Source organism: Pseudomonas sp. MOIL14HWK12:I2 (genome assembly GCF_000510745.1).
Lineage (GTDB): Bacteria > Pseudomonadota > Gammaproteobacteria > Pseudomonadales > Pseudomonadaceae > Chryseomonas > Chryseomonas oryzihabitans.
The window spans coordinates 57672-114230 of sequence record NZ_AZOA01000014.1; the positions used below are offsets into that span (position 1 = coordinate 57672).

Below are 56559 nucleotides of genomic sequence, written 5' to 3' on the forward strand. Positions count from 1 at the left end.
GCCCAGCAGCATCACCAGCACCGCGCCGGTGGAGGCGCCGGCCGACAGCCCCAGCACATAGGGCTCGGCCAGGGCGTTGCGCAGCAGCGCCTGAAGGATGGCGCCGGAGACCGCCAGGCCCGCACCGCAGCAGGCGGCCACCAGGGCGCGACTGAGGCGGTATTCCCAGACGATGCCCTGGACGATGCGCTCCACCGGATAGGGCCCCAGGCCGAGGCCGTTGGCGATGGCCTGCAGACTGGTCAGGGGCGCGATGGGCATCTCGCCGAAGGACGCCGCCAGCACCACGCTCGCCGCCAGCGCCAGCACCGCGGCCAGGCCCAGCAGCCAGCGCCAGGGCCGGGCGCCTTCGGCCGCCAGGGGCAGACTCATGGTTGCGGCTTGGCCAGGTCGGCGGCCAGGGCCTCGACGCTGTCCACCACCCGCAGCGAGGGATTGAGGGTCGGGGCATCCACCACCAGCAGGTGATTCTCGCGTACCGCGCGCAATTCGCGGGTCAAGGGATCGCTGCGCAGGAAGGCCAGCTTCTTGTCCACGTCATCGGCCGGGTAGAGACGCCGGTCCATGCGCGCCACGACGATATAGTCAGGGTCCAGGCTGGCGATGCGCTCCCAGCTCACCGCCGGCCATTCCTCGGCGCTGTCGACCACGTTGCGCAGCCCCAGGGCCCGGGCGATCCAGGCCGGCGCACCGAGGTTGCCGGCGACCCAGGGATCCCCTTCCAGCCGCGGACTGGAAAACCAGAACAGCACCGAGCGGCCCTGCACCCCGGCGGCTTTGGCCTGCTCGCCCGCGACGGCGATACGGCGGTCCATGTCGGCGACCAGACGCTCGCCGGCCGGCTGCACATCGAGGATGGCCGCCAGCTCGCGGGCTTCGCGGGTCACCAGCTGCATGTCGAAGGGCGCGCTGCGGCTGCCATCGCTGTTGGAATCGGCGGTCACCGCCTTGCCCTCGCAATCGCTGGGCGCCACATAGGCGGCGATGCCCAGCTTGGCGAAGCGCGGGAAGTCCGCCACCTCGCCACCGGGGCCGACGTGATAGGTGTACTGGGCCGCCACCAGGTCCGGCCGGGTGCCGACCACGGCCTCGAAGCTGGGGGCGTTGTCGGCCAGCCGCGGAATGCCCTTGCCCGCCGCCTGCAGGTCCGCGGGCAAGCCGCCGAACCAGACGCCGGTGCCCACCAGCCGCGCGCCCACGCCCAGGCGCAAGAGCAACTCGGTGCTGGCCTGACCGAGGCTGACCAGCCGCTGGGGCGCGCGCTCGAAGACCAGTTCACGACCGCAGTTGTGCACGGTCAGCGGATAGGCGGTGGCCGCCTGGGTGGTGAGAGAGGCAACGGACAACAGGCCGGCGGCGATCAGCGGCAGAAGACGGCGAAACATGGACTCTCCTTGGGATGACGCGTCCCTTGTGGATGTTGGGTAGTCCCTGGCAAGGTCTGGCTCGCCTCCTGGGTTCCGTACGAAAATTGCCTGCGCTCGGTGATGCTTCGTTGGAAAACGCTTCGGAATGCTCATTTACGTTTCGTAAACTCCGCTTCCTCAGCCTTTTCCGCCTCGCCTGACCGTCGCTCGGCGACTTTTCGTACGGAACCTCGAAGACTCACAGTGGCGCGACCGCGCCGGAGTTGCACCGGCTTCTCGCCAGGGAACAGGAAGGTCGCCGAGGGTGAGCCAGCGGCGACCAGGATTCAAGCACTAAATGTTACTTTATAACAATTCCGGATCGTACCAGCGCGGCGTATAGACCCACTCGCCGCCATCGGCCCGCGGGAAACGCCGGGTATGGCTGGAGCCGAGGATCACCAGGGTGCGTGAATCCACCATGTCGCTGCGCAGCGCGCCGAGGCTGGTGTATTCGAGACCACCACCGGGACGGCCGACGTCGCGGCCGAGGATCACCGGGGTGTTCGCCGGACGGCAGCTGCGCAGGACGTCCAGCGCCCGCTCCAGCTGATGCGGCCGGGCCTTGGAGATGGGGTTGTAGAAGGCCATGGCCAGGTCGGCCGCGGCGGCCTGGCGCAGGCGCTGCTCGATCACCGCCCAGGGCTTGAGGTTGTCGGACAGGGAGATCAGGCAGAAGTCGTGGCCCAGGGGCGCGCCGGCCAGGGCGGCGCTGGCCATGGCCGCGGTGATGCCCGGGAGGATCTCCAGCTCCACCGCCGCCCAGCGCGGATCGTCGGCGCCTTCCAGCACCTCCAGCACCGCGGCGGCCATGGCGAAGACGCCTGGATCGCCGGACGACACCATGACCACCTGGCGCCCGCTGGCGGCCAGTTCAAAGGCGTGGCGGGCGCGCTGCAATTCTTCGCGGTTGTCGCTGGCATGGGCCAGCTGATCCGGGCGCAAGGGACCGGCCATCTGCACGTAGGTGGCGTAGCCGAGCACGTCCTGAGCCTGGTCCAGGGCGCGGCGCACCACGGGTGCCATGAGCTCCGCCGCGCCGGGGCCGAGGCCCACCACGCTGAGGCGCCCACGGCGCTGGCCCAGGTCCTCGGCGTCCAGCGGCCGGTCATGCAGGTGCAGGGCGAGGCCCTGGGTCTGGGCCCGCGCCACCGACGCCCGGGCGAAGTCCGGGGTGCGGGCGTCGACGAATCTCAGGGGTACGGCCAGCGTCTGGCTCAGCTCGGCGAGACCGGGCGCGGCCATGTCTTCCGCCCGCGCCAGCAGCAGCGCCACGGCGCCCGGCGCATAGCCGGCGCTGGCGAGCAGCGCGGTGACGGCGGCGGCCGTGGCATCGGCGCGTACCGCCACCAGCACGGCGCGGGGATGGATCAGCAGGGTGTGGTCGTCAGCGCTGGCCAGTGGCGAGACCAGGATGCGCTGCCGCGCCGCGGGATCGCGGGCCAGGGGCACCGCGTCCAGCCAGGGCGCCTCGCCCTCGATGCGTACCGGGGCGCCGGCCAGCAGATCGGCCACCCGGTGCTTGGCCACGTCGACATCGGCCAGGGCATAGCCGGCCGGCGGATCGAGCAGGCAGGTGCCGAATCTCAGTTCGCCACTGGTGGTGATGGCCGGGGCCACGTTCAGCAGCGTACCGAGCTGACGGGCCAGGCGATTGGCGCCGGCCAGGCCGCCCAGCAGCGGCACCACGGCGCTGCCGTCTTCGGCCACGGCCAGCACCGGCGGCTCGGCGGTCTTGTCGTCCAGCAAGGACGCCAGGCTGCGGATGACGATGCCGGCGGCGCAGAGCACCAGCAGCGGGCGCTGCTGCCGATAGAGGTCACGCAGGTGATCGCCGAAGGCGCTGTAGCTGACGTCGCCCTCGACCCGCCCGGCCAGGCCATGCACCAGGCTGCCCGGCAGGCCGGCCTGCAAGCGGCGGGCGGTGGCCAGGGCGCCGGGACCGAGGATGACGATGGCCGGGCTCAACCCTTCCATTTCACCCCCGGCACCACCACCAGCGAGAAATACGGCGAGGCCATGGGGTCGACGGCGTCCAGCGCGACGATGCGCTGATTGTCCATGGTGGCGCGCTCGATGTAGCGGGCGCGCTCGTCCAGACCCAGCTCACGCAGCACTTGGCGCACCTTCTCGAAGTTGCGACCGAGCTTCATCACCACGGCGGCGTCGGCGCTGGCCAGGCGCGCCTTGAGTTCTTCCGCGGAGAGCACCCCGGAGAGCACCGTCAGGGTCTGGTTGCGATAGACCAGCGGCAGGCCGAGCATGGCCACGCCGCCGAGCATGGAGCAGACCCCCGGCACCACCTGGGCCTCGTAGCGCTCGGCCAGGCGATCGTGCAGGTACATGTAGGAGCCGTAGAAGAAGGGATCGCCCTCGCAGATCACCGCCACGTCGCGACCGGCGTCCAGGTGATCGGCCACCTGGACGGCGGCGGTGTCGTAGAAGTCGGCGATCACCGTCTCGTAGGACAGCGGCGGCGCCAGCTTCTCGGTGGTCACCGGATAGACCAGCGGCAGGCGCTGCTGGCCGTCCAGCAGATAGCCCTCGATGACGCCATAGGCATTGCCGCCCTGGCCCGCGTTGGCCTTGGCCTTGGCGACGAAATAGGCCACCACCGGCGCGCCCTGCAGCAGGCGCAGGGCCTTCAGGGTGATGAGTTCCGGATCGCCGGGGCCGACGCCCAGGCCGAGCAGGCGGCCCGCCATCACTCCACCTCCGTGGCCAGGGCGTTGACCGCCGCGGCGGCCATGGCACTGCCGCCCCGCCGACCGCGGACGATGACATAGGGCACGCCGCGGCTGTCGGCGGCCAGGGCGTCCTTGGACTCCATCGCCCCGACGAAGCCCACCGGCATGCCGAGGATCAGCGCCGGCCTGGGCGCCCCGGCGTCGAGCATTTCCAGCAGATAGAACAGCGCGGTGGGGGCATTGCCGATCACCACCACGCTGCCGGCCAGATGCGGTCGCCAGCGCTCCAGGGCCACCGCCGAGCGGGTGTTGCCCTGGGCCACGGCCAGCTCGCGGATGCCCTCGTCGTGCAGGGTGCAGATCACCTGATTATTCGCTGGCAAGCGGGTGCGGGTGACACCCTCGGCGACCATGCGCGCATCGCAGAGGATGGGCGCGCCGGCCGCCAGGGCCGCGCGCCCGGCCGCCCCGGCCCCCGGGGAAAAGGCCAGGTCCTGGACCACGTCGACCATGCCGCAGGCGTGGATCACCCGCACGGCGAGCTTTTCCAGGTCGGCGGGGATGGCCGAGAGATCGGCTTCGGCGCGGATGGTGGCGAAGGATTGGCGATAGATCGCCTGGCCGTCGCGTTCGTATTCAAGCATCACTGGGACTCCGGGCCAGCCAGGCGGCGGCCTCGTCGAGGGACAAATGGGTGGCGCGCCGCCGGCCCGGACCGGGCTGGGTGGCGTCGCGCACGAAGAGGTCATAGCGACCGGGGGCCATCGCCAGCAGGGTGTGGGGTGCCTGTCCGGCCAGGGCGCAGCTGCGCGGGCAACCGGAGAGGTGCACCTCGACGCCGGCCGGCAGCCGCTCGGCCAGGCGCAGGGCATCGCCCTTGGTGTCGGCCTGGCCCTTGGCGCAGCCCTGGCTGCCGGTACAGGCGACCAGCCGGGCCAGGGGCGCGGCGGGATCGGTGATCAGATCCAGCAGTTTCAGCGCGGCGAGCAGCTCGGAGGCCTGATCGACCGGCACGTCCGGCAGCAGCAGACCTTGCCAGGGGGTGAGGTGCAGGTCGCCATTGCCGTGGTACTCGGCCAAATCGGCGACTGCCTCCAAAGTCGTGGCCGGCAGGCGGCCCAAAGCCGGTTGGGCGCCGACCCAACACAAGGCGGATTGCCGCTGAGGATGGCTACCGAGGCGTCCTGCGATTTCCGCTGGCGCACGTGGGTGGCTCTGAGTCGGCAGCAGACCAAGACCGGCCAGCAGCTCCTCGACCGGCCGTTGCGCAAGCAGCTGTCTCATGCGGCTCTGTTCAGGGTCAGCCAGGTCAAGGAAGCGATGCAGCAGGGTCGCCACCGTGGCCACCTCGCGTCCCGCGGGGATCAGGCCCAGGGGCGCATCCGCTGGGGTGCCAGCCAGGCCAAGGACATAGCCCTCGGCGCGCGCCGACAGCCAGACATCATGGGGATGGTCGAGCCGGGCCAGGGCTTCGCCGCCGTCCAGTTGCAGGGCGAACTTGGCCGACAGCCCATGCAGGCGGCGGTCGCCTTCAAGGAGGGCGAGCAATTCGGTGGCCAGGGGGCGAACGTCGCGCAGCTGTTGCGGATCGCGGCCGGCAGACGGGCTGAGCAGCAGATTGCGCACGTCATCGGCGGCGGGATCGCTGGGGCCGAGGTCGGCGGCCTGCAGCTCGGCCACCAGGGCAGCGGCGCCGTCCTGGCGTACACCACGCAATTGCAGGTTGGCTCTGTTGGTCAGCTCCAGAACCCCGCTCGCCCAGCGCGCGCTGGCGGCGGCGATGGCCCGCGCCTGGGCTGACGTCAGCCGGCCCCCCGGCAACTTCACCCGGCACAGGCCGCCATCGCGCGCGGGCACGATGCGCAGCAGCCCCGGACAGGCCGAAGGCCGCGGGACGAGGGCGGAAGGAGACGGAGGATTCACGGCGGAAGGTCGGGCTGAACGGGGAAAGACGTTATTATGCCCGCTTTGCCCGACCCCTTGAAAACGCCCGGTCGGCTGACGTTCGATGAGGTGTGTTCATGATCCCCTGGCTGACCGTGGTGGGTATCGGCGAAGACGGCTACCCCGGCCTCGGCAAGCAGGCCCGCCGCGCCCTGCTGGAGGCGGGGGTGGTCATCGGCGGTCCGCGCCAGCTGGCGCTGCTGCCACCCTGCATCCGCGCCACCCGCGAGCCCTGGCCGCAGCCCTTCGCCCTGGCCCCGGTCCTGGACCGTCGCGGCACCCCGGTCTGCGTGCTTGCCAGCGGCGATCCCATGCTGTTCGGCGTCGGCGCAAGCCTTTCGCGCCAGCTGTCGGCCGACGAGCTGCAGGTGCTGCCGGCGCCCTCCTCCTATTCCCTGGCCGCGGCTCGCCTCGGCTGGCCGCTGCAGGACGTCACCCTGCTGTCGGTGGTGGCCCGCCCCCTCGCCGCCGTGGTGCGCCATCTGCACCCGGGCGCCCGCCTGCTGGTATTGAGCAACGACGGCCACAGCCCTGCGGCCCTGGCCGCGTTGCTGGTGGAACAGGGCTTTGGCGCCAGCCAGCTGCAGGTGCTGGAGCACCTGGGCGGTCCTCTGGAGCGCCGGATCGCCGGTCGCGCCCAGGACTGGTCGCTGGCGGAAGCGGCGGCGCTCAACCTGGTGGCCATCGAGGTCCTGAGCGAGACCGGGGAGACGGGTCTGCCGCTCACCCCCGGTCTGCCGGACAGCGCCTATCGCCACGACGGCCAGTTGACCAAGCGAGACGTGCGCGCCGTGACGCTGGCGCGCCTGGCGCCGCGCCCCGGCGAACTGCTGTGGGACGTGGGCGCCGGTTGCGGCTCCATCGGCATCGAATGGGCGCGCAGCCATCCCGGCTGCCGGGTGCTGGCCATCGAGGCCGATGCCGGTCGCCAGGCCCATATCCTCCACAACCGCGACCACCTCGGCGCCCCGGCGCTGCACCTGGTAGCCGGCCAGGCGCCCGAGGCCCTGGCCGGTCTGGCCACCCCGGATGCCATCTTCATCGGCGGCGGCCTCACCGCGCCGGGCGTATTGGACGCCTGCTGGGCAGCCCTGAGGCCGGGTGGTCGCCTAGTCGCCAATGCCGTGACCCTGCAGACCGAGGCCGCCCTGGTAGCCTTTCGCGAACGCCACGGCGGCGACCTGACCCGCCTGCAGGTGGCCCAGGCCCAGCCGCTGGGCGCCTTCGACACCTGGCGTGCGGCGCTGCCTATCACCTTGCTGGACGTGGTGAAGCCGTGACTGGCCGGCGCTCGTCAAAAGTAGAAAGGGTGATTGGGTGTGCCTCCCTCATCCCTGAAGACCATGAGCGGCGCCTTGCCCCCTCACCCCAGCCCTCTCCCCGTAGGGGCGAGGGGGCGGTTAGGCGTGCCTCCTTCATCCCTGAAGACTGTGAGCAGCGCCTCGCCCCCTCACCCCAGCCCTCTCCCCGTGGGGGCGAGGGGGTGGTTGGGTGGTGGCTTGGAAGTCTGGCGTACGGGCTGACGCCCACGACGCTTGCTGAGCACGCTGTGATCATCGGCGGGAAAGCCGCCTGTGAGACCAATACCCCTACTCCGCCGCTCGCCCCCCGGCACCGCCTTTCCTCCCCTCTCCCTCGGGGAGAGGGGCCGGGGGTGAGGGCGCGCCATGCATGACGAAACCTCCGCCGCTCCTGGGGAAGACCGCCCATGAAGATCCTTCTGCTCGGCGGCACCACCGAAGCCCTGGCCATCGCCCGCACGCTGCCGGCCGAGGCCCTCTACAGCCTCGCCGGTCTCGGTCGGGTGCCCCAGGACCTGCCCTGCCAGGTGCGGGTCGGCGGCTACGGCGGCGCCGCGGGGCTGGCCGCCTTTCTCCACAGTGAAGGCATCGAGTTGCTGCTGGACGCCACCCATCCCTACGCCGCCCGGATCAGCCACAACGCCGGCCTGGCCGCGGCCCAGGCCGGTATCCCCTGCTGGGCCCTGCGCCGCCCCGGCTGGCAGGCCGGCCTCGACGACGACTGGCGCGAGGTGGCCGACTGGAGCGAACTCCAGACCGCGCTTGCTTCCTTTACCCGCCCCTTCTTCACCCTGGGTCGCGAACCCCTGGAGCACCTCGCGGAAATCCCGCCCCACCAGTTCTGGACCCTGCGCCTGCTCGACGCCCATCCCGGCCACGCACGGGCGCGGATCATCGCCGACCGTGGACCCTTTGCCCTAGAGGCCGAGCGCGTGCTGTTCGCCCAGGGTGACTTCGATGTGCTGATCAGCAAGAACAGTGGCAGCGCCGCCACCCAGCCCAAGTTGCAGGTGGCCCGCGAGCGGGGTCTGCCGGTGCTGATCCTGCGCCGCCCTGCCCTGCCCAGCGTCGATCGTGAATTCGCCAGCGTCGCCGACCTGCTCGCCGCCCTGGCCGAGGAAATCCCATGACCGTTCATTTCATCGGCGCCGGCCCCGGCGATCCCGACCTCATCACCGTCAAGGGTCAGCGGCTGATCCGCCAGTGCCCGGTGATCCTCTATGCCGGCTCCCTGGTACCGCCCGCGGTGCTGGAAGGTCACCAGGCCGAGACGGTGATCGACACCGCCCACCTGGACCTGGATGCCATCGTCGGCCATCTGGCCGCCGCCCATGCCCGCGGCCAGGACGTGGCCCGGGTGCATTCCGGCGATCCCTCGCTGTACGGCGCCATCGGCGAACAGATCCGCCGCCTGCAGGCGCTGGGCATTCCCTATGAGATCGTGCCCGGCGTCACCGCCACTGCCGCCTGCGCCGCCCTGCTGGGCTGCGAGCTGACCCTGCCCGGGGTCAGCCAGACGGTGATCCTGACCCGCTACGCCAGCCGCACGGCCATGCCGGAAGGCGAGGCGCTGGCCGACCTGGCGCGCCATCGCGCGACCCTGGCCATCCACCTCGGCGTCGGCCAGCTGGAGCGCATCGTCGCCGACCTCCTGCCGCACTACGGCCCCGGCTGCCCGGTGGCGATCGTCCACCGCGCCAGCTGGCCGGACCAGGACAGCGTCCGGGGCACCCTGGCCGACATCGTCGAACGGGCGCGGGACAAGGATTTCCGCCGCACCGCGCTGATCCTGGTCGGCGAGGTACTGGCGCCAGGGGATTTCAGCGATTCCAAGCTCTATCGGCAGGGGCCGGGGTAGTCATCAAATGCCTTTATCGCGGCCATGCCGGTGCGCCGTAGCGACCGCTCCTACGGTTACATCGGAGCCTGTAGGAGCGGCCCATGGCCGCGATAAAACACCCCTACCCTAGAGAGAAATGACGGCGATTTCCGGAGTTCAATACCCCGCCCCACCCTCGCCACCGCTGACGATGGCCACGCCCGAGCTGGTCCCCAGGCGGGTCGCGCCGGCGTCCAGCATGGCCTGGGCGGTGGCGCGGTCACGCACGCCGCCGGAGGCTTTCACGCCCATTTCCGGACCCACTTCTTCGCGCATCAGGCGGACATCGTCCAGGGTCGCGCCGCCGTGGCCGAAACCGGTGGAGGTCTTGACGAAGGCGACGCCGAGGTCGCGACAGATCCGGCAGGCCTGGCGCTTCTGTTCATCGTCGAGCAGACCGGTCTCCAGGATCACCTTGAGAGGTACCGCGCCACAGGCGGCCTGCACCGCGGCGATGTCGGCTGATACCTCTTCCAGCAGGCCATCCTTGAGCCAGCCGAGGTTGACCACCATGTCGATCTCCCCGGCCCCGGCGGCGATGGCCTGCTCGGCCTCGAAGGCCTTGGCCGCGCTCAGCCCGGCGCCGAGCGGAAAGCCTACCACCGCGCAGACCTTGACCGCGCTGCCGGCCAGTTGCGCCGCGGCATGGGGGACCTGGGCGGAATTCACGCACACCGAATAGAAGCCATGGGTGCGCGCCTCCTGGCACAGGCGGTCGATCTGGGCGCGGCGGGCATCGGCGGCGAGCAGGGTGTGGTCGATGGTCTTGGCGAGTTCGCCGGGTTCAAGCTGCATGGGGCCTCCTCAGGCACGGGTAGCGTATGATCGGATCAGAATTCTTGGTTGGTGCGGCCTGCACCTCTAGTCGGACTCCCCTAGCGCACCCCTCATGGATAGCAAGAAAGCCGCTCGGCTCAAGCTGATGCACCAGGCGCTGCAGGATCAGCACGCCATTCACCTGCGCGAGATGGCCCAGCTGCTGGGTGTCTCGGAAATGACCCTGAGACGCGACCTGCGGCTCCCGCCGGACGGCCTGCGCCTGCTCGGCGGTCATGTCACCCGCGATGTCGGCGGCAGCGAGGCGCCCGGCTACCAGGTGGTGGAACAGGACCTGCGCCAGGTCGAGGAAAAGCGTCGCATCGGTCGGCTGGCCGCGGCGCAGATCCGCGCCGGCGACACCGTCTTCCTCGATTGCGGGACCACCACGCCCTTCGTGGTGGACTTCATTCCCGATGACCTGGAATTCACCGCCGTCTGCCATTCGCTCAATGTGCTGCTCAAGCTGCAGCAGAAGGTCAACTGCACCCTGGTGGTCTGCGGCGGCACCTTCCAGCGCAAGAACCAGATTTTCGAGAGTCGCCTGGAGACCGGGGTGCTCGATGGCGTGCGCCTCACCCATGCCTTCGTCTCGGCGGCCGGGGTGAGCGCGGACTTCGGCGTCACCTGCTTCAATTTCAACGAGGTCGAGGTCAAGCAGAAGGTCCTGCGCCAGGCCCAGCAGCGGCTCCTGCTGGTCGACCATACCAAGTTCGACGTGGTGCGCGCCGCGCATTTCGCGGTGCTCGGCGACTTCGACCTGGTGGTCAGTGACGGACGCATTCCGCGCAGCTATCGCGAGCGGATCGAGGCGAACGGCGCGCAACTGCTTACCTGATCCGCGCCGGGTCGGCCAGGCGCGCCAGCAGCGCCTCGCGCTCGGCGGCGGCGAGATAGCCGGTCCGGACGCTGAAGGCGCGGCGTTCACCCGGTTGCAGCTGCTGCACCTGCCCCTTGGTCGTCTCGGCCAGATAGCCCTCCGGTTCGCAGGTCGCCGGCAGCACGAAGGCCGCCACCTGCTGATCGGGGTTGTGCAGCACCCAGCGCGTGGCATGGGGCAAGTCCTGCGGGCGATAGGCCGTGTAGAAGGCGGCGCCGCCCGGATGCTCCAGCAGGAAATGCGCCTCCCCCGCCGCGTCGGTCCCCGGCGCATCGATGAAACTGACGATCTCCGGCTGGTAGCGCGCCGGCGCATCCAGCACCCGCAGTCGCTCGGGGTCTTCCGCCAGTGCGGCGATGAAGGCCTGCCAGTCGGCGGTCGGCCGCACATGGGCCGGCACGCTGGTGCGCACCCGGGTGCGGGCCACCCCGAGCGGCTCATGGAAGCGTCCGCCGGGCACATAGGCGTAGTTCATGTGCGCCATGTACATCAGGTCCATGGGCTGGCCGGCCTGGTTTTCCACCTCCAGGCCCAGTTCGAACACCGCGCTGTCCGCTCTCAGGGTCACGCGGGGCTGGGCGCGATAGCGATCGCCGAAGCCCATGGCGTAGTCGTGGCGGCCGCCCAGGCGCAGGAAATCGCCCTCCGCGTCCCGGCCCAGTTCCAGCCAGGCCTCGTTCAGCGGCGCGCAGGGCAGCTCGCCGTGCAACTCGTGGCTGTCCTCCGGTGCCGGGCAGCCGTTGCGCAGCACCCCGGCGTGGAACATGAAGCAGCCATAGGTCTCGATGATCCGCCGGGTCGGCCGCGGTTGGTCGAACAGCCCCGGCATGGTCAGGCGGCAGCCGTCGAAGCTGGCGTCCCAGATCATCTGCCCCTGGTAGGGCAGCACCACCAGGCGGCCACGACGATTCTCCAGCGCCAGGGCGCGCACCCCGGAGGGATAGGTCCAGGCGCGCACCTGGAAGGCGTCGCTGGCGAGCAGGGTGCGCTCGTCGGCGGTGAATTGCTCAGGCTGCAGGGGCAGGCGTACGGACATGACGGCGCCCTCCTCAGGCGGTCTGGGCGGCGCCCACCGGCAGCCGTTCGCTGGCCGGGTGACGCAGGCAATAGAGGGCGTAGGCGACGATCACCGTGAAGCACAGCAGCGGCACCGAATAGGCCAGCTGCATGTTGCCGCCGGTGTAGTCCGACAGCAGGCCCTGGAAGATCGGGATCACCCCGCCGCCGACGATGCTCATCACCAGCAGCGAGCCGCCGAATTCGGTGTCCCGGCCGATGCCGTCGACGGTCAGGCCATAGATGGTCGGCCAGCAGGGGCCAAGGAAAATGCTCACGCCCACGGCGGCGTACACCGCGGTGATGTTGGGCACCAGGATGGTGTAGGCCAGCAGCGCGATGCACAGCACCCCGTAGACGCCCAGCACCTTGGCCGGATGCCAGCGGCGCATCAGCAGGTTGGCGATCAGCTTGCCGACGAAATAGGCGGCGAAGGTGGTGAGCAGGAACCAGGAGGCGCTGCGCTCGTTCATGCCGCCGAGTTGCATGGCCAGGCGGATGGTGAAGCTCCAGACGCCGACCTGGGCGCCGACGTAGAGGAATTGCGCCAGCACGCCAAAGACGAAGCGCGGATTGCGTCGCAGCCGACCCAGGCTGGCGGCGACGCCGTCGCCCTCGCTGCGTACGCGCTCGTTGCCCTTGCAGGCCGGATAGCGGGTGCAGGCGATCAGCACGAAGATCAGCACCAGCACGCCGATCATCCATTGGTAGGGCGTCAGGGTGGCCTGGATCATCTGCAACTGCTGGGCGGCGGCCTCGGCGGGATTCATCTGCAGCAGCTGCGCCTGGCTGGCGTCACCCTCCTTGAACATCACGAAACTGCCGACATAGACCCCGGTCATGGCGCCGAAGGGGTGGAAGGTCTGGGAGATGTTCAGCCGACGGGTGCCGGTCTCGCGCGGCCCGAGCAGGGTCGAGTAGGTGTTGCAGGCGGTCTCCAGAAAGGACAGTCCGGCGGCGATCACGAACAGCGCCAGCAGGAACATGCCGTACTTGGCCATGGAGGCGGCGGGAAAGAACAGCAGGCAGCCGACCATGTAGAGGAACAGGCCGAAGAGGATGGTCGTCTTGTAGCTGAAGCGCCGCACCATCAGCGCGGCGGGCAGGGCCAGGAAGAAATAGCCGAGATAGAAGGCCGACTGGACGAAGGCGGTCTGGAAGTCACTGAGCAGGAAGGCCTTCTTGAAGTGGGCGATGAGCACGTCGTTCATGCTCGCCGCCGCGGCCCAGAGGGCGAAGATGCAGCACAGCAGGATGAAGGCGAACCACGGCGTGCGGTTCAGGTAGTAGCCGTCGGCACTGGGCCGCAGGGGTGACTGGCTCATTGTTGTTCTCCGTAGGGGTGCCAGGGTGGGGGATCGCCGACCTTGCGTCAGAGGTCCAGGGAAGCGAGGTAGTCTTCGAAGACCGCGGCCTCGGGATAGGAGGTCTGGGTGCCGCGCCCGGTGACCGACAGCGCCGAATAGGCCACCGCCCGCTGCATGGCCTCCCGCAGGCCCAGGCCTTGGACGCGGCCATGGGCGAAGCAGCCGATGAAGGCATCGCCGGCGCCGGTGGTGTCGAGGGCCGCCACCCGCTGGCCGGGCAGGCTGAATTCGCCCTCCTCGCCCACGTACAGTGCGCCCGCGGCGCCCAGGGTGACCACCACGTGCCGGATGCCGCGACCGGCCAATACCCGCGCGGCGGCGAAGGCGCTGTCGCGATCCGCCACCGGCAGACCGCTGACCAGGGCCAGCTCGGTCTCGTTGGGGACGAAGTAGTCCAGCCGGGCGAGGTGCGCGGCGCTCAGGTCGGCCACCGCCGGCGCCGGATTGAGCAGCACCGGGATCCCCAGGCGCTGACCGCAGTCGATGGCGGCATAGACGGTCTCCAGGGCGATCTCCAGTTGCAGCACGATCAGCGCGCAGTCGCGCAGATCGGCTTCCGCGGCCTGGATGTCGGCCGGACCGAGGGCGGCATTGGCGCCCTTCACGATGAGGATGCTGTTGTGCGAATCGGGCTGCACGAAGATCGGCGCCACGCCGCTGGAGCGCCCGGGCGCGCGGGTGACGTGGCGGGTGTCGATGCCGAAGCGGCGGAAGTTGGCCAGGGTGTTGTCGGCGAAGAGGTCGTCGCCGACCTTGGTCACCATCAGCACCTCGCTGCCCAGCTTGGCCGCGGCGACCGCCTGGTTGGCGCCCTTGCCGCCACAGCCGAGGGCGAAGTCCGGCGCTTCCAGCGTCTCGCCCTGCGCGGGCAGTCGCTCGATATAGGTGATGAGATCGACCATGTTGCTGCCGATGACCGCGATTTTGCCCATGCCGAGCGCGCCTCCGTTTTTCTTGATGTTATTAAATTAACGGTTTTTGTTAATTTTCCATCATAGATACTGCAACTCGGGGCGCAGCTCAAGCGCCGGTGATCGTCCACGGACGACAGCGGGCGTCCAACGCTCAAGGCTGGGAGCTGCGACACACGAAATGCGAGAAACGGAGAGATCAGACGGCGGTGCGGTACGACAGCGGGAAGCGGCGCACCGGGGACCCGGTGCGCGCGGGGCGGATCAGTGGAAGAGTTCGGCGATGAACACGGCGCCAATGAAGGTGCCGAAGCCGGCGGTCAGGGAGACCACCACGATGCGCCAGCCCAGCCGGCGAAAGGCCGGGATGTCCTTGGCGATGGACAGGCCGGCGAAGGCCAGCATGGGCGTGATCACCGCCAACACGCCGACGCTGTTGGCGGCGGCGGTGATCTGAGGCGCCAGCGGGCACCAGGGCGAGGTGAGGAACATGGCCACCAGCGACACCCAGCACACCGCCGGCACCTTGCGGCGGAACAGCTGGCAGAGCAGCTCGCCGACGACGGCCGCGCCGATCATCAGCGCCACCGCGATGAGGGCGGCAGCCGGCAGCGTCTTGGTCGCCACGAAGGTGCCCAGCAGGGCCAGGCCGGCCGCGGCGAACCAGGCACTCAGGCGTCCCGACCAGCCCAGCTCCACCGGCTCGTCCACCACCGTCTGGTCTACCGCGCTCTGGGCGAAGGAGGCCTTGGTCGTCCGGCCGATACGCGGCTCCAGCACCCGATAGCCCCAGACCGCCAGCGGCAGGGAGATGAACAGGGTGAAATAGGTACCCAGGGTGGTGGTGATGAGGTTGGCCGCGGCGGCCAGCGCCATGACCTCCTTGGCCACCTCGGGGGTCTGCTGGGCCGCCACCGCACCGGCCGCGGCGGCCATGATGCTGCCCGAGCCGATGCCGGCGCCCATGGCCAGCGAATAGGGGTGGAAGATGTTGAGGCTGGCGATGAAGCCGGCGACGATGGCCATGAACACCGCGCCGATCAGGGTGCCGGTGAGGTACTCGGCGAGCACGCCGCGGCCTTCCGGGGAGTCCATGCCGTAGCGTTCGCCGATGATCGCCAGGCTCGGTTCGCGCCCCACGGAGAAGGTGGCGCCGATGGCCTCGCGCTTGATGCCCAGCAGCAGCGCCACGGGCAGGCCGAGCAGGATGGTGCCGACGAAATGGCCCAGCTCCTGGAAGGCCAGCGCCCAGCCGGCGGCGATCACCGTGGGCAGGGAACCGCCCACCACCAGGCCGAGCTTGGCGATGAAGATCAGCAAGGCGTACTGCAGGATGGCCGCCGAGCGCACCTGGGCGCTACGGCTGACGCTCAGGCCCTGCGGCAGTCGCGTGCTGGCCAGGCCAATGGCGGCGCCCAGCAGCAGCGCCCAGATCATCGGCAACAGCACCACCTTGCCCGGGCCCAGCGGGATGCTGACCGAGCCGATCAGCTCGGCGATCAGCAGCACCAGCGCCGCCCAGAAATAGAGTTTCACGGTATCGCTGACAGCTCGGTCCTGGCCCACGGCCAGCGTCGGATTGGCGCTCATTCTTCCCCCTGCGGCCCGCTCGCGGGCTCGGTTGTTGGTATGGTTGGCAGTCGCGAGCGGCGAAGCCCGCTGGGCAGAAAAGGGCTCCGCGAGGGAGCGCGACCCGGTCGTTCTGGAGGTCTGGTCGAGGTCGCACGGCTGGCGTACCGGAGGCTGGAAGCCCGCCGCGGACAGGGTCTCGCGCGGGGTTCTGCGCCGTTCCGGGGCTCTGCGTCGCGGGCCTCGGCCAGGCCGGGGCGGCCGTGGTCTTGGCCCGAGTATGGACAGCGCCCTGTTCTCTCTCCAATACTGGAAATGGCCTTTTCCGTTGCCTTTACGAGAACACACGGATGCGTGGAATTCACGAACAACGCTTGCACTATTTCGTCGAGGCGGTGCGGCTGGGCAGCGTGCGCGCCGCCGCCGACGCCCTGGACATCGCCCCGTCCGCAGTCAGCCGGCAGATCGCCCAGGTCGAGGCGGAACTGGGCGTCGACCTGATCGAGCGCCACCGCCGCGGCATCACCCCGACCGAGGCCGGGCGCCTGGTGCTGGATTACTTCCGCCAGCGTCAGACCCAGCTCGACGGGCTGAGAGACGCCATCGCCGATCTGCAGGGGCTGCGCACCGGTCGCGTGGTGCTGGCCATCGGCGAAGGCTTCATCGGCGACCTGTCGCGCAGCCTGGGCGACTTTTCCGCGCGGCATCCGGAGATCGAGGTCAGGGTCAACGTGGTGGGCACCAACGAGGTGATTCGCCAGGTGATGGAAGACGAGGCGCAACTGGGGCTGGTGTTCAATCCGCCGCGCGATCCGCACCTGCGGGTGCATGGCAGCCGCGGGCAGCCGCTCTATGCCATGGTGGCGCCGGACCATCCGCTGGCCGCGACCCAGGGCCCCGTGACCCTGACGGAGCTGGGCCAGCATCGCCTGGCGCTGCCGGACATCTCCTACGGCATCCGCCAGATGCTCGACGCCGTGGAGCAGGCCGCCGGCCAGCGCCTGGCGCCGACCCTGACCTGCAACACCTTCGCCCTGCTCAAGCACTATGCCCAGCAGGGCGGCGTCACGCTCCTGCCGCTGTTCGCCGCGACCCAGGAACTGGACAGCGGCGCCTTGCGCGCCCTGCCCCTGGCCGATCCCGGCTTCGCCCGTGCCCACGTCGAACTGGTCACCCGCCTGGGCCGCAAGCTCAGCCGCGCCGCGGACGAGTTGCGGACCAGCCTGGTGCAGCAGATGACCGCCTTTCGCTGAGCGCCTGCCCAAAGCCAGCTGCGCGTCGGCCAAACTGCGTTGAAAAGGCCCTGGGTCGCCAGCCCGGCCGGAATGCTCATTTACCATGAGTAAACTCCGCTTCCTCAGGCCTTTGATTCGCTAGCGCTCACCCTCCGGGCCAGCCTTCGGCTGTTACTCCCGTTGGTCGTTGCGCCTTGCTTGACTCTAGCTCGCAAGCCTTTGAGCAGACGCTAAGGCGTCTCAGGCGGGCAGTTCCTGGCGCACCAGCTCGGCCCACAACCGTACGGCCGGTTCGATGATGGCGTCGTTGAAGTCATAGGCCGGGTTGTGCAGCGGCGCCGAGGGCTGGGCGCCGTCGACCCCCAGCCAGAGATAGGCGCCGGGACGCGCCGCCAGCATGAAGGCGAAGTCCTCGGAGGCCATGGATGGCGGTACGCCGTCGCTGACCCGCTCGGCACCAAAGGCCTTTACCGCCGCCTCACGCACCCGCGCGGCCTGGGCCGGATGGTTCTGGGTCACCGGATAGCCGCGGGTGAATTCCAGCTCGCCGCGCACGCCCTGAGCCAGCGGCGCCTGGGCGACGATCTCGCCGATCAGCCGCTCCACCTCGGCGCGCACCGCGCCGTCCAGGCAACGCACCGTGCCCCGGAGTCGCGCCACCTCGGGGATGACGTTGATCGCCTCCCCCGCTTCCATCATGGTCACGCTGACCACCGCCGACGCCAGCGGCGAGATCCGCCGGGCAACGATGGTCTGCAGCTGCAGGATCAGGTCCGCCGCGGCGACGATGGGATCGCGGCCGCGCTCGGGCATGGCCGCGTGGCAGCCCTTGCCGGTCAGAGTGATGGCGAAGGTGTCCAGCGAAGCCATCATGGCACCCGGATTGACCACCACCTGCCCGGCCGGCAGCCCCGGCCAGTTGTGCAAGCCGTAGATGGCGTCCATCGGAAACCGTTCGAACAGGCCGTCCTCGATCATCTTCTGGGCGCCGCCGAGATTCTCTTCGGCGGGCTGGAAGACGAAGTAGAGGGTGCCGCGAAAATCGCGGTTCTCACTCAGGTGGCGCGCAGTGGCCAGCAGGATGGCGGTGTGGCCGTCATGGCCGCAGGCATGCATGCGCCCGGCGGCGGTGGAACGATGGGGCACGTCCCCCACCTCCTGCATCGGCAGGGCGTCCATGTCGGCGCGCAGCCCGAGGCTCGGGCCCTCGCCATGGCGCAACACCCCGACCACGCCGGTGCCGCCGAGGCCACGATGGACCTCCAGGCCGAAGCCCTCCAGCAATTCGGCGACCCGCGCCGCGGTGCGGTGCTCGGCGAAACCCAGTTCGGGATGGGCGTGGAAATCGCGACGCCAGCTGCGGGCGTCGTCCAGCAGCGCTTGGTGAATGGTCATGGGCTACTCCAGGCTGGCGCCGTAGCCGAAGCCGGCGGCGGGGACGGCGGCGGTTTCCACCCAGACGCTCTTCACCTCGCTGTATTCGCGCAGGGCGTCGAGGCCGGAGGAGCGACCGTAGCCGCTCTCGCCATAGCCACCGAAGGGCGAGCTGACGTGGATGGTCTTGTAGCCGTTGACCCAGAAGGTGCCGGCGCGCACGCCACGGGCCACCCGGTGGGCACGCCCGACGTCACGGGTCCAGACCGCCCCGGCCAGGCCGAAGCGGCTGTCGTTGGCGATGCGGATGGCGTCGGCCTCGTCCTTGAAGGGAATGGCCACCACCACCGGCCCGAAGATCTCTTCCTGGGCGCAGCTCAGGCCATTGTGGCCGGCCAGCACCGTGGGATTGACGTAGTAGCCGGTCCCGGCGGGCAGCGGCTCGACGCCATTGGCGACATGCCGCGCGCCTTCGCCCAGGGCGCCTTCCACCATGGTGCGCACATGGGCGAATTGCTTGGCGTTGTGGATCGGACCGATCTGGGTCTCGGGATCACTGGGATCGCCGACCTTGAACTGGCTGGCGGCGCGGGCCACCGCCTGGATGAAGCGCTCGTAGATGGATTCCTGCACCAGCAGCCGCGAACCCGAGACGCAACTCTGGCCGGCGCCGGAAAAGATCGCCGCCTGGGCACCGCGCACGGCCAGGTCCAGGTCGGCGTCTTCGAAGACGATGTTGGCCGACTTGCCACCCAGCTCCAGCACCACCGGGATGCAGCGCTGGGCCGCGGCGGCGGCGATGTGCCGGCCGGTGGCCGGCGAGCCGACGAAGACCACCTTGCGGATGTCGGCGTGGGCGATCACCTGCTGGCCCACGGTATGCCCCTGGCCGGCGAGGACGTTGACCAGGCCCTTGGGCGCACCGGCGCGTTCCACCAGCACGCCGAGCAGCAGCGAGGTCACCGGGGTCAGCTCGGAGGGCTTGAGGATCACCGCGTTGCCGGCGGTGATGGCTGGGGCGATCTGCCAGCCACCGGTGAAGATGGGCGCGTTCCAGGGGGTGATCTGCAGCACCGTGCCCAGGGGTTCGTAGGTCACGTAGTTGAGATGGCTGGTGGGCACCGGGATGACTTCGCCGTGCAGCTTGTCGGCCCAGCCGGCGTAGTACTCGAACATCTCGGCGACCTTGAGCACCTCGACGCGGGCATCACGGATCGGCTTGTTGGCGGTCTGGGATTCCAGTTGCGCCAAAACCTCGGCTTCCTCGCGGATCAGGGCGCCGACCCGGTAGATGATGCGCCCGCGCGCCTGGGCGGTCAGGGCACGCCATTCCTCGCGCGCCCGGCGGGCGGCGGTATCGGCGCGCTCGACCACGGCCAGGTCGGCGTCGGGGTAGCTGTAGGCGGGGCTGTCGTCATGGGCGTTGCGCACGGTGATCCGCTCGCCGCTGCCGTCGACGAAGGCGCCGTCCACAAAGCTGGCGACCTGCTGGCGGTCGCCCCAGAAGGGCTTGAGCAATTCCAGTGTCTTGGCGTTCATCATGATCATTCCCCCTTGCCGAACAGGTCTTCGCTGGTGCGTCGTGCGATGGCGCAGAAATCCTCGCCATCGGCCAGGGTCTCGGCGCTCGCCTTCCAGGCCTGGGCCGTAGCCGCGGCCAGTGGCAGGTCGAGGCCGAGTTCGGCGATGAGCTGCTGGGCCAGGCCCACGTCCTTGCGCATCAGGCCCATGGTGAAGCCGGAGTCGTAGGCCTTGTTCAGCACCCAGGTGGGGAACATGCCCTGGCTGGCGGCGCTGCGCCCGGAACCGGCATTGATGCCTTCGAGCAGCTTTTCCGGGGCGACGCCGGCACGGGCGGCCATGGTGACGGCTTCTGCGGTGGTGATCAGGTGCGCCGCGGCCAGGAGGTTGTTGGCGATCTTGGCGATGTTGCCGGCACCCACGGCGCCGATATGCACCCGGGTCGCGCTCATGGCTTCCAGCGCCGGCAGCGCCTTGGCCAGGGCCGCCTCGCTACCGCCGATCACCATGGTCATGGTGCCGGCCGCGGCACCGGCGGGGCCGCCGGAAACCGGGGCATCGAGGAAGTCGGCGCCGACCTCGGCGAAGGCCGCCGCCACCCGGCGACTGGTCTCCGGGGTGGAGGTAGTGGTGTCGACCACCACGGTGCCCGGTCGCACGCGGCTGACCAGACCCGCCTCGCCCAGGCACACGGCCTCGACATGCTCGGCCTTGGGCAGCGACAGCACGATGACGTCGCTGCTGGCGGCCAGGGCCGCCAGGTCGCCGGCGATGGCCACGCCCTGGGCGGCGACCCGCTCGCAGGCGGCGCTGGAAGGATCCAGTCCGGTGACGGTCACGCCCTTGCGCGCCAGGGTGATCGCCATGTTGCCGCCCATGTTGCCGAGTCCGATGACCCCGACCTGCCTGCCCATGCCTTGTTCCTCTGCTTCGAATTGGCGGTGACCGACCCGGTGGCCGGCTCCTTGGCGATCGAGTATGGGAGGCCCCAGGCATCACCACCAATACGGCATTCGGACTTTCATGTTGCGCAAAAGGCAACGTGAGCCAGAGGCACCAGCATCGTGCAAAGGCGCGATTCAAGGGCACTGCCCAGCCCCAGACTGGTGCAAGGCGACCGACCGCGAAGTCACCGCCGAGGCCGAGGCGCCAGTCCCTATGCGTCTCGCCGACGCCTGGCACAGTTCCTGAAAAGGCGCCCTGGCTGGCCAGCAGTCCAGCCCAACAACAGCGCACGTTCGCTCAGGAGCCTTTCGCATGAAGCGCCGCCCTCTACTGAAGACCACCCTTGCCGCCTCCGCCCTGCTCATGAGCGGCCTGTTTCCCTGGAGTGCCGCCCACGCCGCGGACACCATCAAGGTCGGTATCCTGCATTCGCTGTCCGGCACCATGGCCATCTCCGAGACCTCGCTCAAGGACATGGCGCTGATGACCATCGACGAGATCAACGCCAAGGGCGGGGTACTGGGCAAGAAGCTGGAACCCGTGGTAGTGGATCCGGCCTCCAACTGGCCGCTGTTCGCCGAGAAGGCGCGCCAGCTGGTGACCCAGGACAAGGTCGCGGTCACCTTCGGCTGCTGGACCTCGGTCTCGCGCAAATCGGTCCTGCCGGTCTATGAAGAACTCAACGGCCTGCTGTTCTACCCGGTGCAGTACGAAGGCGAAGAGATGTCGCCCAACGTCTTCTACACCGGCGCGGCGCCGAACCAGCAGGCCATCCCGGCAGTGGAATACCTGATGAGCGAAGAAGGCGGCGGTGCCAAGCGCTTCTTCCTGCTGGGCACCGACTACGTCTATCCGCGCACCACCAACAAGATTCTGCGCTCCTTCCTGCACAGCAAGGGCGTGCAGGACAAGGACATCGAAGAGGTCTACACCCCCTTCGGCCACAGCGATTACCAGACCATCGTCGCCAACATCAAGAAGTTCTCCGCCGGCGGCAAGACCGCGGTGGTCTCCACCATCAACGGCGACTCCAACGTGCCCTTCTACAAGGAACTGGGCAACCAGGGCCTGAAGGCCACCGACGTGCCGGTAGTGGCCTTCTCGGTGGGCGAGGAAGAACTGCGCGGCATCGACACCAAGCCGCTGGTGGGCCAGCTGGCCGCCTGGAACTACTTCGAGTCGCTGGATAACCCGGTGAACAAGAAGTTCGTCGAGGCCTGGAAGGCCTACGCCAAGGCCAAGAACCTGCCCAACTACCAGACCGCCGTGACCAACGACCCCATGGAAGCCACCTACATCGGCATCCACATGTGGGCCCAGGCGGTGGAAAAGGCCGGCAGCACCGACGTCGACAAGGTGCGCAAGGCCATGGCCGGCCAGACCTTCGCCGCGCCGGACGGCTACACCGTGAAGATGGACGAGAAGAACCATCACCTGCACAAGCCGGTGATGATCGGCGAGGTCCAGGACGACGGCCAGTTCAACGTCGTCTGGCAGACCGAGGGCCCGGTCCGCGCCCAGCCCTGGAGCCCCTACATCCCCGGCAACGACAAGAAGTCCGACGAACCGGTGAAGAGCGGCCAGTAACGGCCAGCCTTCACTCCCGGCCCCTCACTCCGAGGGAAGGGGAGCAAAACGCCGCTCAGCTTGTAGCTCTTGCCCCCTCCCCCCTGGGGAGAGGGTTGGGGTGAGGGGCAAGAGACGCTCTAAGGCCATCAGCTCTTCCTCCTCTCTCCTAGGGAGAGGGCCAAGGCGCTGCCCGCCAAAACCGGAAGCGCCCGCAACAGCAACGCTCCGCTCCGCCCCCTCTCCCCCTGGGAGAGGGCTGGGATGAGGGCCCGCCAGCGCACCCGGCCAGACCGCCGGGCGCCGGCACCAGAAACGAGGCCACGCCCGCCCTCTCCCGGAGACGCCGTGCAGGAGCCTTTACCCACCGACGAGGCCGAGTATGTCCCTACGCCTTTTTCTACTGCCCCTGCTGTTGCTGCTCATGGGCACCGCCCAGGCCGGCCCCGCCGCCGACCTGGCCGCCGCCAGCGCCAACGACCAGGCCAAACTCCTCCAGGACTGGGCCGCCGCGCCCGATCCCGCCCAGCTCCCGGTGCTCCAGGCACTGCAGGACGGCCGCTTCTATGTCGATGAAGACAAGCGGCCCTTCTACAAGACCGGCGACAGCTACAGCGCCGCCGAAGACGACGCCGCCACTCCCACCGGCACACCCAAGCCGGTACGCCTGAACAACCGCCTGCGCATCCTCATCGGCGCCGCCCAGGCCAGCGGCGGGCTGCTGTCGCCCGATGCCAGCGTGCGCCTGGCCGCCGCCCTGGCCCTGCGCCAGGAGGCCAAGCCCGAGCAGCGTGCCTTCCTGGAAAAGCGTTTGCAGAGCGAAGCCGACAAGGACGTCAAAGGCGCCCTTGCCGCCGCCCTGGCCAATCTGCAGCTGACCGACCCCGATCCCGCCGTGCGCCTGGCCGCGGTGCGGCTGCTCGGCGAATCTGGCGAGCCCCAGGCCAAGACCCGCCTGCAGGCCCTGCTCGATCCGGCCGTGGAAGCCAACGAAGACGTCCGCAAGGCCGCTGCCACCGGCCTTGCCCAGGTGGACCGCAAGCTGCTGCTGGGCGACCTGCTCGGCCAGGCCTTCACCGGGTTGTCGCTCGGCTCCATCCTGCTGCTGGCCGCTCTGGGTCTGGCCATCACCTATGGCCTGCTCGGCGTCATCAACATGGCCCACGGCGAGATGCTGATGCTCGGCGCCTACAGCACCTATGTGGTGCAGCTGACCCTGCAACGCCTGGCGCCCGAATGGCTGGCCTGGTACCCGCTGCTGGCGCTGCCGGTGGCCTTCGCCGTCACCGCCGCCATCGGCATGGCGCTGGAGCGCACCGTGATCCGCCACCTCTATGGCCGCCCGCTGGAAACCCTGCTGGCCACCTGGGGCATCAGCCTGATGCTGATCCAGGCGGTGCGGGTGCTGTTTGGCGCCCAGAACGTCGAGGTGGCCAACCCGGCCTGGCTGTCCGGCGGCATCCAGGTGCTGCCCAACCTGCTCCTGCCGTGGAACCGGGTGATCATCCTCGGCTTCGTGGTCTTCGTGCTGATCCTCACCTGGACCCTGCTGAACAAGACCCGCCTGGGCCTCAACGTGCGCGCCGTGACCCAGAACCGCAACATGGCCGCCTGCTGCGGGGTACCGACGGGTCGCATCGACATGCTCGCCTTCGGCCTCGGTTCCGGCATCGCCGGCCTCGGCGGCGTGGCCCTGTCGCAGATCGGCAACGTCGGTCCGGACCTTGGCCAGAGCTACATCATCGACTCCTTCCTGGTAGTGGTGCTCGGCGGCGTCGGCCAACTGGCCGGCAGCGTGCTGGCGGCCTTCGGCCTGGGCATCGTCAACAAGATCCTCGAACCCCAGATCGGCGCCGTGCTGGGCAAGATCCTCATCCTCGGCCTGATCATCCTGTTCATCCAGAAGCGGCCCCAGGGCCTGTTCGCCCTCAAGGGGAGGGTCATCGATTGAACCAGCCACTCGCGCTTACCGCTGTGCAGAAGGTCGGCCCGCGCCTGAGCCTGGCCGTGCTCGGCCTGGCCCTCGCCGTGCTGATCGCCCTGCCGCTCTTGTCCCTGCTGCCGGCCGACAACCCCTTCCAGGTCTCGGCCTACACCCTCACCCTGGTGGGCAAGATCCTCTGCTACGCCATCGTCGCCCTGGCGCTGGACCTGGTCTGGGGGTATGCCGGGATGCTCTCCCTCGGCCACGGGCTGTTCTTTGCCCTGGGCGGCTACGCCATGGGCATGTACCTGATGCGCCAGGCCGCCGGTGACGGTCTGCCGCCGTTCATGAGCTTTCTCTCCTGGACCCGCTATCCCTGGTTCTGGGCCGGCACCGACCACTTCCTCTGGGCGCTGTGCCTGGCGGTGCTGGCCCCCGGTCTGCTGGCCCTGGCGTTCGGCTTCTTCGCCTTCCGTTCGAAGATCAAGGGCGTCTACTTCTCGATCATGACCCAGGCGCTGACCTTTGCCGGCATGCTGCTGTTCTTTCGCAACGAGACCGGCTTCGGCGGCAACAACGGCTTCACCGGCTTCACCACCCTGCTGGGCTTTCCGGTCGCCGCCCAGGGCACCCGGGCGGTGCTCTTCCTGCTCACCGTGGCCCTGCTGGTGGCCAGCCTCTGGCTGGGCTGGCGCCTGGCGCAGAGCAAGTTCGGCCGCATCCTCACGGCGATCCGTGACGCCGAGAATCGAGTGACCTTCTGCGGCTACGATCCGCGCGGCTTCAAGCTGTTCGTCTGGGTACTGTCGGCGGTGCTCTGCGGCCTGGCCGGGGCGCTCTACGTACCCCAGGTGGGCATCATCAACCCCAGCGAGATGGCCCCCACCAACTCTATCGAAGCGGCCATCTGGGTCGCCCTCGGCGGACGCGGCAGCCTGATCGGCCCGGTGCTCGGCGCCGGCATCGTCAACGGCGCGAAAAGCTGGTTCACCGTGGCCTTCCCCGAATACTGGCTGTTCTTTCTCGGCGCCCTGTTCATCGTCGTCACCCTCTATCTGCCGCGTGGCGTGATCGGCCTCATCAAGAAGGAGCGCGACGCATGAAAGCCGCCCCCGTACCTCCCACCGCCGCGGAAGTGCTCGATGCCGGCATCGGCGCCGAAGCCAGCGGTCTCGGCCATCGCGCCGGCACGGGCCTGGATACCCGCCACGGCACCATCCTCAGCCTGGAAGGCATCGAGGTCAGCTTCGATGGCTTCAAGGCCCTGCGCGACCTCAACCTCTACATCGGCGTCGGCGAATTGCGCTGCATCATCGGCCCCAACGGCGCCGGCAAGACCACCATGATGGACGTCATCACCGGCAAGACCCGCCCCGACCGCGGCAGCGCCTGGTTCGGCGAGACCCTGGACCTGACCCGCCTGCAACCGGTGGAAATCGCCCAGGCCGGCATCGGTCGCAAGTTCCAGAAGCCCACGGTGTTCGAGGCCCTGACGGTCTGGGAAAACCTCGAGCTGGCGCAACGGACCGACAAGTCGGTCTGGGCCAGCCTGCGCGCGCGCCTCTCCGGCGAACAGCGCGACCGCCTGGAAGAGGTGCTCACCACCATCCGCCTGCAGGAATCCCGCGGCCGCACCGCTGGCCTGCTCTCCCACGGCCAGAAGCAATTCCTCGAGATCGGCATGCTGCTGGTGCAGGAGCCGCAACTGCTGCTGCTCGACGAACCCGTGGCCGGCATGACCGACGCCGAGACCGAATTCACCGCCGAGCTGTTCAAGTCGCTGGTGCCCAGGCACTCGCTGATGGTGGTGGAGCACGACATGGGCTTCGTCGGCAGCATCGCCGACCACGTCACCGTGCTGCACCAGGGCCACGTCCTTGCCGAAGGCTCGCTGGACCAGGTCCAGGCCAACGACCAGGTGATCGAGGTGTATCTGGGGCGCTAGCGCCCCTGACTTGAGAATGCGCATCGCGGCCATGGCCACGAGCGGCACCCTATCCGTAGGAGCGGCCCATGGCCGCGATAGAACCTTCCCGAGGCCCCCATGCTCCAGGTCAACGAACTCCATCAGTACTACGGCGGCAGCCACATCCTGCGTGGCCTGTCCTTCGACGCCCCCATCGGCGAGGTCACCAGCCTGCTCGGCCGCAACGGCGTCGGCAAGACCACCCTGCTGCGCTGCCTCATGGGCCTGATCCCGGCCAAGCGCGGCAGCGTCACCTGGGAAGGCCAGGACATCACCAGTCGCAAGCCGCACCAGCGGGTGCAAGCCGGCATTGCCTACGTGCCCCAGGGCCGCGAGATCTTTCCGCGCCTCACCGTCGAGGAAAATCTGCTCATGGGCCTGTCGCGCTTTCCCGCCCGGGAGGCCCGCGAGGTGCCCGAGTCCATCTATGAGCTCTTCCCCGTGCTGCGGCAGATGCGCCAGCGCCGCGGCGGCGACCTCTCCGGCGGCCAGCAGCAGCAACTGGCCATCGGCCGCGCCCTGGCCAGCCGCCCGCGACTGCTGATCCTCGACGAACCCACCGAAGGCATCCAGCCCTCGGTGATCAAGGAGATCGGCACCGTTATCGCCCACCTCGCCAAGCGTGGCGACATGGCCATCCTGCTGGTGGAGCAGTTCTACGACTTCGCCAGCGAACTGGCCGACGGCTATCTGGTGATGTCCCGTGGCGAGATCGTCCAGCGCGGTCGCGGCGCCGACATGGAGGCCGAAGGGGTACGGGGACTGGTGGCGATCTGAGCCACCAGGGTCGATAATCGAACGCTTCCGCGACCTGCTCGGCCGCCCGCCCGTTCGCCTCGATTGACGAAATTAACCGACTGGTACATTTTCTCTCCAGCGCCGGGCAGCGCCTGCCCGGCAAGACCCCAAGAGAGAAGGCTGTCATGTCCTCCCGTCGCATCCTGGTCCTCAACGGACCCAACCTAAACCTGCTCGGCACCCGCGAACCCGCCACCTACGGCCACGAGACCCTGGCCGACGTCGCCCGGCTGTGTGCCGAGACCGCCGCCGCCGAGGGGTACGAGGTGGATTTCCGCCAGACCAACCACGAAGGCGAATTGCTCGACTGGATCCACGCGGCCCGCGTCGCCTATGCCGGGGTGGTGATCAATCCCGCCGCCTGGACCCACACCTCGGTGGCCCTGCGCGATGCCCTGGTGGCCAGCGAGTTGCCGGTCTACGAGGTGCACCTGTCCAACGTGCATCGCCGCGAAGCCTTCCGTCACCATTCCTATGTCTCGGGCATCGCCGTCGGCGTGATCTGCGGCCTCGGCAGCCAGGGGTATCGCGCCGCCATCAGCGCCCTCATCGCCCACCAGGGAAACTAACGCCATGACCGCACCCAAATCCGTTCTCGCCGGCCTCATCGGCGCCGGCATCCAGGCTTCGCTGACGCCCGCCATGCACGAACGCGAAGGCGACGCCCAGGGCCTCAGATACCTCTACCGCCTGATCGACCTGGACGTGCTCGGCCTCTCCGCCGACGCCCTGCCCGAGCTGCTGCAGGCCGCCCAGCGCACCGGCTTCACCGGTCTCAACATCACCTTTCCCTGCAAGCAGGCGATCATCCCGCTGCTCGACGACCTCTCCCCCGAGGCACGCGGCATCGGCGCGGTGAACACCGTGGTGCTGGCCGACGGCCGCACCGTGGGCCACAACACCGACTGCCTGGGCTTCGCCGAAGGCTTTCGCCGCGGCCTGCCGGACGTGGCCAAGCGGCTGGTAGTGCAGTTGGGCGCTGGCGGCGCCGGCAGCGCCGTGGCCCATGCCCTGCTCGCCGAGGGGGTGGACCAGCTGTTCATCTTCGACGTCGAGGCCGAGCGCGCCCAGGCGCTGGTGGACAACCTGACCCGCCACTTCGGCCCCGGGCGCGCCGCGGTCGGCACCGACCGGGCCGCCGCGGTAGCCGCCGCCGATGGCCTGGTCAACACCTCGCCGGTGGGCATGGCCAAGCTGCCCGGCATGCCACTGCCGGCCGAGTTGCTGCACCCCGGCCTATGGGTCGCCGAGATCATCTATTTCCCGCTGGAAACCGAACTGCTGCGCCAGGCCCGCGCCCTCGGCTGCCGCACCCTGGACGGCGGCACCATGGCCGTGTTCCAGGCGGTCAAGGCCTTCGAACTCTTCAGCGGCCGTACCGCCGACGCCGAACGCATGCAGGCCCATTTCGCCGAATTGCGCGGCTGATAGCGCGTTTGATCGCGGCCATGGGCCGCTCCTACAGGCTCCGATATGCCCCGTAGGAGCGGCCCATGGCCGCGATAATTTCCGCGCAACCATCTACAGCCACACCGCATCCCAAAACGAATAATCACCCGCCCGCTTCACCAGCCCCGCCCTTAGCGGATTGGCGACGATGTAGCGGGCCACCGCCTGCACATCCTCTTCGGCTCGTAGCGCATGGTCATGATAGGCCGGCGCCCACACAGCCCCTTTGGTATTGCGGATCGCATTGACCCGACGCGCGCTTGCCGACTTCAGGCGCAGGACCAACTCTTCCAGGCTGAAACACTCACCCAGCGAAACCAGCCAGTGAACGTGATCCGGCATCAACACCAGGCAAGCAGCCTGGCGTCATTGAGCAGACAAGGATCGCTAAAGGTACGGGCAGCCGTGCACGCCAGATGAAAATCGGAAAAAAGCGGCTGGCTCTCCACGGTCGTGGCGGTAAGGAGATACAGCTGGCCAGGCAGAGAAACACGCCCCCTGCGCAGCGCCGCATGACGTGATGACATCGCTCGTCCTTGAGTGATGAAGACAATTCAAGATCTTAATCGCGGCCATGGCGGTCCGCCGATGCGGCCGCTCCTACAAAAGCATCGCTCTCTGTAGGAGCGGCCCATGGCCGCGATAGAGCCCTACCGCGGCATGTTCGGCTGGCGCCGCGACTTCTTGCGCGGACCGCCCTTGGCGTAGCCGGCGGCCTGGCCTTCCTGGCCCTTGTCCCAGGCCTTGCTGCCGTCGCTGGCGCGGGGCGGCAGGCCGTTGTGCTGGGTCAGGATGCGCCCAGCGCCGGTGCCGGCCTTCTTGCTGCCCACCGGGGTGGAATTCTTGCGTCGCGCGCTCTGGTAACCGGTGTCGCCCACCGGCTGGGTGGCCGGGATCAGCTGATGCTTGCCCGGCCCGATCAGGTCGGCGCGACCCATTTCCTTGAGCGCCTCGCGCAGCATCGGCCAGCCCTTGGGATCGTGATAGCGCAGGAAGGCCTTGTGCAGGCGGCGCTGCTGGTCGCTCTTGACGATGGTCACGCCATCGCTCTTGTAGGTGACCTTGCGCAGCGGATTCTTGCCCGAGTGGTACATGGCCGTGGCGGTGGCCATCGGCGAGGGATAGAAGGCCTGCACCTGGTCCGCACGGAAGCCGTTACGTTTGAGCCACAAGGCGAGGTTCATCATGTCCTCGTCCGTGGTGCCCGGGTGCGCGGCGATGAAGTACGGGATCAGGTACTGCTCCTTGCCCGCCTCCTTGGTGTACTTCTCGAACATCTGCTTGAAGCGGTCATAGCTGCCGATGCCGGGCTTCATCATCTTGTCCAGCGGACCGCGCTCGGTGTGCTCGGGCGCGATCTTCAGGTAGCCGCCGACATGGTGGGTGACCAGTTCCTTGACGTACTCGGGCGATTCCACGGCCAGGTCGTATCTCAGCCCCGAGGCGATCAGGATCTTCTTCACCCCCGGCAGCGCCCGCGCCTTGCGGTAGAGCTCGATCAAGGACGAGTGATCGGTGTTGAGGTTCTCGCAGATGCCGGGGAACACGCACGACGGCTTGCGGCAGTGGCGCTCGATCTCCGGGTCCTTGCAGGCGATACGGTACATGTTGGCGGTCGGCCCGCCGAGGTCCGAGACCACGCCGGTGAAGCCCGGTACCTTGTCGCGCATCTCCTCGATCTCGCGGATGATCGAGTCATGGGAGCGATTCTGGATGATCCGGCCTTCGTGCTCGGTGATGGAGCAGAAGGTGCAGCCACCAAAGCAGCCACGCATGATGTTCACCGAGAAACGGATCATCTCGTAGGCCGGGATCTTTTCCTTGCCATAGGCCGGGTGCGGCACGCGCGCATAGGGCATGCCGAACACGTAGTCCATTTCCTCGGTGGTCATGGGAATGGGCGGCGGCGTGAACCAGACGTCCACGTCGCCATGCCGCTGTACCAGCGCCCGGGCGTTGCCCGGGTTGGTTTCCAGGTGCAGCACGCGGTTGGCGTGGGCATAGAGCACCGGGTCGTTGCGCACCTTCTCGAAGGACGGCAGGCGGATCACCGTCTTGTCGCGGGTCATGCGCGGGCTTTCCAGCAACTGCACCACCTTGGCTTCGTTGGGATCCTCAACCTCACCCTTGGCTTGCTCGATGGCGCAGGCCTCGGTGTCCTGGGTGTTCACATAGGGATTGATGATCTTGTCGACGCGACCGGGACGGTCGATGCGGGTCGAGTCGACCTCGAACCAGCCCTCGGGCGTATCGCGACGGATGAAGGCGGTGCCGCGCACATCGGTGATGGACTCGACGCGCTCGCCACGCGACAGGCGCTGGGCGATCTCCACCACCGCCCGCTCGGCGTTGCCATAGAGCAGGATGTCGGCGGTGGCGTCCATCAGGATCGAGCGGCGGACCTTGTCCTGCCAGTAGTCGTAGTGGGCGATCCGGCGCAACGAGGCCTCGATGCCGCCGAGCACGATCGGCACGTGGCTGTAGGCCTCCTTGCAGCGCTGGCTGTAGACCAGGCTGGCGCGATCCGGTCGCTTGCCGGCGACGTTGCCCGGGGTATAGGCATCGTCGGACCGGACCTTCTTGTCCGCGGTGTAGCGGTTGATCATGGAGTCCATGTTACCCGCGGCCACCCCGAAGAACAGATTCGGCTCGCCGAGCTTCATGAAGTCGTCCTTCGACTGCCAGTCCGGCTGGGCGATGATGCCCACGCGGAAGCCCTGGGCCTCCAGCAGCCGGCCGATGATGGCCATGCCAAAGGACGGATGATCGACGTAGGCGTCCCCGGTGACGATGATGATGTCGCAGCTGTCCCAGCCGAGTTGCTCCATCTCCGCCCGACTCATGGGCAGGAAGGGTGCAGGACCAAAGCACTCGGCCCAGTATTTCGGATAGTCGAACAGCGGCGTGGCGGCTTGCATGGCAGCTTCCGGGAAAGGGGGGTTTTTAGGAGGGCGCGAAGAATAGCACAAAAAATGACCAGTTCAGCCCCCGGACATCGATTGCCTTTGGCTATCGACGGTGGCTCTGGACCCGCCCTCACCCCAACCCTCTCCCCGGGGGAGAGGGGGCAAAAGCACACCGCGCAGCTAGTCGTCCCCCTCTCCCTTGGGGAGAGGGTCGGGGCTAGGGAAGCCCATCGGCAATGCCCTTCAGCCGTAGGGTGGATAACGGCGCAGCCTTGTCCACGCGTAGCTGCCCCCTTCTCCCCAGAGAGGACCGAGGAACGCTACCCAACGGCAGCATGCTCTTCCCCCTCGCCCTCCGGGAGAGGGACGGAGTGAGGGAAAGTCCACTCAGCGGCCCAACTCGACAGGAGTGCTACCATAGCCGCCCGCTCCCCTTCACCACCGAGACGCCCCCGTCCATGTCCCAGCCCCAACCCGCCGCCGGCCAGTTGCAGCGCGGCCTGAAGAATCGTCATATACAGCTGATCGCCCTCGGCGGAGCCATCGGCACCGGTCTGTTCCTCGGCTCGGCCGGGGTGCTGAAATCCGCCGGTCCGGCGATGATCCTCGGCTACGCCATCGCCGGCTTCATCGCCTTCCTGATCATGCGCCAGCTCGGCGAGATGATCGTCGAGGAACCCGTCGCCGGCTCCTTCAGCCACTTCGCCAGTCGCTACTGGGGCCGCTTCCCGGGCTTTCTCTCCGGCTGGAACTACTGGGTGCTCTATGTGCTGGTGGGCATGTCGGAACTCACCGCAGTGGGCAAGTACGTGCAGTACTGGTGGCCCGAGGTGCCGACCTGGGCCAGCGCCCTGGTGTTCTTCGTGCTGGTCAACGCCATCAACCTGTTCAACGTGAAGGCCTTTGGCGAGACCGAATTCTGGTTCGCGCTGATCAAGGTGGTGGCCATCCTCGGCATGATGGCCTTCGGGCTCTGGCTGCTGGTCAGTGGCAGCGGCGGTCCCGAGGCCTCGGTGAGCAATCTCTGGAGTCATGGCGGCTTCTTGCCCAACGGCTGGAGCGGTCTGTTCGCCGTGCTGGCGATCATCATGTTCTCCTTTGGCGGCCTGGAACTGGTGGGCATCACCGCCGCCGAAGCCGACCAGCCGCGCAGCGTGATCCCCAAGGCCATCAACCAGGTGGTCTGGCGCATCCTGATCTTCTATGTCGGCGCCCTGACCATCCTCTTGTCGCTGCATCCCTGGGACGAACTGGTGCGCAGCATCGGCGCCGGCGGTGACGACTACGCCGGCAGTCCCTTCGTGCAGACCTTCGCCCTGCTCGGCAGCGACACCGCCGCCCACCTGCTCAACTTCGTGGTGCTGACCGCGGCGCTGTCGGTCTACAACAGCGGCGTCTACTGCACCAGCCGCATGCTCTACGGCCTGGCCGAACAGGGCGATGCCCCGCGCGCCCTGCTGCGCACCAATCGCCGTGGCGTGCCGCTGCTGGGTATCGCGGTGTCCTCGGCGGTGACCCTGCTCTGCGTGGTGGTCAACTACCTGCTGCCGCAGAATGCCCTGGAGCTGCTGATGTCGCTGGTGGTGGCCTCGCTGGTGATCGCCTGGGCGCTGATCAGCCTGACCCACCTGAAATTCCGCGCCGCCCAGCGCCAGGCCGGGCGCACCTCGCACTTCCCGGCCTTCTGGTCGCCCTTCGCCAACTGGCTGTGCCTGGCCTTCGTCGGCATGATCCTGGTGCTGATGCTGCGCATCCCCGGCATCGCCGTCTCGGTCTATGCCATCCCGGTCTGGCTGGCCTTCCTGTTCCTCTGCTACCGGCTGCGCCGCGGCTGATCGCCACGGGTAGGTTGGGCTGAGACGGCTCCATCGTCGAAGCCCAACGCTGCCCAACTCGACCACCGCTGTTGGGCTTCGCTCTGCTCAGCCCAACCTACCCCTCTACTCGAACGGCACCCAGGGCCTTTGCGGCTTCATGATGATGCAGCCGTCCTCGCCCACCGCCCAGATGTCGTAGAAGCGATTGTCCACCAGTCGCGTGGCGGCACCGGGCACGGCCACCCGCTGGGTGCAGCTGTCGCTGTCGGCATCGTCGATCACCCCCAGATCCAGCAGGCGTTCGGCGATCATGAAGTTGCCCGGCGACAGGCCGAGGATGAAGGGCAGGACCGGCACCTGCTCGAAGGTCTTCTGCGCCAGCGGCAGCCAGGCCACCTCCAGCGGACCTCCGGTCCAGAGCAGCCGCTTGAGCGGCCGCAGCTCCGGAAGGCTGCTGAGGTCATGGTGCAGTTCCTGGACGAAACCGCGCTCGAAGGTCTTTTGCGCCGAGAGCACCTGGCCATAGGCATAGGCCAGCGACAGCATCCACAGCACGGGCAGCACCAGCAGCCAGGTCAGCCGTGGCTGGAGGCGCTCCAGCAGGTCGTGGGCCAGCAGCAGGGCCATGGTCAGGATGACCGCCAGGCCCATCAGGGTGCGCGCCTCGAGGATGAAATCGCTGAACAGCAGGGTGATGCCGGCCACGCAGGCGGCCAGCACCGGCAGCGTCGCGCCGTACAGCAGCAGGGGCAGCAGCGCCCGGCGGCCATAGGCGCGGGCATAGGTCAGGCCGCCCAGGCCATAGCCGATCGCCGCCAGCCCACCAAACAGCCACCACAGCCAGAGATTGCCGGGGGTGACCAGCAGGCCGACGCTCTGCAGCACCTCGCCCAGCCGATGCCAGAGCTCGGGCAGCACCTGGCCACCCACGCCGGCGTGCCGCGTGGTCGCCATCAGCTGATAGGCGGTGAGGAAGTAGAGGGCGCAACCCAGCAGCAACTGCAGGCCCTGGCGCAGCACCAGCCGCAGGGCCTGCGCCGGGGCCTCGCGGCGTTGCACGGCGCGGATGAACTCCAGGCAGCAGAGGCCGACGAAGACATTGAGGGCCACCTGGTAGAAGGCGATGGCCGCCGCCAGCAGCGCCGCCGGCACCAGCAGCGCCAGCACGGTGTGGCGACTGCGAAAGATCGCCGCATAGATCACCGCCACCAGACTCAGGGCCATGGTCGGGCCATCGTACTGGTAGGTCAGGTTGCCCAGCCAGAACGGCGAGAACCACAGCGGCAGCAGGGCCAGGCACTGGGTCGGTCGCGGCGCGCCGAAGCAGTGGCGGGCCAGATCGGTCAGGGCCCAGGTCGCGGCGGCGCAGGCGATCAGCAACGGCAGGGGAAAGAGGTTGAGGGTGCTGCCGCTGAAGGTCAGCAGCCGGTAGAAGACCTCGGTGAGCACCCGCCCCTGCTGGCGCCACTCCGGGCCGTTCTCCAGCTGGATGCGCCAGTTGTCGTCGACATAGGGAAAGTCGACCAGGATGAAGGGCAGGACGAACAGCAGCAGTGCGGAAAAGAACAGCGCCCGGGTCTGCACCGGGGTGAGCGTCTGGGGCATGGCGGCGGATCCGGATCCGGCTTCGACGGGAGACGCAGCCGCCACCACCCGAAGCGATAGCGGCGCCGGCTGCGTGGGGTCAGTCCTGCAGGGCCAGCTGGCAGATGCGCTCGCAGAGTTCGTCGAAGTCGATGCCCATGGCCGCGGCCGATTGCGGCAGCAGACTGGTGGCGGTCATGCCCGGCAGCGTGTTGACCTCCAGACACCAGAGCCGTCCCTCGGCGTCCAGGCGGAAGTCGGCGCGACTGTAGCCGTCGAGCTTGAGCGCCCGATGCGCGGCCAGGGCCAGCCGGCGCGCTTCCTCGGCGATCTCCGCGGAGACCTCGGCCGGAAAGACTTCCACCGCTCCCTTGGGCTGGTATTTGCTGGTGTAGTCGAACACGCCACTCTGGCCGAGGACGATCTCGCCCACCGCCAGTGGCTGGTCGCCCAGCACGCCCACGGTCAGCTCGCGCCCGGCGACGAAGCGCTCGATCATCACCTCGCGGTCATAGCGCAGCGCCAGCTCGATGGCCGGTTGCAGGTCCTCGGCGCGGTTGACCTTGCTCAGGCCCACGGTAGAGCCCTGCTGGCTGGGTTTGACGATCACCGGAAAGCCCAGGGTGTCGGCCACGGTCGCGGCATCCACCGGCGCCATCAGCCAGTCGGCGGTGGGTACGCCAGCGGCCCGGAACAGCCGCTTGCTGAGGTCCTTGTCCATGGCCACGGCGCTGCCCACCCGGCCGCTGCCGGTGTAGCGCAACTCGGCCAGGTCGAGCAGGGTCTGCAGGGTGCCGTTCTCGCCGGTCCCGCCGTGCAGGGCGAGGAACAGCAGATCCTGGTCGCCCAGCTGGGCACGGCTGAGCACCGCGCCGGCATCCTGGCCGCGCATCCGCACCAGGGCGGTCCGCTCCGGCGGTTCGAGGCCGACGCGGGCTTCCAGCAGGGCGCGCTCGGCGTCTTCATCGAGCAGCCCCAGGGCGGTGTCCACGGTCACCACCTGATGCCCGCGCCGGCGCAGCGCCGCCACCACCTGGGCACCGCTGGCGATGGACACGTCGCGTTCTTCGCTGGTGCCGCCGAGCAGGACCGCGATCTTCAGCTTGTCCTTGACCATCATTCGTCCTCGAAAACGTAGCTGCCGGGCGCGAGATTCTCGAACCGGGTGTATTTGCCGATGAAGGCCAGCCGCGTGGTGCCGATCGGACCGTTACGCTGCTTGCCGATGATGATTTCCGCCACGCCCTTGTACTCGGTTTCCGGGTGGTACACCTCGTCCCGGTAGACGAACATGATGACGTCGGCGTCCTGCTCGATGGCGCCCGATTCGCGCAGGTCGGAGTTCACCGGGCGCTTGTTCGGCCGCTGCTCCAGCGAGCGGTTGAGCTGGGAGAGCGCCACCACCGGGCAGTTGAATTCCTTGGCCAGGCCCTTGAGCGAGCGCGAGATCTCGGAAATCTCGTTGGTCCGGTTCTCGCCGCTGCTGCCACCGATCTGCATCAGCTGCAGGTAGTCCACCATGATCAGCGCCAGGTCGCCGTGCTCGCGCACCAGGCGCCGGGTGCGGGCGCGCATTTCCGAGGGACTGATGCCGGCGGTATCGTCGATGAACAGCTTGCGGTCGTTGAGCAGGTTGACCGCCGAGGTCAGTCGCGGCCAGTCGTCATCGTCCAGCTTGCCGGAACGCACCTTGGTCTGATCGATGCGGCCGAGGGACGAGAGCATCCGCAGCACGATGGAGTCGGCGGGCATCTCCAGGGAGAACACCAGGACCGCCTTGTCGGTGCGCAGCACCGCGTTCTCCACCAGATTCATGGCGAAGGTGGTCTTGCCCATGGAGGGACGGCCGGCGACGATGATCAGGTCGGCCGGCTGCAGGCCGCTGGTCTTCTCGTCCAGGTCGGCGAAGCCGGTGGACACCCCGGTGATGGCATCGCTGGAGTTGAACAGGGTATCGATGCGGTCGATGGCCTTGGTCAGGATGTCGTTGACCCCGACCGGCCCGCCGGACTTCGGCCGCGCCTCGGCGATCTCGAAGATCTTGCGCTCGGCTTCGTCGAGCAGCTCGTTGGCGCCGCGGCCTTCCGGGTTGTAGGCGCTGTCGGCGATGTCGGCGCTGATGCCGATCAGCTGGCGCAGGGTGGCCCGCTCGCGGACGATCTGCGCATAGGCCTTGATGTTGGCCACCGAGGGGGTGTTCTTGGCCAGCTCGGCCAGATAGGCCAGGCCGCCCACCTGGGGCAGCTGACCTTCGTTGTCCAGCTGTTCGGACAGGGTCACCACGTCGAACGGCTGGTTGCGCTCGGCCAGACGGGCCACGGCGCGAAAGATGAGTCTGTGGTCGTGGCGATAGAAGTCGCCATCGGACACCTGATCGAGCACGCGCTCCCAGGCGTTGTTGTCCAGCATCAGACCACCCAGCACGGCCTGTTCGGCCTCGATGGAATGCGGCGGGACCTTGAGGGCAGCGGTCTGCAGATCGTACTGCTCGGGCAGGGAAATCTCGTTCATGCGCAGGTCTTGGGCCCCCATTGCGGGCGGCGAAATGATTTTCGATAGGGCAGAAAAGACAAAGGGCACGTCACTGCCTTGGCAATGACGTGCCCGATTGTCGACAGACCGGCGCCGGGGCGCAAGTCCGCCAGTCAGGCGACGGCGCGCTTATTCAGCGACGACGACGACCTTGACGGTAGCTTCGACGTCGGTGTGCAGGTGCACTTCGACATCGTATTCGCCAACGCTGCGCAGGGCGCCGTTGGGCAGGCGAACTTCGCTCTTGTCCAGCTCAACGCCGGCGGCGCTGACGGCTTCGGCGATGTCGCGGGTGCCGATGGAACCGAACAGCTTGCCTTCGTCGCCGGAGTTGGCGGCGATGGTAACGGTCAGGTCGGCCAGCTTGGCGGCACGGGCATCAGCCTCGGCCTTCTTCTCGGCAGCCTGCTTCTCGAGCTCGGCGCGACGAGCTTCGAAAGCCTCGACGTTGGCAGCGGTGGCTGCGGTGGCCTTGCCCTGCGGCAGCAGGAAGTTACGGGCGTAACCGCCCTTGACGTTCACTTTGTCGCCCAGGTTGCCCAGGTTGGCGATCTTTTCCAGCAGGATGACATCCATTGAGTCTTTCCTCTTAACTTTTAACCTTCACCGTCCGCGGGCCCCTGCGGCTCTTGCGCGGACCGCCCACGGAAATCGAACACGCTATCGATCACAGCCAGAATCACCAACAACGGATAGATCAGCTGCCCGAACAGCAACAGCGTCACGTACAGCCCTACCAGCCAGAATCCTGCCAGGCGCTTGGCCGCCACCAGCCCGTGCAGCAGGGCGATGCCGGCAAAGGCCAGCGGCACGCTGCACAGCGGGGTCAGCAGGCCAAGCCCGCTGCCCAGGTTCGGCGCCAGCACCAGCAGGGCCAGGAGGCCGAGCGCGATGGCCGGACGCAGACGCAGGGCGCGAAATTCGCGACCGAACCCCTGGGGGTTGTACAGCGCCGCCTGCCAGTAGCGCCCGAGCATCAGGCACAGCAGGCAGGTGATCTGGAAGAACGCCGCCATCAGACCGGTCAGCACGGGCAGCAGCAACTGCTGCAACTGCGCCTGCTTTTCCGGCGGCAACTGCGCCGCGCTCGGGCCCAACACCTGGGGCAGCAGCCGACGGATTTCCTCCGCCAGTTGCGCGATGCCCTCGGCATAGACCTGGCCCAGCACCAGGGCGAAGACCAGCCCCAGGGGGACACTGGCCAACAGCACCCGGGTCCAGGACAGACTCTGGCGCAAGATGGCCGCCAGCAGCGTCGAACCCAGCAACACCAGCACGATGCTGGCATCACCCAGATACAGCCAGAACAGCGCTGGCAACAGGGCCCAGACCAGCACCCCGGCCGCCGCGGCAGGTCCCCGGCGCAACAGCACCAGGCTGCCACCGGCAGCGGTCATCCAGTACAGCAGCGGCACGACTGCACCCAGCACCACCACGAGGGTGGCTTGAGTACGGCCGCGCATGATGAACTCAGCCAGAGGCCGCATGCCGTGTTTATCCGTTATTCGTGATCAGGCGTCGATCAACGACCGTGGCTGTCGGTGTAGGGCAGCAGGGCCAGGTAACGGGCACGCTTGATGGCGGTACCCAGCTGACGCTGGTACTTGGCCTTGGTGCCAGTGATACGGCTCGGGACGATCTTGCCGGTTTCGGAGACGTAGGCCTTCAGGGTGTTGAGATCCTTGTAGTCGATCTCTTTCACGCCTTCGGCGGTGAAACGGCAGAACTTACGACGACGGAAGAAACGTGCCATGACAATGATTCCTCGCTAGATCCAGATTACTCGGCGCTGTCGGCGTCGTCGGAGTTGCCTTCGGCGGACTCGGACTCGGACTCGGCAGGACGCTCGCGACGCTCGCGACGCTCGTTGCGGTTTTCTTCGGCCTTGAGCATCTCGGACTGACCGGTGACGGCCTCGTCACGGCGCAGGATCATGTTGCGGATCACGGCGTCGTTGTAGCGGAAGTTGTCTTCCAGCTCGGCCAGGGCCTTGGCGCTGCACTCGATGTTCATGAGTACATAGTGAGCCTTGTGAACGTTGTCGATGGCGTAAGCCAGCTGACGACGGCCCCAGTCTTCCAGACGATGGACTTTGCCACCGTCTTCTTCGATAGCCTTGGTGTAGCGCTCGACCATGCCGCCCACCTGTTCGCTCTGGTCCGGATGAACCAGGAACACGACTTCGTAATGACGCATTTAATGCTCCTTACGGGTTGCAGCCTGCCGCGGAAACGCGGTCAGACAAGGAGTGAATAGTTCGGATGACTTGCCCTGCGGAATGCGGACGCACTCCGGGCAAGGGGCAACATTCTAGAGAAGGGCGTCGGGGGGCGCAACCGCAGGCATGACCGACGCGACCGCCGGGCAGCCCCAGGCACTCAGCGTTGCACGTCGGCCAGGGCCTGACGGATCTTGTTCAGGTCATAGGGCTTGATCAGCACCCCGACCCGCGCTTCCATGCCCGGCTCGCGCTCGAAGGCATAACCCGAGGCGACCACGATGCGCAGCGTCGGATCCATCGCCAGGGCGCGGCGGGTCAACTCGATGCCGGACATGCCGCCCAGCCCGATATCGGTGAACAGCACATCGTGTTCGCGTTGCGGCAGCAACTCGAGGGCGGCCTCCGCCGAGGCGACGGCCGTGACCTGGTGGTCCAGCTCCTCGATGACTTCGGTGGTCAGCATGCGCAGCGTGGCATCGTCTTCGACGAGCAGCACTCGCAAGCCTACCGGCTCCTGGATCTCCTGACTCACGCGGGCGTCCTCTTGTTGACAGGCCTCGCCCCGGCATTCCCGGAGCGAGGCCGATATTCTGCGCACTGCAGCGCGATTCGTATAGTGCGATACGCGCTGCGTCGGTACCCAGACGTTTCTTAGCGCGGGCTAGCTGGGCGCAGAGGCGCGTCTTTGACGCACGGCCTCGAACAGACAGACCCCGGTCGCCACCGAAACGTTGAGACTGCTGACGCTGCCGGCCATGGGCAGCCGGGCCAGATGATCGCAATGCTCGCGGGTCAGCCGGCGCATGCCCCTGCCCTCCGCTCCCATGACCACCACGGTCGGCCCGCTCATGTCGACGTCATAGATCTCCTGGGTCGCCTCACCGGCGGTCCCGACGATCCACAGGCCACGCTTCTGCAGCTTTTCCAGAGTCCGCGCCAGGTTGGTGACGGCCACCAGCGGCAGCACCTCGGCGGCCCCACAGGCGACCTTGCGCACCACGGCGGTCAGGGTGGCCGACTTGTCCTTGGGCACGATCACCGCCAGGGCTCCGGCGGCATCGGCGCTGCGCAGGCAGGCGCCGAGGTTGTGCGGATCGGTCACGCCATCGAGCACCAGCAGCAGCGGCGGACCTTCGGCCCGATCGAGCAACTCCTCGAGCATGGCCTCGCCCCAGACCTGGCTGGGGCTGACCTGGGCCACCACGCCCTGATGCACGCCTTCGGCCAGCTCGTCGAGCAACGCCCGCGGCTTGGTTTCCACCGCCAGGCGCTGACCGGCGGCCAGCTCCAGCAGGGCCTCGACCCGCGGCTCACGCCGCCCTTCGGCGATCCAGAGCTGCTTCACCCGCCGCGGGTGGAAGCGCAGCAGCGCTTCCACGGCGTGGATACCGTAGACGGTTTCCAGCTGGCTCATGCGTCATCCTTGGGGCGCGCCTGGCCCTTGCGATGAGGCTTCTTGGCCTTGGCCTTGGTCCTGCTCTTGGCCGCGGCCTGGGCCTGGCCTTCGACCTTGGGCTTGGCAGCCGACTTCTTCTTGGCGGCAGCGGCCTTGGCCTTCTTGACCTTGGCTTCCACCGCAGCGGCGCCTTCGGCAGCAGCACCCTGCGCCTGACGCTTCGCCGGAGCGGTACGCGCCTTGGCCGTGGCACTGGCCTTGCCCTTGGCAGTCTTGCCCTGAGCCGTGGTCTGGCCCTGGGCGCCGGCCTTGTCCTGACCGCCGGACTTGCCCTTGGCCTTGGGCTTGCCGCCCTCGACCTTGGCTTCCGCCAGCAGCGCCTGCTTCACCGCACGACTGCGCTTGACGTCGGTATTGCCCAGCAGCTTGTCGGCCTGCTCCAGCAATTCCGGCGACACCGAGGTGGCCGGGGCTTCCGGCGTCGGGGCGACGGCCTGGTCTTCCGCTGCCGGCGCCTCGCGGCGACGACCGCGACCGTCACGCTTGCGGCGCGGCTCGCGCTCTTCACGGACCCGCGGCGCGCCGGCCGAGGCCGGCAGCACGAAGTCGATCTTGCGCTCGTCCAGGTCGACCCGAGCCACCACCACCTCGATGGGATCGCCCAGGCGATAGCTGCGCCCGCTGCGCTCGCCAGAGAGGCGATGATGGACGCTGTCGAAATGGTAGTAGTCGTCCGGCAGCGCGGTGACGTGCACCAGGCCCTCGACAAAGACCTCAGACAGTTCGACGAACAGGCCGAAACCGGTCACCGCGGTAATGACGCCGGCATAGGTCTCGCCGACGCGATCCTTCATGAACTCGCACTTGAGCCAGTTGGACACGTCACGCGTGGCTTCGTCGGCGCGGCGCTCGGTCATGGAGCACTGCTCACCGAGCTGATCCAGGCGCAATTCGTCGTAGGGATAGATGCGCGCCTTGGCCATGCTCGTCGCGCCTGCGCGCTTGACGTGCTTGGTCTCCAGCTTGGAGCGGATGACGCTGCGGATCGCCCGGTGCACCAGCAGATCCGGATAACGCCGGATCGGCGAGGTGAAATGGGTGTAGGCCTCGTAGTTGAGACCGAAGTGACCGTTGTTGTCCGGGCTGTAGACCGCCTGACTCAGGGATCTGAGCATCACCGTCTGGATCAGCCGGAAATCCGGCCGCTCACGGATCTGCTGCAGCAGCGCCTGGTAGTCCGACGGCACCGGATTGGCCTTGCCCTTGGTCAGCGACAGACCCATCTCACCGAGGAACTGGCGCAGATTGGTCTGCTTTTCCAGGGGCGGCGCCTCGTGCACCCGGTAGAGGGCTGGCACCTTGTGCTTCTCGAGGAACTTGGCGGTGGCCACGTTGGCGCACAGCATGCACTCCTCGATCAGCTTGTGGGCATCGTTGCGCTGGGTCGGACGGATCTCCGAGATCTTGCGGTCGGCGCCAAAGACGATGCGCGTTTCCTGGGTCTCGAAATCGATGGCACCGCGCACATGACGAGCGGCCAGCAGCACCTTGTACAGGCTGTAGAGCTGCTCCAGGTGCGGCACCACGTCGCCGAGCTGCTTGCGCAACTGCTTGCCTTCGGCCGACTTGGGCTGTTCCAGCACCGCCGAGACCTTGTTGTAGGTCAGACGGGCATGGGAGTGGATGACCGCTTCGTAGAACTGGTAGCCGGTCATGCGCCCGGAAGCGGCGATGGTCATCTCGCAGACCATGGCCAGGCGATCGACCTGGGGATTGAGCGAGCAGAGGCCGTTGGAGAGCGCCTCCGGCAGCATGGGAATCACCCGCTCGGGAAAGTACACCGAGTTGCCGCGCTTTTCCGCCTCGGCATCCAGCGCCGAGCCGACCTTGACGTAGTGGGAGACGTCGGCGATGGCCACGTACAGCCGCCAGCCGCCGGACTTCTTGGCCTCGGCATAGACGGCATCGTCGAAGTCGCGGGCGTCTTCGCCATCGATGGTCACGAAGGGCAGCTGGCGCAGATCGATGCGCTTCTGCTTGTCCTTCTCCTCCACCTCGGGCTTGAGCTTGGCAGCCTCCTTCTCGACGGCCTTGGGCCATTCGTTGGGGATGTCGTAGCTGCGCAGGGCGACCTCGATCTCCATGCCCGGTGCCATGTAGTCGCCCAGGATCTCGACCACTTCGCCCTGGGCCTGGCGGAAGGTGGTGGGCCACTCGTCGATGCGCACCTGCACGAACTGGCCGTGAGCGGCGCCGCCGTGCTTGCCCTCGGGCACCAGCACCTGCTGACCGATCTTGGGATTGTCCGGCACCACGTAGGCCAGGCCGCTCTCCTGGAAGAAGCGCCCGACCAGGGACTCGTGCGCCCGGGTGACCACCTCGACCAGGCCGCCTTCGCGACGACCGCGCCGATCATGGCCGGCGACCCGCGCCAGGGCGATGTCGCCATCGAACACCAGGCGCATCTGCGCCGGGCTGAGGAAGAGGTCGTCGCTGCCGTCGTCGGGGATCAGGAAGCCGAAGCCATCGCGATGGCCGGCGATGCGGCCACGCACCAGGTCCAGCTTGTCGATGGGCGCATAGGCACCGCGGCGGGTGTAGATCACCTGACCGTCGCGCTCCATGGCGCGCATGCGGCGCCGCAAGGCTTCGAGCTGGTCTTCGGTGACGAGACCGAATTCTTCGGCGAGCTGTGGCCGTGTGGCCGGGGCGCCGCGATCGGCGAGATGAGCCAGAATGAGTTCGCGACTCGGAATGGGGTTATCGTACTTTTCCGCTTCCCGGGCGGCCTCGGGATCGAGGGATTGCCAATCGGCCATCAGTCTGGGGTTACCTTCTGTGTCTTGGTTCGGTAGGAACTGCCATGGCGCCTATTGAAACGTGAAAACCACGCAATAGTTAGCCTGGCATGCTCAATAAAATATTTTTCACAGCAGGGGTTTACAAGCAAACGCCCCCTGAGTAAAGTGCCGCCCCACGACGCCGTGAGCAATCACGACGCCGGAGATGAGCAATCATCGCCTTGAGTGCCCAGGTGGCGGAATTGGTAGACGCACTAGGTTCAGGTCCTAGCGGTGGCAACACCGTGGAAGTTCGAGTCTTCTCCTGGGCACCACTCATTATAGTCGATCGATTTGCAGATCGGTCGACGAAAAGCCGGCACTAGCCGGTTTTTTAATCCTGAAACCCGCAAGGGTGACGGGAAGCGACCAGAAGTCGCACTGCAGGCCCAGGTGGCGGAATTGGTAGACGCACTAGGTTCAGGTCCTAGCGGTGGCAACACCGTGGAAGTTCGAGTCTTCTCCTGGGCACCAATACCAAGCGGACGATCCCGGATCGGACGCAACAGAAAAAACCGGCTTCGGCCGGTTTTTTCTTGCCTGCGAAAAGGCGTGGGGCCCTCCCCTACGCCTTGAACTGCCCCAGACTGCCGCGCAACTGGGCGGCCAGCTCCGCCAGAGTCCGACTGCTGTGCGCAGTGGCCGCCACCGATTCGGCTGCGCGCAGCGTCTCGCCATGGATGACCTCGACCCGCTGGCGTACCGCCGCGGCGCCCTCCGCCTGACGCTGGGCCGCCTGGGCAGCCGTGGTCATGCTGGCATGCACCTGATCCACGGCGCGGTGGACATCCTGCTGGATGCGCTTGCTGTCGCGCAGCACCGCCAGCCCGCTGCCGGCCTGCTGGCGCGCCGCGCCTATGGCGGCGACAGCTTCGCGCGCGCCTTCCTGCAGACCGGCGATGTGGGTCCGGATGCTGCCGGTGGATTCCTGGGTCTTGCTGGCCAGCGCCCGCACCTCGTCGGCGACCACCGCAAAGCCACGTCCGCTCTCGCCGGCCCGGGCCGCCTCGATGGCTGCATTGAGCGCCAGCAGGTTGGTCTGCTCGGCGATGCCGCGGATCACGTCCAGCACCACCTCGATCTGCTCACTTTGCGCGGCCAGCCGCTCGATCACCTGGGCGCCGGACTCGACCTGGGTCACCAGCCCCTCGATACCTTCGGCCACCTCGGTGGCGATGCGGGCGTTGCTCTGGGTGGAACTGCGAATGGCCTCCACCTGCTGCAGGGCGCCCTGCATGGCCTGACTTTCGCCCTGGGCTTCCGCGGCGATACCGGACAAGGCCTCCAGACTGCGCGCCACCTCTTCGCGTTGGCGCAACGCCGCCGCTTCGGCGGTGGCACTGCTGCCGGCCAAACCGCGGATTTCCTCGCCGGTACGCGCCGCGACGCCATGGGCCTCGCCCACCAGCGGCTGCAGCTTGGCCAGGAAGCGATCGACCGCGCCACCCAGCGCCTGGATCTCATCGCCCTGCCCCAGCTGCAGGCGGCGCGTGAGATCCCCCTCCCCGGCTGCCAGATCGTCCAGCGCCCGCTGCAGCACGCCGATCCGCCGCAGCACCCGGCGCCCCAGCACCAGCGCCACGGCCACGACCATCACCACGCCGACCCCGATCAGCCCCAGGGCGATCTGCCAGCGCAGCGCGCCCGCCAGGGTGGCGACCGTTTCACCGGCATTGCGACTCATGGCCAGGGCAGCCTGGCGCGTGCCTTCCAGGCGCGTCGCCAGGGTCGCCGCACTGCCCTTGGCCGCGGCCGTCACGCTGCTGGAGACCAGACCGCCGGCGTCGTCGATCAGGGTCTTGAAACTCTTGTCCAGAGCCGCGCCGGTGCGCTCGATGGTCTGGGTGGAAAAGCCCACCACCACCTTGCCGATCTCCACGCCATTGGGACTGATGGAGGCATCCACGCGATAGACCGAAGGATCCCGGGTCGCGGCATCCAGCACCTTGGCCAGGGCGCCCTCGCCCTGTCCCACGGCGAGCAGGCGGGCCACGCGCTCGTCCTGGCGATTGAGATAGCGGGTCAGATTCTGGCCCTGGGCGTCCTGGAAGACCACGAAGAGCACCTCGGGATTGCCTTGCGCACGCCGCGCCAGGTCGGACAGGGCCGGCACATCGGCGTCCCACATCGCCTTGGGCGCGACGCCCGCAAGCAGCTCGGCCAGATTCTGCGCATTGCTCTTGAGGGTAGCGGTCAGGGTCTCACCCACCTGCTGCCGCTCGCGCGCCAGCCGCTGCGCAAGCCCCTCGGCCAGCCGCGCACGGGTCTGCCCCGCCAGTTCGGCAAGACTGCCATCCACCTCGCCCCCGGCCTGGCGCAGGGTGTCGGCGAGCTGCTCGGACTCGCCGGACAGGCGGGTGGCCAGGCCTGACTGCAGCCCCTTCACCGCATCCTGGGTCAGCCACAGCGCCAGGGCTACCTGGAGCATGACCGCGAGCAAAAGACTGATGAATACCGGCAGCAACAGGCGACTGCGCAGCAGCGACAAGAGAAACGACATGGAGGTCTCCAGCGACAAGGGACATTTACAGGCTGTCGGCCAGCTCGAGGGGAGCTGGAGGCTCAGCGGTAAATAGTCATAGCAATATGCTGGCCATTTCGGACCAGCGGCCGTCCCCGGCCTACCAGCGTCTCTCGCCCGCCAGAAATGGAAAAGCCCCGCGGTGCGGGGCTTTTCCGGCTGCATCCTTTTAGCGCATCAGGCGAAAGGATGGCGCAGCACGATGGTTTCCTTGCGATCCGGACCGGTCGAGACGATGTCGATCGGCGCCTCGACCAGCTCGGCGATGCGGCGGATGTAAGCCTGGGCGTTGGCCGGGAGCGCCTCGAGACTCTGGGCACCCACGGTGGATTCGCTCCAGCCCGGCATCTCTTCGTAGACCGGCTGCAGACCGATGTAGCTGTCGGCGTCGGTGGGCGCCTCGGTCAGCAGGTTGCCGACGGCATCCTTGTAACCGGTGCAGATGCGCACGGTTTCCAGACCGTCGAGCACGTCCAGCTTGGTCAGGCACAGACCGGAGATGCTGTTGATCTCGATGGAGCGACGCAGGATGACGGCATCGAACCAGCCGCAACGGCGCGGACGGCCGGTCACTGAGCCGAATTCGTGGCCCTGCTTGGCCAGGTAGGCACCGGTTTCGTCGAACAGCTCGGTCGGGAAGGGACCGGAGCCGACGCGGGTGGTGTAGGCCTTGGTGATGCCGAGGATGTAGTCCAGGTACAGCGGACCCACGCCGGAACCGGTCGCCACGCCACCGGCGGTGGTGTTGGAGCTGGTGACGAAGGGATAGGTGCCGTGGTCGATGTCCAGCAGGGTGCCCTGGGCGCCTTCGAACATCAGGTTCTCACCGGCCTTGCGCAGCTCGTGCAGACGGCTGACGACGTCCATGACCAGCGGCTGCATGACCTTGGCGTGTTCCATGGCCTCGTCGTAGGTCTTCTGGAAGTCCACCGGCGGCTCGTTGAAGTAGTTCTGCAGGACGAAGTTGTGGTAGTCCAGCACTTCCTTGAGCTTGACGGCGAAACGCTCGGGGTGGAACAGATCGCCGACGCGCAGACCGCGACGGGCGATCTTGTCTTCGTAGGCCGGACCGATGCCGCGACCGGTGGTGCCGATCTTGGCTTCGCCGCGCGCCTTCTCGCGCGCCTGATCCAGGGCCACGTGATAGGGCAGGATCAGCGAGCAGGCCGAGCTGATGCGTAGGCGCTCGCGCACCGGCACGCCGCGGGCTTCCAGCTCGCCGACTTCCTTAAACAGGGCTTCCGGCGAGAGCACCACGCCATTGCCGATCAGGCACTGGGTGTCGGCGCGCAGGATGCCCGAGGGAATCAGCCGCAGGATGGTCTTCTGACCATCGATGACCAGCGTGTGGCCGGCGTTGTGGCCGCCCTGATAACGCACCACGGCAGCGGCCTGGTCGGTCAGCAGGTCCACGATCTTGCCCTTGCCCTCATCACCCCACTGGGTGCCCAGGACGACGACGTTCTTACCCATAACCTTATCCCCTGTCAGGAAGATTTCTGTCGGCCAGGCCGACGATGCTCACGTTCACCCGGATGCCAGATCCGGTGTTTAGGAATTCAAGGGCACCACGACCCAGGCGCCCTGCTGTTCGATCAGGCGGCGATCGCAGCCCGAGCTGTGCAGCTGGTCCGCGTCGTCATGGCCCGTGGCCTGGACCACCCGCTCGCCCGCGGCACGCAATTCGCGCACGGCCTGCCAGAGCACCGGCGCATCGCCCGCCGGCGCCCAGATGCCGCGGCGCGGTTCGTCGAGCACGGCGGTGCCCAGCTCGACGAGGGTCTTGAGATCGGTGGAAAAGCCGGTGGCCGGACGCGAACGGCCGAAGTCGGCGCCGATGTTGTCATAGCGACCGCCCTGGGCGATGGATTGACCGGTGCCCGGCACGAAGGCGGCGAAGACCACCCCGGTGTGATAGTGATAACCGCGCAACTCGCCCAGATCGAAATACAGCGGCACGCCCGGGAAACGCCCCTTGAGCGAATCGGCCAGGGCGATCAGCTCGTCCAGTGCCTGCAGGACGCCCGCGGGCGCACCCGCCAGGCGCTGCCGCGCCTGCTCGAGCACCATGGCATCGCCACTGAGCTCCACCAGCGCGCGCAGCCAGCCGCGCTCGGCGGCGGGCAGGTCGGCGGTCAATTCGGCGATCTCGTCGACCGCCTTGCGCTGCAGGGCATCGAACAGCTGCTGCTCGCTGGCGCCGGAGACGCCGGCCGCCTGGCACAGCCCGCGATAGATGCCCACATGCCCCAGATCCATGTGGACGTCGGGCACCTGGGCCTGCTCGAGCACGTCGAGCATCAGGCTGATGACTTCCAGATCCCCTTCGCTGCCGGGCACGCCATAGAGCTCGGCGCCGACCTGGATCGGGCTGCGCGAGGTGGACAGGGCACGGGGACGGGTATGCAGCACGCTGCCGGCATAGCACAGTCGGCTCGGACCGCTCTGCTTGAGGCTATGGGCTTCCATGCGCGCCACCTGGGGCGTGATGTCGGAGCGGAAGCCCATGAGGCGGCCGGAATTGGGATCGGTCACCTTGAAGGTGCGCAGTTCCAGTTCCTTGGCCGCGCCGGTGAGCAGCGATTCCAGGAATTCCAGGTGCGGGGTGATGACGAACTCGTAGCCCCAGCAATGGAACAGTTCCAGCACCCGACGCCGAGCGCCTTCGATGCGCGCCGCGTCGGGCGGCAGGATTTCCTCGATACCGTCAGGCAGCAGCCAGCGGTCTACCGTAGCCATTAGGCCTCATCTCCATGTCATGGATCGGCACGCGGCTGCCGAGGTCGGCGCAGTGGATTCCTGGAGAATCCTGCCGCCGGATCGAGCCGCTCTGCCGTGGATTGCTACCCGGATCAGCCAGGGCGTCGCCCTTCCACGGGTTTCGTACGGACGCAAAAAAGCCGGGGATGGCCCCGGCTGATTCATGATAACACGAAAAAATCGGCGATCGGGGATGAACGACGAGCGAAGCCTAGGCGCCGTTCATCCCTGACCTCACTGCCCCGGACTCTGGAAATACTTGAAGAAATCGCTCTTCGGATCCAGCACCAGGACGTCGCTCTTGCTGGAGAAGCTGGAGCGATAGGCCTGCAGGCTGCGATAGAAGGAGAAGAACGCCGGATTCTTCGAGTAGGCCTGGGAATATACCTGGGCCGCCTGGGCATCACCTTCACCGCGGGCCTGTTCGGCCTGGCGATAGGCTTCGGCCAGCAGCACGCGGCGCTGACGATCGGCGTCGGCACGGATGCCTTCCGCCAGTTCGCGACCCTTTGCGCGATGCTCGCGGGCTTCCCGCTCGCGCTCGGTGCTCATCCGCTCATAGACGCTGCGGCTGACTTCCTTGGGCAGGTCGATGGCCTTGACGCGCACGTCCAGCACCTCGATCCCCAGCTCCTGGTTGGCCATCTTGTTCAGCGCCGCGGTCAGCGAACCGACCATGGCATCCCGCTCACCGGACACCACCTCGTGCAGGGTGCGACGACCGAACTGGTCACGCAGCCCCGCCTCCAGGCGGCGCAGCAGTCGCTCGTCGGCGATCTGCTTGAGACCCGAGGTCGCGGTGTAGTAGCGATCGGCATTGAAGATGCGCCACTTGGCGTAGGCATCCACCATCACCGCCTTCTTTTCCAGGGTCAGGAAACGCTGCGTCGGGGTATCCAGGGTCTGCAGGCGGGCATCGAACTTGCGCACCCGGTTGACGTAGGGAATCTTGAAGTGCAGGCCGGGCTCCAGATTGGGCTCGACCACACGACCGAAGCGCAGCATCACCGCCCGCTCGGTCTCCTTCACCACGAACAGACTGCTCCAGGCGGCAAGACCCAGAACGACCACGACGATCAGCGCGGCCAGCGATTTATTGCTCATCAGCGGCTCTCCCTCGTACGCGCTTCGGTGGACTGCGGCAGATTGCGAATGACCGAGGCCGCCGTATCGCTCGACGCCGCCGGGGCAGCGCCACTGCTGATCGCCGAGGTCGGTGCCGGGGCACGGTTCTGCATCAGCTTGTCGAGCGGCAGATAGAGCAGGTTCTGGCCGGCCTGACCGGTGACCATGACCTTGCTCGCCTGACCGAGCACTTCCTGCATCGTCTCGATGTACAGACGCTCGCGGGTCAGCTGCGGATTGGCCGCGTACTGGACCGCCAGCTGGCTGAAGCGCGAGGCATCACCCTGGGCCCGGGCGACGACTTCGTCGCGATAGCCGTTGGCTTCCTCGATGATGCGCTGGGCAGCACCGCGGGCCTCGGGGATCACGCCGTTGGCATAGGCTTCGGCCTGGTTCTTCTCGCGCTGCTCGTCTTCACGGGCACGGATCACGTCGTCGAAGGCTTCCTGAACTTCACGCGGCGCCGAGGCGCTCTGGATGTTCACCTGGGTCACGGTGATGCCGGTCCCGTAGGTATCGAGGAAGCGCTGCAGACGTTCGCGGACGTTGGTGGCGACCTGCTCGCGGCCGTCGGTCAGCAACTGGTCCATGGTCGAGGAGCCGGCCACGTGGCGCACGGCGCTGTCGGTCGCCTGCTGCAGGCTGACCTCGGGCTGGTCGACGTTGAGGACGAAGTCCTTGAGATTGGTGATGCGGTACTGGACGGTCAGCGGCACCTCGACGATGTTCTCGTCCTGGGTCAGCATGGCGCCCTGCTTGCTGTAGGCCCGCTCACGGGTGACATTTTCCTGGTACTTGGTCTCGAAGGGCGGGAAGTAGATGTTCAGGCCGGGCCCTACCGTCTCATGGTATTTGCCCAGGCGCAGCACCACCGCCTGCTCCTGCTCGTCCACGACGTAGACGGCGTTGTACAGCCAGAGAGCGCCGACCAGCAGCACGCCCAGCAGCAGCAAACCCTTGCCACCACCCGAGCCAAAGCTGTCGCCGCCGCTGCCGCCGGAGCGCTTCTTGCCGCCGACCAGGCGGTTGATGCGGTCCTGAAACTTACGCAAGGCTTCGTCGAGATCCGGCGGCCCCTTGCGTCCACCATTGCCGCCACCGTTGTTGTTGCGGCCGCCCCAGGGGTCTTGATTGTTCGAGTTGCCACCGGGCTCGTTCCAAGCCATAGCGCTCTCCCTACTGATAACGCGAAAACGCGCCGAAATGGCGCGCCGACCAATGCTACCGGATGGTCCCTGCCCGAACAAAAGCGCCGAGCGGGGGTTTATTGCAAAACATGTTGCTGGATAAAGACTTCCGGTTCTTCACCGGCCCGGCTGAGCAGTCGATTGAGTTCGGCGCGGGGTACTCGTACAGACAACAGGATGTTGCCTTCGTCATCATGATCGTCCTGGCGAACCACGCCCAGCTCGAACAGCTGGGCCCGCAGCCGGGCATGCCGCTGGGGCAGGCGCAGCACCCCGACGAAAAGATCTTCGCCGAGCAGTTCGGCCACGGCCTGACCGACCAGCTCCAGACCACGGCCTTCGCGCGCCGAGACCCAGACCCGGATCGGCCGTCCGGTTTCATCGTCGCGCTGGATATGCGGCTCGACCCCGTCGAGCAGATCGAGCTTGTTGTAGACCTCCAACATCGGCAGCTCGTCGGCACCGATTTCGTGCAGCACCGCCTCGACCTGCTCGATCTGCAGCTGGCGATCGTCCTCGTGGGCATCGATCACGTGCAGCAGCAGGTCGGAGTTGCTGGATTCCTCCAGGGTCGCCCGGAAGGCCTCCACCAGCTTGTGCGGCAGATGGCGGATGAAGCCCACGGTATCGGCCAGCACGATCGGCCCCAGGTCCGGCAATTCCAGACGGCGCAGGGTGGGATCGAGGGTGGCGAACAGCAGGTTGGCCGCGTAGACGCCGGATTCGGTGAGGCTGTTGAACAGGGTGGACTTGCCGGCGTTGGTGTAGCCGACCAGGGACACCGAGGGAATCTCGGCACGCCGGCGACCGCGCCGGGCCTGCTCGCGCTGGCTGCGCACCTTGTCCAGGCGCTGGCGGATCTGGCGGATGCGGATCCGCAGGAGACGACGGTCGGTTTCCAGCTGGGTTTCACCCGGACCACGCAGACCGATGCCGCCCTTCTGGCGCTCGAGGTGAGTCCAGCCGCGCACCAGCCGGGTGCTCATGTGCTCGAGCTGGGCGAGTTCCACCTGCAGCTTGCCCTCGTGGGTCCGGGCGCGCTGGGCGAAGATGTCGAGAATAAGGCCCGTGCGATCGAGGACGCGGCACTCAAAGGCTTTTTCGAGGTTGCGTTCCTGACTGGGCGTGAGGTCATGGTTGAAGATGACCAGATCAGCGGCATGGGCGTGCACCTGATCGTGCAACTCTTCGACCTTGCCGGTACCGATGAGATAACGCGCCGTCGGCTGGCTGCGGTTCACCGTGACGAACGCCACGGTCTCCGCACCCGCCGATCGCGCGAGTTCGAGGAACTCCTGAGGATCTTCGCGCGCCTCGGGATGCAGGCCTTCCAAATGGACCAGAATGGCCCGCTCACCACCTTCGTGACGCTCGAAGAACAACAGGGCGCTCCTCTCGTTATTTATTCGCTATCCGACTCGCTCGTCTCGGAGCTGGGCAGACGGACCGGGCGGCTCGGCACCACGGTGGAGATTGCATGCTTGTAGACCATCTGGCTGACGGTGTTCTTGAGCAGAATCACGAACTGGTCGAAGGACTCGATCTGACCCTGCAGCTTGATACCGTTGACGAGATAGATGGAAACCGGAACGCGCTCTTTACGCAGGGTGTTCAGGTAAGGGTCTTGTAGCGAATGCCCTTTTGACATCGTGTCGCTCTCCTAAGGAAATGAAAATACCGATCTGGCGACATGCCAGTTTCCGCTGCCCACCATGGACACGCGGACAAAAACGATTCAGCTGCGGGGGGATATGGTGTCACCGGCCAGGCATTTCAAGATCCGCGGCAGATTGTCACAAGCCAGGCTGTCGAAGGTGTGTGCGGCGGGCCAGCCACGCAACCAGGTCAACTGCCGCTTCGCCAACTGCCGCGTCGCCGCAACGCCACGCGCCACCATCTCTTCCCGCGTGCAATCCCCTTCCAGGAACTCCCACACCTGACGATAGCCTACGGATCGCATGGACGGCAGACCAGGATGCAAATCGGGACGTTCCCGCAAGGCTGAGACTTCGTCGATGAAGCCCTGTTCCAGCATCAGGCTGAAGCGCTCGGCGATACGCGCATGGAGCACCTCACGCCGGCCGGGCGCCAGGATCAATTGGGCCACAGTATAGGGTAATTGCGTCTGGGGCGCCCCGTTCGAATCGGCATTGGCGCGCAATTGCAGCGCGCGGTGCTCGGTCATCGACTGGCCGCTGACGCGATACACCTCGAGGGCGCGCAGGAGGCGCTGGGGATCGTTGGGATGGATGCGCGCGGCCGATACCGGATCGACCTCGGCCAGTTGCCGGTGGATCTCGCCCCAGCCGGCCGTGGCCGCCAGCGCCTCGATCTCGGCCCGCACCTCGGCGTCGGCACCGGGCATGTCGGCCAGGCCTTCGAGCAGGGCCTTGAAGTAGAGCATGGTGCCACCCACCAGCAGCGGGATGCGTCCGGCCGCGGTGATCTCGGCCATGGCCGCCAGGGCATCGGCGCGAAATTCGGCGGCGGAATAGCTCTCGGCGGGGTCGCGGATGTCCACCAGCCGGTGCGGATGGGCGGCCAGCAGCTCGGCGCTGGGCTTGGCGGTGCCTATGTCCATGCCGCGATAGATGAGCGCCGAATCCACGCTGATCAGCTCGATGGGCAGCAGCCGCGCCAGCTCGATGGCGAGATCGGTCTTGCCGGAGGCGGTCGGCCCCATGAGAAAGATGGCGGGCGGCAGAGGGGCGGTCATTGCGGATTCTCGAAGGGGCGCCGCGCGGGGCGCGGCGGGCGGTCAGCGGCCGCGCAGGAAGAGTTTGTCCAGGTCGTCCAGGCTGAGCTGGGCCCAGGTGGGACGACCGTGGTTGCACTGGCCGCTGCGCTCGGTGGTTTCCATGTCGCGCAGCAGGGCATTCATTTCCGGCAGGGTCAGCCGCCGGTTGGCCCGTACCGAGCCGTGGCAGGCCATGGTGCCGAGCAATTCGTTGAGGTGCGCCTGGATGCGATCGCTGGTGCCATAGTCCAGCAGGTCGGCGAGCACGTCCTGCACCAGCCGCGCCGCCTGGGCCTGCTTGAGCAGGGCGGGGATCTGACGGATGGCGAGGGTCTCGGGACCCAGGCGCTGCAGTTCGAAGCCGAGGCGCTCGAACCACTGGCCATGCTCTTCGGCGCAGTCGGCCTCGCGCTCGCTGACGGCCAGGGACTCCGGCACCAAGAGCGGCTGGCCGCGCAGGCCTTCGCTGGCCATGGCCACCTTGAGGCGTTCGTAGGTGATGCGCTCGTGGGCGGCGTGCATGTCCACCAAGATCAGGCCCTGGGCGTTCTCGGCCAGGATGTAGATGCCCTTGAGCTGCGCCAGGGCATAGCCCAGCGGCGGCACGTCGCCCTGCTCCGCGGGCAGGGCCGCGGCCTCGGCACCCTCCGGCAGCGGCGCGAAGAGGGCCTTGTAGGCGCTCTGCACCTCGGCCACCGGCGCGCCGGCATAGGGCTGCGGGGCAGGACTGTAGTGCGCGGCACCACCCGAACCGCCGCCACCGGCGAAGGGCTGGGCCGGCGGCGCAGGGCTGTCGTGCAACACGGCGGCAGCCAGGCGCATCTCGCCCTGGGGGCCGAATTCACCGGCGGCCGGACCGCTCAGCGGCGTCGGTGCGGTGGGCGCCACCACGGCGAGCTGGTCATCCGGGCGGATGTCGCCAAGTGCCCGGTGCAGGGTGCCGTAGAGAAAGTCGTGCACCTGGCGGCTGTCGCGGAAGCGCACCTCGTGCTTGGTGGGGTGGACGTTGACGTCCACCGCCGCCGGATCCACTTCCAGGAACAGCACGAAGGCCGGGTGGCGACCGTTGTAGAGGACGTCGCGATAGGCCTGGCGTACGGCATGGGCGACCAGCTTGTCGCGCACCATGCGGCCGTTGACGTAGAAGTACTGCAGATCCGCCTGGCTGCGCGAAAAGGTCGGCAGGCCGACCCAGCCCCAGAGGCGCAGGCCGTTGCGCTCGTATTCCAGCGGCAGAGCCTGCTCGAGAAAGGCCGGACTGCAGACCGCGCCGACCCGCCGACCCTGGCTCTGAGGATCGCCCGCCGGATGCAGGGCCAGCACGCTCTTGCCGTTGTGTCTCAGATGAAAGCCGACGTCGAAGCGCGCCAGCGCCAGGCGCCGCACCACTTCCTGCAGGTGATCGAATTCGGTCTTTTCGGCGCGCAGGAACTTGCGTCGCGCCGGGGTATTGAAGAACAGGTCGCGCACCTCCACCGAGGTGCCCTGGGGATGGGCGGCGGGCTGCACCCGCGGTTGCATCTCGCGGCCTTCGGTCTCCACCTGCCAGGCCTGGTCTTCGCCGCGAAAGCGCGAGGTCAGGGTGAGGCGCGACACCGAACTGACCGACGCCAGGGCCTCACCGCGAAAGCCCAGGCTGGTGACGCTTTCCAGTTCGTCCAGGTGGTAGATCTTGCTGGTGGCATGGCGCGCCAGGGCCAGATGCAGGTCGTCCGGCGGGATGCCATGGCCGTCGTCGCGGATGCGCAGCAGCTTGACCCCGCCCTGCTCCACCTCGATATCGATGCGCCGGGCCCCGGCGTCCAGGCTGTTCTCCAGCAGCTCCTTGGCCACCGAGGCGGGTCGTTCGACCACCTCGCCGGCGGCGATCTGGTTGGACAGTCGCGGGCTGAGCAGCTGGATGCGCCGGGGTTCAGTCATTGCTGGCCGCCAGTTCGTGGGTGGGGATGGTCAATACCTGGCCGGAGCGGATGCGATTACCACGCAGCCCATTGGCCGCCCGCAGGGTGGAGAGATCGACGTCATAGCGACGGGCGATGAGGCTCAGGCTTTCGCCGGGCTGCACCCGGTGCTGATCGAAGCCGCGCACGCTGCCGACCTTGTCGCCCCGCTGTTCACGCTGCCAGGCCAGGTAGGTGCCGGGCGGTGGACGGTGCTGGAAGTACTGCACGATACCGGCCTGGATCTGCCGGGCGAGCAGCCCCTGGTGCGCCGGACTGGCCAGCTTGGCCGATTCGTTGGCATTGGTGATGAAGCCGGTTTCCACCAGGATCGAGGGGATGTCCGGCGACTTCAGCACCATGAAGCCGGCCTGCTCCACCCGCGTGTGCAAGAGCTTG

Annotated in this window: 48 protein-coding genes, 2 tRNA genes, 2 pseudogenes and 1 riboswitch (2 of these 53 running past the window's edge); of the genes and pseudogenes, 15 read left to right on the plus strand and 37 right to left on the minus strand. The window is 67.6% G+C overall.

The features are described from left to right. From PSK12I2_RS0113330 to cobG, 6 genes are all read right to left on the minus strand, one after another. Positions 1–372, minus strand: the 5' portion of a protein-coding gene (locus PSK12I2_RS0113330; RefSeq protein ID WP_017642949.1) for an iron ABC transporter permease. It extends 663 nt beyond the left edge of the window; 372 of the gene's 1035 nt are visible here — the first part of the coding sequence; it begins with the start codon at positions 370–372; the stop codon falls past the left edge of the window. Beyond that, on the minus strand, positions 369–1385 hold the full coding sequence (locus tag PSK12I2_RS0113335) for an ABC transporter substrate-binding protein (protein WP_027598802.1): 1017 nt from the start codon (positions 1383–1385) through the stop codon (positions 369–371). The genes PSK12I2_RS0113330 and PSK12I2_RS0113335 overlap by 4 nt, the downstream gene beginning before the upstream one ends. 30 nt (positions 1386–1415) lie before the next feature. Further along, a riboswitch (cobalamin riboswitch) is annotated at positions 1416–1706 on the minus strand. A 6-nt stretch (positions 1707–1712) separates the two neighbouring features. Further along, positions 1713–3383 (minus strand): precorrin-3B C(17)-methyltransferase, encoded by a 1671-nt coding sequence (cobJ, locus tag PSK12I2_RS0113340; protein WP_027598803.1) that lies wholly within the window; start codon positions 3381–3383, stop codon positions 1713–1715. Continuing rightward, entirely contained in the window at positions 3371–4111 is a 741-nt protein-coding gene (locus PSK12I2_RS0113345; RefSeq protein ID WP_027598804.1) for a precorrin-2 C(20)-methyltransferase, read from the minus strand. The genes cobJ and PSK12I2_RS0113345 overlap by 13 nt, the downstream gene beginning before the upstream one ends. Further along, positions 4111–4737: a precorrin-8X methylmutase gene (locus PSK12I2_RS0113350; protein WP_017642945.1), complete on the minus strand. Its 627-nt coding sequence runs from the start codon at positions 4735–4737 to the stop codon at positions 4111–4113. The genes PSK12I2_RS0113345 and PSK12I2_RS0113350 overlap by 1 nt, the downstream gene beginning before the upstream one ends. Beyond that, positions 4730–6016 carry a precorrin-3B synthase gene (gene cobG / locus PSK12I2_RS0113355; protein ID WP_051398727.1) on the minus strand — a complete coding sequence of 429 codons (1287 nt, stop codon included), beginning with the start codon at positions 6014–6016 and terminating at the stop codon, positions 4730–4732. The genes PSK12I2_RS0113350 and cobG overlap by 8 nt, the downstream gene beginning before the upstream one ends. A 98-nt stretch (positions 6017–6114) precedes the next feature. Here cobG and PSK12I2_RS0113360 point away from each other — a divergent pair, with 98 nt between their 5' ends. The 3 genes from PSK12I2_RS0113360 (at position 6115) to cobM (ending at position 9196) form a co-directional block, all read left to right on the plus strand. Further along, complete coding sequence (locus PSK12I2_RS0113360) at positions 6115–7317, plus strand: bifunctional cobalt-precorrin-7 (C(5))-methyltransferase/cobalt-precorrin-6B (C(15))-methyltransferase (RefSeq protein WP_027598806.1); 1203 nt, start codon at positions 6115–6117, stop codon at positions 7315–7317. A gap of 428 nt (positions 7318–7745) precedes the next feature. Beyond that, positions 7746–8468: a cobalt-precorrin-6A reductase gene (locus PSK12I2_RS0113365; protein WP_027598807.1), complete on the plus strand. Its 723-nt coding sequence runs from the start codon at positions 7746–7748 to the stop codon at positions 8466–8468. Further along, a complete protein-coding gene (gene cobM, locus PSK12I2_RS0113370) occupies positions 8465–9196 on the plus strand; it encodes a precorrin-4 C(11)-methyltransferase (protein WP_027598808.1) in 732 nt (243 codons plus the stop codon). The genes PSK12I2_RS0113365 and cobM overlap by 4 nt, the downstream gene beginning before the upstream one ends. Before the next feature lie 138 nt (positions 9197–9334). On the opposite strand, the gene deoC is transcribed toward cobM, so the two are convergent. Next, complete coding sequence (gene deoC, locus PSK12I2_RS0113375) at positions 9335–10012, minus strand: deoxyribose-phosphate aldolase (protein WP_027598809.1); 678 nt, start codon at positions 10010–10012, stop codon at positions 9335–9337. A 94-nt stretch (positions 10013–10106) separates the two neighbouring features. Here deoC and deoR point away from each other — a divergent pair, with 94 nt between their 5' ends. Continuing rightward, positions 10107–10871, plus strand: coding sequence for a DNA-binding transcriptional repressor DeoR (gene deoR / locus PSK12I2_RS0113380; RefSeq protein ID WP_027598810.1), 765 nt, complete (start codon positions 10107–10109; stop codon positions 10869–10871). Here the strand turns inward: deoR and PSK12I2_RS0113385 are convergent. The 4 genes from PSK12I2_RS0113385 to PSK12I2_RS0113400 form a co-directional block, all read right to left on the minus strand. Next, positions 10864–11949 (minus strand): aldose 1-epimerase family protein, encoded by a 1086-nt coding sequence (locus tag PSK12I2_RS0113385; RefSeq protein WP_027598811.1) that lies wholly within the window; start codon positions 11947–11949, stop codon positions 10864–10866. The two genes, deoR and PSK12I2_RS0113385, sit on opposite strands and share 8 nt — an antisense overlap. 13 nt (positions 11950–11962) lie before the next feature. After that, complete coding sequence (gene fucP, locus PSK12I2_RS0113390; RefSeq protein ID WP_027598812.1) at positions 11963–13294, minus strand: L-fucose:H+ symporter permease; 1332 nt, start codon at positions 13292–13294, stop codon at positions 11963–11965. A 47-nt stretch (positions 13295–13341) separates the two neighbouring features. Further along, positions 13342–14268: a ribokinase gene (gene rbsK, locus PSK12I2_RS0113395; protein ID WP_027598813.1), complete on the minus strand. Its 927-nt coding sequence runs from the start codon at positions 14266–14268 to the stop codon at positions 13342–13344. A gap of 243 nt (positions 14269–14511) precedes the next feature. Continuing rightward, positions 14512–15837: a DUF3100 domain-containing protein gene (locus PSK12I2_RS0113400; protein WP_027598814.1), complete on the minus strand. Its 1326-nt coding sequence runs from the start codon at positions 15835–15837 to the stop codon at positions 14512–14514. 329 nt (positions 15838–16166) lie between these two features. On the opposite strand from PSK12I2_RS0113400, the gene PSK12I2_RS0113405 reads away from it, so the two are divergent. Continuing rightward, positions 16167–17069, plus strand: coding sequence for a LysR family transcriptional regulator (locus PSK12I2_RS0113405; protein WP_027598815.1), 903 nt, complete (start codon positions 16167–16169; stop codon positions 17067–17069). A gap of 222 nt (positions 17070–17291) precedes the next feature. Here the strand turns inward: PSK12I2_RS0113405 and PSK12I2_RS0113410 are convergent, their stop codons facing one another. From PSK12I2_RS0113410 to PSK12I2_RS0113420, 3 genes are read right to left on the minus strand one after another with little or no spacing between them, the layout of a single operon-like run. Beyond that, complete coding sequence (locus tag PSK12I2_RS0113410) at positions 17292–18446, minus strand: M20 aminoacylase family protein (protein WP_027598816.1); 1155 nt, start codon at positions 18444–18446, stop codon at positions 17292–17294. 3 nt (positions 18447–18449) lie between these two features. Then, positions 18450–19967, minus strand: coding sequence for an aldehyde dehydrogenase family protein (locus tag PSK12I2_RS0113415; RefSeq protein ID WP_027598817.1), 1518 nt, complete (start codon positions 19965–19967; stop codon positions 18450–18452). Between the two features lie 2 nt (positions 19968–19969). Continuing rightward, positions 19970–20926, minus strand: coding sequence for an NAD(P)-dependent oxidoreductase (locus PSK12I2_RS0113420; protein ID WP_255211838.1), 957 nt, complete (start codon positions 20924–20926; stop codon positions 19970–19972). A gap of 277 nt (positions 20927–21203) precedes the next feature. Here PSK12I2_RS0113420 and urtA point away from each other — a divergent pair, with 277 nt between their 5' ends. From urtA to PSK12I2_RS0113455, 7 genes are all read left to right on the plus strand, one after another. After that, positions 21204–22478 (plus strand): urea ABC transporter substrate-binding protein, encoded by a 1275-nt coding sequence (gene urtA / locus PSK12I2_RS0113425; protein ID WP_027598819.1) that lies wholly within the window; start codon positions 21204–21206, stop codon positions 22476–22478. Positions 22479–22839: 361 nt separating this feature from the next. Then, positions 22840–24408: an urea ABC transporter permease subunit UrtB gene (urtB, locus tag PSK12I2_RS0113430; protein WP_027598820.1), complete on the plus strand. Its 1569-nt coding sequence runs from the start codon at positions 22840–22842 to the stop codon at positions 24406–24408. After that, positions 24405–25484 (plus strand): urea ABC transporter permease subunit UrtC, encoded by a 1080-nt coding sequence (gene urtC / locus PSK12I2_RS0113435; RefSeq protein ID WP_027598821.1) that lies wholly within the window; start codon positions 24405–24407, stop codon positions 25482–25484. Before urtB ends, urtC begins: the two co-directional genes overlap by 4 nt. After that, positions 25481–26326: an urea ABC transporter ATP-binding protein UrtD gene (gene urtD / locus PSK12I2_RS0113440; RefSeq protein ID WP_027598822.1), complete on the plus strand. Its 846-nt coding sequence runs from the start codon at positions 25481–25483 to the stop codon at positions 26324–26326. Before urtC ends, urtD begins: the two co-directional genes overlap by 4 nt. A gap of 99 nt (positions 26327–26425) precedes the next feature. Continuing rightward, complete coding sequence (urtE, locus tag PSK12I2_RS0113445; protein ID WP_027598823.1) at positions 26426–27124, plus strand: urea ABC transporter ATP-binding subunit UrtE; 699 nt, start codon at positions 26426–26428, stop codon at positions 27122–27124. 146 nt (positions 27125–27270) lie between these two features. Continuing rightward, complete coding sequence (gene aroQ, locus PSK12I2_RS0113450; RefSeq protein WP_027598824.1) at positions 27271–27714, plus strand: type II 3-dehydroquinate dehydratase; 444 nt, start codon at positions 27271–27273, stop codon at positions 27712–27714. A gap of 4 nt (positions 27715–27718) precedes the next feature. Then, positions 27719–28573 (plus strand): shikimate dehydrogenase, encoded by an 855-nt coding sequence (locus PSK12I2_RS0113455; protein WP_027598825.1) that lies wholly within the window; start codon positions 27719–27721, stop codon positions 28571–28573. A 93-nt stretch (positions 28574–28666) separates the two neighbouring features. Here PSK12I2_RS0113455 and PSK12I2_RS23960 read toward each other — a convergent pair. Next, positions 28667–29121, minus strand: a pseudogene (locus tag PSK12I2_RS23960) (transposase). A 123-nt stretch (positions 29122–29244) separates the two neighbouring features. Beyond that, complete coding sequence (locus PSK12I2_RS0113465; RefSeq protein WP_027598826.1) at positions 29245–31512, minus strand: YgiQ family radical SAM protein; 2268 nt, start codon at positions 31510–31512, stop codon at positions 29245–29247. 446 nt (positions 31513–31958) lie between these two features. Here PSK12I2_RS0113465 and PSK12I2_RS0113470 point away from each other — a divergent pair, with 446 nt between their 5' ends. Further along, the gene (locus PSK12I2_RS0113470; RefSeq protein WP_007161139.1) at positions 31959–33335 is read left to right on the plus strand and encodes an amino acid permease; all 1377 of its coding nucleotides are present in this window, start codon (positions 31959–31961) and stop codon (positions 33333–33335) included. Between the two features lie 105 nt (positions 33336–33440). Here PSK12I2_RS0113470 and PSK12I2_RS0113475 read toward each other — a convergent pair whose 3' ends face one another. The 10 genes from PSK12I2_RS0113475 to rnr form a co-directional block, all read right to left on the minus strand. After that, positions 33441–34922: a glucosyltransferase domain-containing protein gene (locus tag PSK12I2_RS0113475; RefSeq protein WP_027598827.1), complete on the minus strand. Its 1482-nt coding sequence runs from the start codon at positions 34920–34922 to the stop codon at positions 33441–33443. 79 nt (positions 34923–35001) lie between these two features. Then, complete coding sequence (locus PSK12I2_RS0113480) at positions 35002–36018, minus strand: D-alanine--D-alanine ligase (protein WP_027598828.1); 1017 nt, start codon at positions 36016–36018, stop codon at positions 35002–35004. Then, positions 36018–37412, minus strand: coding sequence for a replicative DNA helicase (dnaB, locus tag PSK12I2_RS0113485; protein WP_007161142.1), 1395 nt, complete (start codon positions 37410–37412; stop codon positions 36018–36020). Before dnaB ends, PSK12I2_RS0113480 begins: the two co-directional genes overlap by 1 nt. Before the next feature lie 150 nt (positions 37413–37562). Continuing rightward, positions 37563–38009, minus strand: coding sequence for a 50S ribosomal protein L9 (gene rplI / locus PSK12I2_RS0113490; RefSeq protein WP_007161143.1), 447 nt, complete (start codon positions 38007–38009; stop codon positions 37563–37565). Between the two features lie 20 nt (positions 38010–38029). Then, the gene (locus tag PSK12I2_RS0113495; RefSeq protein WP_027598829.1) at positions 38030–38920 is read right to left on the minus strand and encodes a hypothetical protein; all 891 of its coding nucleotides are present in this window, start codon (positions 38918–38920) and stop codon (positions 38030–38032) included. A gap of 35 nt (positions 38921–38955) precedes the next feature. After that, positions 38956–39186: a 30S ribosomal protein S18 gene (gene rpsR / locus PSK12I2_RS0113500; RefSeq protein ID WP_007161145.1), complete on the minus strand. Its 231-nt coding sequence runs from the start codon at positions 39184–39186 to the stop codon at positions 38956–38958. A gap of 26 nt (positions 39187–39212) precedes the next feature. Next, a complete protein-coding gene (gene rpsF, locus PSK12I2_RS0113505) occupies positions 39213–39629 on the minus strand; it encodes a 30S ribosomal protein S6 (RefSeq protein ID WP_007161146.1) in 417 nt (138 codons plus the stop codon). A gap of 182 nt (positions 39630–39811) precedes the next feature. Then, a complete protein-coding gene (locus PSK12I2_RS0113510) occupies positions 39812–40186 on the minus strand; it encodes a response regulator (RefSeq protein WP_007161147.1) in 375 nt (124 codons plus the stop codon). A 129-nt stretch (positions 40187–40315) separates the two neighbouring features. Further along, positions 40316–41068, minus strand: coding sequence for a 23S rRNA (guanosine(2251)-2'-O)-methyltransferase RlmB (rlmB, locus tag PSK12I2_RS0113515; RefSeq protein WP_027598830.1), 753 nt, complete (start codon positions 41066–41068; stop codon positions 40316–40318). Then, entirely contained in the window at positions 41065–43869 is a 2805-nt protein-coding gene (gene rnr, locus PSK12I2_RS0113520; RefSeq protein WP_027598831.1) for a ribonuclease R, read from the minus strand. Before rnr ends, rlmB begins: the two co-directional genes overlap by 4 nt. Positions 43870–44078: 209 nt before the next feature. Between rnr and PSK12I2_RS0113525 the strand changes: the two genes are divergently transcribed. Together PSK12I2_RS0113525 and PSK12I2_RS0113530 are read left to right on the plus strand one after the other, a co-directional pair. Beyond that, positions 44079–44165: transfer RNA gene (locus tag PSK12I2_RS0113525), tRNA-Leu, on the plus strand. A 112-nt stretch (positions 44166–44277) separates the two neighbouring features. Beyond that, positions 44278–44364 (plus strand) — tRNA-Leu (locus PSK12I2_RS0113530). Between the two features lie 91 nt (positions 44365–44455). On the opposite strand, the gene PSK12I2_RS25550 is transcribed toward PSK12I2_RS0113530, so the two are convergent. The 11 genes and pseudogenes from PSK12I2_RS25550 to PSK12I2_RS0113580 form a co-directional block, all read right to left on the minus strand. Then, a complete protein-coding gene (locus tag PSK12I2_RS25550) occupies positions 44456–45127 on the minus strand; it encodes a methyl-accepting chemotaxis protein (protein WP_371099686.1) in 672 nt (223 codons plus the stop codon). Between the two features lie 186 nt (positions 45128–45313). After that, positions 45314–46576 (minus strand): annotated as a pseudogene (locus tag PSK12I2_RS25555) (HAMP domain-containing protein); the annotation flags it as partial. Between the two features lie 12 nt (positions 46577–46588). Then, a complete protein-coding gene (locus PSK12I2_RS0113540; protein WP_027598833.1) occupies positions 46589–47884 on the minus strand; it encodes an adenylosuccinate synthase in 1296 nt (431 codons plus the stop codon). A gap of 78 nt (positions 47885–47962) precedes the next feature. Then, a complete protein-coding gene (locus PSK12I2_RS0113545) occupies positions 47963–49150 on the minus strand; it encodes an ATP phosphoribosyltransferase regulatory subunit (protein WP_027598834.1) in 1188 nt (395 codons plus the stop codon). 255 nt (positions 49151–49405) lie between these two features. Then, the gene (gene hflC / locus PSK12I2_RS0113550; RefSeq protein WP_007161153.1) at positions 49406–50275 is read right to left on the minus strand and encodes a protease modulator HflC; all 870 of its coding nucleotides are present in this window, start codon (positions 50273–50275) and stop codon (positions 49406–49408) included. Further along, entirely contained in the window at positions 50275–51462 is a 1188-nt protein-coding gene (gene hflK, locus PSK12I2_RS0113555; protein WP_007161154.1) for an FtsH protease activity modulator HflK, read from the minus strand. The genes hflC and hflK overlap by 1 nt, the downstream gene beginning before the upstream one ends. A 98-nt stretch (positions 51463–51560) precedes the next feature. Further along, positions 51561–52865, minus strand: coding sequence for a ribosome rescue GTPase HflX (gene hflX, locus PSK12I2_RS0113560; RefSeq protein WP_007161155.1), 1305 nt, complete (start codon positions 52863–52865; stop codon positions 51561–51563). Between the two features lie 20 nt (positions 52866–52885). Beyond that, positions 52886–53131 carry an RNA chaperone Hfq gene (hfq, locus tag PSK12I2_RS0113565; protein ID WP_007161156.1) on the minus strand — a complete coding sequence of 82 codons (246 nt, stop codon included), beginning with the start codon at positions 53129–53131 and terminating at the stop codon, positions 52886–52888. 87 nt (positions 53132–53218) lie between these two features. Beyond that, on the minus strand, positions 53219–54199 hold the full coding sequence (gene miaA / locus PSK12I2_RS0113570) for a tRNA (adenosine(37)-N6)-dimethylallyltransferase MiaA (protein ID WP_027598835.1): 981 nt from the start codon (positions 54197–54199) through the stop codon (positions 53219–53221). A 42-nt stretch (positions 54200–54241) separates the two neighbouring features. Beyond that, on the minus strand, positions 54242–56140 hold the full coding sequence (gene mutL, locus PSK12I2_RS0113575) for a DNA mismatch repair endonuclease MutL (RefSeq protein ID WP_027598836.1): 1899 nt from the start codon (positions 56138–56140) through the stop codon (positions 54242–54244). Further along, positions 56133–56559 carry the 3' end of an N-acetylmuramoyl-L-alanine amidase gene (locus tag PSK12I2_RS0113580; RefSeq protein ID WP_027598837.1) on the minus strand. 1004 nt of this gene lie beyond the right edge of the window, so the window shows 427 of its 1431 coding nt (coding positions 1005–1431); the start codon falls outside the window, past its right edge; it ends in the stop codon at positions 56133–56135. The genes mutL and PSK12I2_RS0113580 overlap by 8 nt, the downstream gene beginning before the upstream one ends.

Bases quoted from the DNA above. Each gene is read 5' to 3' on its own strand.
- PSK12I2_RS0113335 (WP_027598802.1), bottom strand. From the start codon at position 1,385: ATGTTTCGCCGTCTTCTGCCGCTGATCGCCGCCGGCCTGTTGTCCGTT.
- cobJ (WP_027598803.1), bottom strand. From the start codon at position 3,383: ATGGAAGGGTTGAGCCCGGCCATCGTCATCCTCGGTCCCGGCGCCCTG.
- PSK12I2_RS0113345 (WP_027598804.1), bottom strand. From the start codon at position 4,111: ATGGCGGGCCGCCTGCTCGGCCTGGGCGTCGGCCCCGGCGATCCGGAA.
- PSK12I2_RS0113350 (WP_017642945.1), bottom strand. From the start codon at position 4,737: ATGCTTGAATACGAACGCGACGGCCAGGCGATCTATCGCCAATCCTTC.
- PSK12I2_RS0113360 (WP_027598806.1), top strand. From the start codon at position 6,115: ATGATCCCCTGGCTGACCGTGGTGGGTATCGGCGAAGACGGCTACCCC.
- PSK12I2_RS0113365 (WP_027598807.1), top strand. From the start codon at position 7,746: ATGAAGATCCTTCTGCTCGGCGGCACCACCGAAGCCCTGGCCATCGCC.
- cobM (WP_027598808.1), top strand. From the start codon at position 8,465: ATGACCGTTCATTTCATCGGCGCCGGCCCCGGCGATCCCGACCTCATC.
- deoC (WP_027598809.1), bottom strand. From the start codon at position 10,012: ATGCAGCTTGAACCCGGCGAACTCGCCAAGACCATCGACCACACCCTG.
- deoR (WP_027598810.1), top strand. From the start codon at position 10,107: ATGGATAGCAAGAAAGCCGCTCGGCTCAAGCTGATGCACCAGGCGCTG.
- PSK12I2_RS0113385 (WP_027598811.1), bottom strand. From the start codon at position 11,949: ATGTCCGTACGCCTGCCCCTGCAGCCTGAGCAATTCACCGCCGACGAG.
- fucP (WP_027598812.1), bottom strand. From the start codon at position 13,294: ATGAGCCAGTCACCCCTGCGGCCCAGTGCCGACGGCTACTACCTGAAC.
- rbsK (WP_027598813.1), bottom strand. From the start codon at position 14,268: ATGGGCAAAATCGCGGTCATCGGCAGCAACATGGTCGATCTCATCACC.
- PSK12I2_RS0113400 (WP_027598814.1), bottom strand. From the start codon at position 15,837: ATGAGCGCCAATCCGACGCTGGCCGTGGGCCAGGACCGAGCTGTCAGC.
- PSK12I2_RS0113405 (WP_027598815.1), top strand. From the start codon at position 16,167: ATGCGTGGAATTCACGAACAACGCTTGCACTATTTCGTCGAGGCGGTG.
- PSK12I2_RS0113410 (WP_027598816.1), bottom strand. From the start codon at position 18,446: ATGACCATTCACCAAGCGCTGCTGGACGACGCCCGCAGCTGGCGTCGC.
- PSK12I2_RS0113415 (WP_027598817.1), bottom strand. From the start codon at position 19,967: ATGATGAACGCCAAGACACTGGAATTGCTCAAGCCCTTCTGGGGCGAC.
- urtA (WP_027598819.1), top strand. From the start codon at position 21,204: ATGAAGCGCCGCCCTCTACTGAAGACCACCCTTGCCGCCTCCGCCCTG.
- urtB (WP_027598820.1), top strand. From the start codon at position 22,840: ATGTCCCTACGCCTTTTTCTACTGCCCCTGCTGTTGCTGCTCATGGGC.
- urtD (WP_027598822.1), top strand. From the start codon at position 25,481: ATGAAAGCCGCCCCCGTACCTCCCACCGCCGCGGAAGTGCTCGATGCC.
- urtE (WP_027598823.1), top strand. From the start codon at position 26,426: ATGCTCCAGGTCAACGAACTCCATCAGTACTACGGCGGCAGCCACATC.
- aroQ (WP_027598824.1), top strand. From the start codon at position 27,271: ATGTCCTCCCGTCGCATCCTGGTCCTCAACGGACCCAACCTAAACCTG.
- PSK12I2_RS0113455 (WP_027598825.1), top strand. From the start codon at position 27,719: ATGACCGCACCCAAATCCGTTCTCGCCGGCCTCATCGGCGCCGGCATC.
- PSK12I2_RS0113465 (WP_027598826.1), bottom strand. From the start codon at position 31,512: ATGCAAGCCGCCACGCCGCTGTTCGACTATCCGAAATACTGGGCCGAG.
- PSK12I2_RS0113470 (WP_007161139.1), top strand. From the start codon at position 31,959: ATGTCCCAGCCCCAACCCGCCGCCGGCCAGTTGCAGCGCGGCCTGAAG.
- PSK12I2_RS0113475 (WP_027598827.1), bottom strand. From the start codon at position 34,922: ATGCCCCAGACGCTCACCCCGGTGCAGACCCGGGCGCTGTTCTTTTCC.
- PSK12I2_RS0113480 (WP_027598828.1), bottom strand. From the start codon at position 36,018: ATGGTCAAGGACAAGCTGAAGATCGCGGTCCTGCTCGGCGGCACCAGC.
- dnaB (WP_007161142.1), bottom strand. From the start codon at position 37,412: ATGAACGAGATTTCCCTGCCCGAGCAGTACGATCTGCAGACCGCTGCC.
- rplI (WP_007161143.1), bottom strand. From the start codon at position 38,009: ATGGATGTCATCCTGCTGGAAAAGATCGCCAACCTGGGCAACCTGGGC.
- PSK12I2_RS0113495 (WP_027598829.1), bottom strand. From the start codon at position 38,920: ATGCGGCCTCTGGCTGAGTTCATCATGCGCGGCCGTACTCAAGCCACC.
- rpsR (WP_007161145.1), bottom strand. From the start codon at position 39,186: ATGGCACGTTTCTTCCGTCGTCGTAAGTTCTGCCGTTTCACCGCCGAA.
- rpsF (WP_007161146.1), bottom strand. From the start codon at position 39,629: ATGCGTCATTACGAAGTCGTGTTCCTGGTTCATCCGGACCAGAGCGAA.
- rlmB (WP_027598830.1), bottom strand. From the start codon at position 41,068: ATGAGCCAGCTGGAAACCGTCTACGGTATCCACGCCGTGGAAGCGCTG.
- rnr (WP_027598831.1), bottom strand. From the start codon at position 43,869: ATGGCCGATTGGCAATCCCTCGATCCCGAGGCCGCCCGGGAAGCGGAA.
- PSK12I2_RS25550 (WP_371099686.1), bottom strand. From the start codon at position 45,127: ATGCAGGGCGCCCTGCAGCAGGTGGAGGCCATTCGCAGTTCCACCCAG.
- PSK12I2_RS0113540 (WP_027598833.1), bottom strand. From the start codon at position 47,884: ATGGGTAAGAACGTCGTCGTCCTGGGCACCCAGTGGGGTGATGAGGGC.
- PSK12I2_RS0113545 (WP_027598834.1), bottom strand. From the start codon at position 49,150: ATGGCTACGGTAGACCGCTGGCTGCTGCCTGACGGTATCGAGGAAATC.
- hflC (WP_007161153.1), bottom strand. From the start codon at position 50,275: ATGAGCAATAAATCGCTGGCCGCGCTGATCGTCGTGGTCGTTCTGGGT.
- hflK (WP_007161154.1), bottom strand. From the start codon at position 51,462: ATGGCTTGGAACGAGCCCGGTGGCAACTCGAACAATCAAGACCCCTGG.
- hfq (WP_007161156.1), bottom strand. From the start codon at position 53,131: ATGTCAAAAGGGCATTCGCTACAAGACCCTTACCTGAACACCCTGCGT.
- miaA (WP_027598835.1), bottom strand. From the start codon at position 54,199: ATGACCGCCCCTCTGCCGCCCGCCATCTTTCTCATGGGGCCGACCGCC.
- mutL (WP_027598836.1), bottom strand. From the start codon at position 56,140: ATGACTGAACCCCGGCGCATCCAGCTGCTCAGCCCGCGACTGTCCAAC.